General features: G+C 72.6%; 44 protein-coding genes. 25 read left to right on the forward strand and 19 right to left on the reverse strand.

What is annotated here, in order from left to right; genetic code table 11:
* Positions 1-124 precede the first annotated feature (124 nt).
* The gene (locus tag ABT342_RS30700; protein WP_351581108.1) at positions 125-1,201 is read left to right on the forward strand and encodes a phosphotransferase family protein; all 1,077 of its coding nucleotides are present in this window, start codon (positions 125-127) and stop codon (positions 1,199-1,201) included.
* A 10-nt stretch (positions 1,202-1,211) separates the two neighbouring features.
* On the opposite strand, the gene ABT342_RS30705 is transcribed toward ABT342_RS30700, so the two are convergent.
* A complete protein-coding gene (locus tag ABT342_RS30705; protein WP_351581110.1) occupies positions 1,212-1,607 on the reverse strand; it encodes a hypothetical protein in 396 nt (131 codons plus the stop codon).
* A gap of 282 nt (positions 1,608-1,889) precedes the next feature.
* On the opposite strand from ABT342_RS30705, the gene ABT342_RS30710 reads away from it, so the two are divergent.
* From ABT342_RS30710 to fxsA, 4 genes are all read left to right on the forward strand, one after another.
* Positions 1,890-2,330, forward strand: a complete 441-nt coding sequence (locus ABT342_RS30710) for an Lrp/AsnC family transcriptional regulator (RefSeq protein ID WP_351581112.1) — start codon at positions 1,890-1,892, stop codon at positions 2,328-2,330.
* Positions 2,331-2,340: 10 nt separating this feature from the next.
* The gene (locus ABT342_RS30715) at positions 2,341-3,963 is read left to right on the forward strand and encodes an amidohydrolase (protein ID WP_351581114.1); all 1,623 of its coding nucleotides are present in this window, start codon (positions 2,341-2,343) and stop codon (positions 3,961-3,963) included.
* Positions 3,964-4,565: 602 nt separating this feature from the next.
* Positions 4,566-5,333, forward strand: a complete 768-nt coding sequence (locus ABT342_RS30720; RefSeq protein WP_351581116.1) for a polyprenol monophosphomannose synthase — start codon at positions 4,566-4,568, stop codon at positions 5,331-5,333.
* Positions 5,334-5,407: 74 nt separating this feature from the next.
* Complete coding sequence (fxsA, locus tag ABT342_RS30725) at positions 5,408-5,971, forward strand: FxsA family membrane protein (RefSeq protein ID WP_351581118.1); 564 nt, start codon at positions 5,408-5,410, stop codon at positions 5,969-5,971.
* 296 nt (positions 5,972-6,267) lie between these two features.
* Here the strand turns inward: fxsA and ABT342_RS30730 are convergent, their stop codons facing one another.
* From ABT342_RS30730 to yczE, 4 genes are all read right to left on the reverse strand, one after another.
* Positions 6,268-6,642 (reverse strand): RNA polymerase-binding protein RbpA, encoded by a 375-nt coding sequence (locus ABT342_RS30730; RefSeq protein ID WP_114243432.1) that lies wholly within the window; start codon positions 6,640-6,642, stop codon positions 6,268-6,270.
* A 255-nt stretch (positions 6,643-6,897) separates the two neighbouring features.
* Complete coding sequence (locus ABT342_RS30735; RefSeq protein ID WP_351581121.1) at positions 6,898-8,253, reverse strand: MFS transporter; 1,356 nt, start codon at positions 8,251-8,253, stop codon at positions 6,898-6,900.
* Between the two features lie 55 nt (positions 8,254-8,308).
* Entirely contained in the window at positions 8,309-9,082 is a 774-nt protein-coding gene (locus tag ABT342_RS30740) for a glycerophosphodiester phosphodiesterase family protein (protein WP_351581123.1), read from the reverse strand.
* Positions 9,079-9,807, reverse strand: a complete 729-nt coding sequence (yczE, locus tag ABT342_RS30745) for a membrane protein YczE (RefSeq protein ID WP_502965643.1) — start codon at positions 9,805-9,807, stop codon at positions 9,079-9,081. The genes ABT342_RS30740 and yczE overlap by 4 nt, the downstream gene beginning before the upstream one ends.
* Positions 9,808-9,837: 30 nt before the next feature.
* Between yczE and ABT342_RS30750 the strand changes: the two genes are divergently transcribed.
* Positions 9,838-11,337 carry an SCO1417 family PLP biosynthesis transcription factor gene (locus tag ABT342_RS30750; protein ID WP_351581126.1) on the forward strand — a complete coding sequence of 500 codons (1,500 nt, stop codon included), beginning with the start codon at positions 9,838-9,840 and terminating at the stop codon, positions 11,335-11,337.
* A gap of 50 nt (positions 11,338-11,387) precedes the next feature.
* On the opposite strand, the gene ABT342_RS30755 is transcribed toward ABT342_RS30750, so the two are convergent.
* Positions 11,388-13,001 (reverse strand): hypothetical protein, encoded by a 1,614-nt coding sequence (locus ABT342_RS30755; protein ID WP_351581127.1) that lies wholly within the window; start codon positions 12,999-13,001, stop codon positions 11,388-11,390.
* A gap of 45 nt (positions 13,002-13,046) precedes the next feature.
* The gene (locus tag ABT342_RS30760; protein WP_351224353.1) at positions 13,047-13,241 is read right to left on the reverse strand and encodes a hypothetical protein; all 195 of its coding nucleotides are present in this window, start codon (positions 13,239-13,241) and stop codon (positions 13,047-13,049) included.
* 201 nt (positions 13,242-13,442) lie between these two features.
* On the opposite strand from ABT342_RS30760, the gene ABT342_RS30765 reads away from it, so the two are divergent.
* The 6 genes from ABT342_RS30765 to ABT342_RS30790 all read left to right on the forward strand — a co-directional run bounded on the left by ABT342_RS30765 (position 13,443) and on the right by ABT342_RS30790 (position 23,015).
* Positions 13,443-13,862, forward strand: coding sequence for an ankyrin repeat domain-containing protein (locus ABT342_RS30765; RefSeq protein WP_351581129.1), 420 nt, complete (start codon positions 13,443-13,445; stop codon positions 13,860-13,862).
* Positions 13,863-14,081: 219 nt separating this feature from the next.
* Positions 14,082-15,500, forward strand: a complete 1,419-nt coding sequence (locus tag ABT342_RS30770) for a HEAT repeat domain-containing protein (RefSeq protein WP_351581131.1) — start codon at positions 14,082-14,084, stop codon at positions 15,498-15,500.
* 240 nt (positions 15,501-15,740) lie between these two features.
* Positions 15,741-16,868, forward strand: coding sequence for a glycosyltransferase family 4 protein (locus ABT342_RS30775; RefSeq protein ID WP_351581133.1), 1,128 nt, complete (start codon positions 15,741-15,743; stop codon positions 16,866-16,868).
* Positions 16,865-18,091 carry a glycosyltransferase gene (locus ABT342_RS30780; protein ID WP_351581135.1) on the forward strand — a complete coding sequence of 409 codons (1,227 nt, stop codon included), beginning with the start codon at positions 16,865-16,867 and terminating at the stop codon, positions 18,089-18,091. The genes ABT342_RS30775 and ABT342_RS30780 overlap by 4 nt, the downstream gene beginning before the upstream one ends.
* 344 nt (positions 18,092-18,435) lie before the next feature.
* Positions 18,436-19,413, forward strand: a complete 978-nt coding sequence (locus ABT342_RS30785) for an SGNH/GDSL hydrolase family protein (RefSeq protein ID WP_351581187.1) — start codon at positions 18,436-18,438, stop codon at positions 19,411-19,413.
* Positions 19,410-23,015, forward strand: a complete 3,606-nt coding sequence (locus tag ABT342_RS30790; protein WP_351581137.1) for a hydantoinase B/oxoprolinase family protein — start codon at positions 19,410-19,412, stop codon at positions 23,013-23,015. The genes ABT342_RS30785 and ABT342_RS30790 overlap by 4 nt, the downstream gene beginning before the upstream one ends.
* Positions 23,016-23,209: 194 nt before the next feature.
* Here the strand turns inward: ABT342_RS30790 and ABT342_RS30795 are convergent, their stop codons facing one another.
* From ABT342_RS30795 to ABT342_RS30810, 4 genes are read right to left on the reverse strand one after another with little or no spacing between them, the layout of a single operon-like run.
* The gene (locus tag ABT342_RS30795) at positions 23,210-24,100 is read right to left on the reverse strand and encodes a 5-oxoprolinase subunit C family protein (protein WP_351581139.1); all 891 of its coding nucleotides are present in this window, start codon (positions 24,098-24,100) and stop codon (positions 23,210-23,212) included.
* Positions 24,097-24,714: a 5-oxoprolinase subunit PxpB gene (gene pxpB, locus ABT342_RS30800; RefSeq protein ID WP_351581141.1), complete on the reverse strand. Its 618-nt coding sequence runs from the start codon at positions 24,712-24,714 to the stop codon at positions 24,097-24,099. Before pxpB ends, ABT342_RS30795 begins: the two co-directional genes overlap by 4 nt.
* On the reverse strand, positions 24,711-25,475 hold the full coding sequence (locus ABT342_RS30805; protein ID WP_351581143.1) for a LamB/YcsF family protein: 765 nt from the start codon (positions 25,473-25,475) through the stop codon (positions 24,711-24,713). Before ABT342_RS30805 ends, pxpB begins: the two co-directional genes overlap by 4 nt.
* A 14-nt stretch (positions 25,476-25,489) precedes the next feature.
* Positions 25,490-26,770, reverse strand: coding sequence for an MFS transporter (locus tag ABT342_RS30810; RefSeq protein ID WP_351581144.1), 1,281 nt, complete (start codon positions 26,768-26,770; stop codon positions 25,490-25,492).
* 122 nt (positions 26,771-26,892) lie between these two features.
* On the opposite strand from ABT342_RS30810, the gene ABT342_RS30815 reads away from it, so the two are divergent.
* From ABT342_RS30815 to ABT342_RS30835, 5 genes are all read left to right on the forward strand, one after another.
* Positions 26,893-27,633, forward strand: coding sequence for a GntR family transcriptional regulator (locus ABT342_RS30815; protein ID WP_502965642.1), 741 nt, complete (start codon positions 26,893-26,895; stop codon positions 27,631-27,633).
* An 87-nt stretch (positions 27,634-27,720) separates the two neighbouring features.
* A complete protein-coding gene (locus ABT342_RS30820; protein WP_351581148.1) occupies positions 27,721-29,265 on the forward strand; it encodes a hypothetical protein in 1,545 nt (514 codons plus the stop codon).
* Entirely contained in the window at positions 29,262-29,543 is a 282-nt protein-coding gene (locus tag ABT342_RS30825) for a hypothetical protein (protein WP_351581150.1), read from the forward strand. The genes ABT342_RS30820 and ABT342_RS30825 overlap by 4 nt, the downstream gene beginning before the upstream one ends.
* The gene (locus tag ABT342_RS30830) at positions 29,540-30,451 is read left to right on the forward strand and encodes a hypothetical protein (protein WP_351581151.1); all 912 of its coding nucleotides are present in this window, start codon (positions 29,540-29,542) and stop codon (positions 30,449-30,451) included. Before ABT342_RS30825 ends, ABT342_RS30830 begins: the two co-directional genes overlap by 4 nt.
* A 30-nt stretch (positions 30,452-30,481) precedes the next feature.
* The gene (locus tag ABT342_RS30835) at positions 30,482-35,620 is read left to right on the forward strand and encodes a hypothetical protein (protein ID WP_351581153.1); all 5,139 of its coding nucleotides are present in this window, start codon (positions 30,482-30,484) and stop codon (positions 35,618-35,620) included.
* A 75-nt stretch (positions 35,621-35,695) separates the two neighbouring features.
* On the opposite strand, the gene ABT342_RS30840 is transcribed toward ABT342_RS30835, so the two are convergent.
* Positions 35,696-36,118 (reverse strand): hypothetical protein, encoded by a 423-nt coding sequence (locus ABT342_RS30840; RefSeq protein ID WP_351581155.1) that lies wholly within the window; start codon positions 36,116-36,118, stop codon positions 35,696-35,698.
* 572 nt (positions 36,119-36,690) lie between these two features.
* Here ABT342_RS30840 and ABT342_RS30845 point away from each other — a divergent pair.
* The 4 genes from ABT342_RS30845 to ABT342_RS30860 are packed head-to-tail and all read left to right on the forward strand — an operon-like array spanning position 36,691 to position 40,976.
* Entirely contained in the window at positions 36,691-39,522 is a 2,832-nt protein-coding gene (locus ABT342_RS30845; protein ID WP_351581157.1) for a sensor histidine kinase, read from the forward strand.
* Positions 39,519-39,953: a roadblock/LC7 domain-containing protein gene (locus ABT342_RS30850; RefSeq protein ID WP_351581159.1), complete on the forward strand. Its 435-nt coding sequence runs from the start codon at positions 39,519-39,521 to the stop codon at positions 39,951-39,953. The genes ABT342_RS30845 and ABT342_RS30850 overlap by 4 nt, the downstream gene beginning before the upstream one ends.
* 11 nt (positions 39,954-39,964) lie before the next feature.
* On the forward strand, positions 39,965-40,387 hold the full coding sequence (locus ABT342_RS30855; protein ID WP_351581161.1) for a DUF742 domain-containing protein: 423 nt from the start codon (positions 39,965-39,967) through the stop codon (positions 40,385-40,387).
* Positions 40,368-40,976 carry a GTP-binding protein gene (locus tag ABT342_RS30860; RefSeq protein WP_351581163.1) on the forward strand — a complete coding sequence of 203 codons (609 nt, stop codon included), beginning with the start codon at positions 40,368-40,370 and terminating at the stop codon, positions 40,974-40,976. Before ABT342_RS30855 ends, ABT342_RS30860 begins: the two co-directional genes overlap by 20 nt.
* A 65-nt stretch (positions 40,977-41,041) precedes the next feature.
* Here ABT342_RS30860 and glpK read toward each other — a convergent pair whose 3' ends face one another.
* The 4 genes from glpK to ABT342_RS30880 form a co-directional block, all read right to left on the reverse strand.
* Positions 41,042-42,556: a glycerol kinase GlpK gene (gene glpK, locus ABT342_RS30865; protein ID WP_351581165.1), complete on the reverse strand. Its 1,515-nt coding sequence runs from the start codon at positions 42,554-42,556 to the stop codon at positions 41,042-41,044.
* 114 nt (positions 42,557-42,670) lie between these two features.
* The gene (locus ABT342_RS30870; protein WP_351581167.1) at positions 42,671-43,432 is read right to left on the reverse strand and encodes an MIP/aquaporin family protein; all 762 of its coding nucleotides are present in this window, start codon (positions 43,430-43,432) and stop codon (positions 42,671-42,673) included.
* A gap of 309 nt (positions 43,433-43,741) precedes the next feature.
* Positions 43,742-44,932 (reverse strand): lipid-transfer protein, encoded by a 1,191-nt coding sequence (locus ABT342_RS30875; RefSeq protein ID WP_351581169.1) that lies wholly within the window; start codon positions 44,930-44,932, stop codon positions 43,742-43,744.
* Positions 44,929-45,393, reverse strand: coding sequence for a Zn-ribbon domain-containing OB-fold protein (locus ABT342_RS30880; RefSeq protein ID WP_351581171.1), 465 nt, complete (start codon positions 45,391-45,393; stop codon positions 44,929-44,931). Before ABT342_RS30880 ends, ABT342_RS30875 begins: the two co-directional genes overlap by 4 nt.
* A 179-nt stretch (positions 45,394-45,572) precedes the next feature.
* Here ABT342_RS30880 and ABT342_RS30885 point away from each other — a divergent pair, with 179 nt between their 5' ends.
* Positions 45,573-46,376, forward strand: coding sequence for a M15 family metallopeptidase (locus ABT342_RS30885; protein WP_351581173.1), 804 nt, complete (start codon positions 45,573-45,575; stop codon positions 46,374-46,376).
* Between the two features lie 64 nt (positions 46,377-46,440).
* The gene (locus tag ABT342_RS30890; RefSeq protein WP_351581175.1) at positions 46,441-46,953 is read left to right on the forward strand and encodes an NUDIX domain-containing protein; all 513 of its coding nucleotides are present in this window, start codon (positions 46,441-46,443) and stop codon (positions 46,951-46,953) included.
* A 165-nt stretch (positions 46,954-47,118) separates the two neighbouring features.
* Here the strand turns inward: ABT342_RS30890 and ABT342_RS30895 are convergent, their stop codons facing one another.
* Positions 47,119-49,470 (reverse strand): glycoside hydrolase family 31 protein, encoded by a 2,352-nt coding sequence (locus ABT342_RS30895; RefSeq protein ID WP_351581177.1) that lies wholly within the window; start codon positions 49,468-49,470, stop codon positions 47,119-47,121.
* A 240-nt stretch (positions 49,471-49,710) separates the two neighbouring features.
* On the opposite strand from ABT342_RS30895, the gene ABT342_RS30900 reads away from it, so the two are divergent.
* Positions 49,711-51,678: an acetoacetate--CoA ligase gene (locus ABT342_RS30900; protein ID WP_351581179.1), complete on the forward strand. Its 1,968-nt coding sequence runs from the start codon at positions 49,711-49,713 to the stop codon at positions 51,676-51,678.
* A gap of 87 nt (positions 51,679-51,765) precedes the next feature.
* Positions 51,766-52,662, forward strand: coding sequence for a DUF8829 domain-containing protein (locus tag ABT342_RS30905; RefSeq protein WP_351581181.1), 897 nt, complete (start codon positions 51,766-51,768; stop codon positions 52,660-52,662).
* A gap of 54 nt (positions 52,663-52,716) precedes the next feature.
* Here the strand turns inward: ABT342_RS30905 and ptsP are convergent, their stop codons facing one another.
* Together ptsP and ABT342_RS30915 are read right to left on the reverse strand one after the other, a co-directional pair.
* Positions 52,717-54,387: a phosphoenolpyruvate--protein phosphotransferase gene (gene ptsP / locus ABT342_RS30910; RefSeq protein WP_351581183.1), complete on the reverse strand. Its 1,671-nt coding sequence runs from the start codon at positions 54,385-54,387 to the stop codon at positions 52,717-52,719.
* A 77-nt stretch (positions 54,388-54,464) separates the two neighbouring features.
* On the reverse strand, positions 54,465-54,914 hold the full coding sequence (locus tag ABT342_RS30915) for a PTS sugar transporter subunit IIA (protein ID WP_351581185.1): 450 nt from the start codon (positions 54,912-54,914) through the stop codon (positions 54,465-54,467).
* Positions 54,915-55,359: the final 445 nt, after the last annotated feature.

Consider the following 55,359-nt stretch of genomic DNA (forward strand, 5'->3'; position numbering starts at 1 on the left):
GAGGTCGGCGCCCTCACCCGCGCGGAGGCGGTGACCTGGCTGGGCACGGAGGAGGGCGTGGGCCGCCAGCGTCGCGCCCTCGCGGCCCCCCCGCCCCGCCCCCCCGCCCGAAGGAGCCGCCGTCATGGCAACCGCACCCCGCCCCCGCACCACCACCCGCGACCCCGAAGAGCTCGCACAGCGGCTGACCGCCTGGCTCGGCGACCGGCTGCCAGGGGCCAAGGTCGTGGACTTCCGCGTGCCCGAGTCCAACGGCATGTCCAGCGAGACGCTGCTCTTCGACATCGACCACCCCGAACCACCCCTGCGCGCCTGCGCGTTGCGCCTCGCCGCCGACCCCGCCGCGTACACGATCTTCCCCGTCTACGACCTGCGCCGGCAGTACGAGACCATGCGCGATGTCGCCCGCCACACGGACCTGCCCGTGCCGCGTGTGCTGTGGCTGGAGGAGGACCCGGGGCCGCTCGGGGCGCCGTTCTTCGTCATGGAGCGTGTCGACGGCCGCGTACCGCCCGACGTCATGCCCTATACGTACGAGGGGAATTGGCTGCACTCCGCGACCGACGCCGAACGCGCCGCACTCGAAGAGTCGACGGTCTCCCTCATCGCCCGCCTGCACGACCAGTACCCGGTGCCGTCGCCCGACCGGAGCCGCAGCGCCCTGCGCGCACACGTCGAGTCCCAACGCGACTACTACGCCTGGGTCGTGGACGGACTTCCGCGCTCACCGCTCATCGAGCGCGCCTTCGACCACCTGACCGCACACTGGCCCGCCGACGAGGGCCCCGCCGTCCTCAACTGGGGCGACGCCCGCATCGGCAACATCATCTACGACGGCTTCGCGCCCGCCGCCGTACTCGACTGGGAGATGGCGGCGCTCGCCCCGCGTGAGGTCGACCTCGGCTGGACGGTCTATCTGCACCGCTTCTTCCAGGACCTGACCGTCAGCTTCGGGCAGCCCGGCCTGCCGGACTTCCTGCGCCGCGACCGCATCGAGCGGCGCTACGCCGAACTGACCGGCCACACACCGCGCGACATGGAGTTCTACACCCTCTACGCGGCCCTGCGGCACGCCATCGTGATGCTGCGCGTGGCCTACCGCCAGGTGCACTTCAAAGAGGTGGAGGTGCCGGAGAACCCGGACCGGATGATCCTGCACCACGACAGCCTCGCCGCCATGGTGCAGGGGACGTACTGGTAACTGCCGAGGATCAGGCGGCCCGTCGCATCTGGGGCACCTTGATGGGACGCGAGCCCGGACCGCCGACGTGCGAGAAGGGCTGCGTCCGCCAGTCGAGTCCCTGAGGGAGCGTCAACAGCAGTGCGGTGTCCTGCTCCTGGACCTCCAGCGACTCATCGGCGGGACGCGCGTCCGCCGCGGGCCGGCCGGTGCCGGCGCAGACCGACAGCACGAACGGGTTCCACGGCGTCGGGCACAGCGCGTGCTCCGGCAGTTCGTCCTCGTCGGCGAGCAGCGCGATCGGCTGCGCGCAGTCCGGGCAGATCACCCGGTACATCTCGAAGGTGTCGTAGGCGTCGAGCTCGTGCGTCTCGACCAGATCAACAGGCTCCGGTTCAGTACGTCCGGTGCGCTTCACACTCTGCATGGAGATTCTCCCCCTCGGGTGGGGCCGACCAGGCACTTGCGGCCTCGACCACACCAAGCACTTCCCTCCGCGCCCCGCAGGTAACCGTGAGGTCTCGATGGACACGGCCGATGGCCTGTGGCGTTCGTCACATGCCTGACGCAGATGCCCGCCGGGTTTCCGTCGAGTGCCCGCCGGGTGACTGTCGGTTGTCCGCCCGGGTCCCGTCCGATCTCTTTCGGGTGCGCGTCCAGCATGCGGCCGACTGTGCCGCGGACCAGCCGGAGGCATAGGTTGAGCCGCATGGAGGAGCTGGATCGTCAGATCGTCGAGTTGCTCGTCAGTGACGGGCGCATGAGCTACACCGACCTGGGCAAGGCCACGGGCCTGTCCACCTCGGCGGTGCATCAGCGCGTGCGGCGTCTGGAGCAGCGCGGTGTCATCCGCGGGTACGCCGCGGTCGTGGACCCGGAGGAGGTCGGGCTGCCGCTCACGGCGTTCATCTCCGTGAAACCGTTCGACCCCAGCGCGCCCGACGACATCGCCGAACGGCTCGCCGGCGTACCCGAGATCGAGGCCTGTCACAGCGTCGCCGGCGACGAGAACTACATCCTCAAGGTCAGGGTCGCCACCCCGATCCAGCTCGAGGAGCTGCTCGGCCAGATCCGCTCGCTCGCGGGTGTGTCCACCCGTACGACTGTCGTCCTCTCGACCCCGTACGAGGCGCGCCCGCCGCGAATCTAGGCTGTTCTCCATGAGTGAGAGCGCGCCCCAGGCCGAACACCGCACCGTGCTGCTGCGCGGCGGTGACGTACACAGCCCCGCGGACCCCTTCGCGACCGCCATGGTCGTCGAGCGCGGGCACGTCGCCTGGGTGGGCTCGGAGGGGGCGGCCGACGCCTTCGCCTCCGGTGTGGACGAGGTCGTGGATCTGGAAGGCGCCCTCGTCACCCCCGCGTTCGTGGACGCCCACGTGCACACGACGGCGACCGGTCTCGCCCTCACCGGCCTCGACCTGTCCGGCGCCGCGTCACTCGCCGAGGCGGCGCGGCGCATCCGGGCGTACGCGGCGGCCCGGCCCGCCGACCGCATCCTCATCGGGCACGGCTGGGACTCCTCCCGCTGGCCCGAGCAGCGGCCGCCCCGGCGCGACGAGCTGGACGAGCTCACCGGCGGCCGCCCGCTCTACCTCACCCGGATCGACGTCCATTCGGCCGTCGTCACGACCGCCCTGCTCGACCTCGTGCCGGGCGCCCGCGCCATGACCGGCTTCCGCGACGGCGAGCCGCTGACCGGGGACGCCCACCACGCCGTGCGCTCCGCCGCGTACGCCGCCGTGTCGCCCGAGCAGCGGGCCGAGGCCCAGCGCGCCGCCCTCGCGCACGCGGCCTCCCTCGGCATCGGCACCGTCCACGAGTGCGGTGGCCCCGACATCTCCTCCGAGGACGACTTCACCGGCCTCCTCAAGGGCGCCGCCGAAGGGCCCGGCCCGCGCGTCGTCGGCTACTGGGCCGACACGGACGTGGAGCGTGCCCGCGCGCTGGGCGCCGTGGGCGCCGCGGGCGACCTCTTCGCCGACGGCTCGCTCGGCTCCCACACGGCCTGCCTGCACGAGCCGTACGCGGACGCCGCGCACACCGGAGCCGCCCACCTCGACGCGGCCGCCGTCGCCGCCCATGTCACCGCCTGCACCGAGGCCGGGCTCCAGGCCGGTTTTCACGCCATCGGCGACCACGCGATCAGCAATGTCGTCGAAGGCATGAAGGCAGCCGCGGCCGCCCTCGGCCTCGCCCGGGTGCGAGCCGCCCGCCACCGCGTCGAGCACGCCGAGATGCTCACTCCGGAGACCGTCGCCGCCTTCGCCGAGTACGGCCTCACCGCCTCCGTACAGCCCGCCTTCGACGCGGCCTGGGGCGGTGACACGGGCATGTACGCCCAGCGCCTGGGCATCGAGCGGGCCCGCACTCTCAACCCGTACGCCGCACTCCTTCGCGCCGGTGTGCCGCTCGCCTTCGGCTCCGACAGTCCGGTCACCCCGCTCGACCCCTGGGGCACCGTGCGCGCCGCCGCCTTCCATCGCACGCCCGAGCACCGGATCTCGGTGCGGGCCGCCTTCACCGCCCACACCCGCGGCGGCTGGCGGGCGGTCGGCAGGGACGACGCGGGCACGCTGGTGCCCGGCGCTCCCGCGGACTACGCGATCTGGCGCACCGACGAACTCGTGGTCCAGGCCCCCGACGACAGGGTCGCCCGCTGGTCCACCGATCCGCGCTCGGGTACGCCCGGTCTGCCCGATCTCACCCCCGGGCATCCGCTTCCCGTCTGCCTGCGCACGGTGGTCTTCGGACAAACGGTCTACGTAAGGCCGAACGAGTGAGATCGGGATATTTCGCACCGCCGATCGAAGGTGCGGCGGCTCGGTCGCGACCTGCGGATCTTCCTCGCCGCTCGGCCGAATCGGCCAATCGTCGCAGTTCACAGGACTGTTGACAGAATGCGGCCGCTGGCCGGTAGGTTCGGCCGAGTCCACCACGGGACGGACGGCCGGTGAAATGTCCACGCAGTCGTCGAACGCCGCTGGGTCATGGGGTGGTGCGCCGCACCGGCGCACCATCACTGGGAGCCAGGTTCAGCGCCCGCGCCTCGGGGGCGAGGGAAGGTTTCGGCCGGCCGGAAGGTGTGACCCGGGTGGGGCCCGGCGTTCAGTAGACAACGGCACTCGGTCGACCCGCAGCCAGCGGGTGCCGGTCCGGCCCGAAGGACGCCGGGCCCCGACCCGATGCCCCGAACCGATCCGATACCCCGAACCCGATGCGGCGCGCCGGTGTGGTGATCGGCTGCGGCGGTCCGGTTCCGCCCGGTTTCGTCCCCCTCGGTCACCGGTTTCCGGCCTCGATTCCCGCTTCCGTCCGTGCCGTGGCAGCAAGGTCACCGGGGCTCGCTATGGTGGTCCCTGCGAACGGACGTTAAGGGGCAGAAGTGAACGACGGTGGTCAGAGGCGGTACGGCCCGCTCGGCAGAGCCTTGGTGATCATCCCGACCTACAACGAGGCCGAGAACATCGCCTCGATCGTCGGCCGGGTGCGCTCAGCCGTGCCGCAGGCCGACATCCTGGTCGCCGACGACAACAGCCCCGACGGCACCGGCAAGATCGCCGATGAACTCGCCGCCGAGGACGGTCAGGTCCACGTCCTGCACCGCAAGGGCAAGGAAGGCCTGGGCGCCGCCTACCTGGCGGGCTTCCGCTGGGGTATCGAGCAGGGCTACGGCGTCCTCGTCGAAATGGACGCCGACGGCTCCCACCAGCCCGAGGAGCTGCCCCGGCTGCTCACCGCGCTCAAGGGCGCCGATCTCGTCCTCGGCTCCCGCTGGGTGCCCGGCGGGCGCGTGGTCAACTGGCCCAAGCACCGGGAGTTCCTCTCCCGTGGCGGCAGCACGTACTCGCGCCTGCTCCTCGGCGTGCCGATCCGGGACGTCACCGGCGGATTCCGCGCCTTCCGCAAGGAGACCCTCGAAGGCCTCGGCCTCGACGACGTCGCCTCGCAGGGCTACTGCTTCCAGGTGGACCTCGCCCGCCGCGCCGTCGAGGCGGGCTTCCATGTCGTCGAGGTCCCCATCACGTTCGTCGAGCGGGAGCTCGGGGACTCCAAGATGAGCCGCGACATCGTCGTGGAGGCTCTGTGGCGGATCACCGCCTGGGGCGTCGGCGCGCGGGCCGGCCGCATCATCGGCCGCAAGTCCTCCTGATCCGCTGCCCGTCCCCTCCTGCCGCCCATCCCCTCTTTACGCCACTCCGGCGGCCGCCCAGGCACACTGGGGGCATGACGACCGGCGTAACGACTCCGACCGCCCCGAAGCGCTCCCGCGCCCGTACGTTCCTTCCTCTCGGCATCGCCGCCTGGCTGGTGCTGGAGGTCTGGCTGCTGACCGTCGTGGCCCAGGCGGCCGGCGGGCTCACCGTGTTCGCCCTGCTGGTGGGCGGCGGCGTGCTGGGCGTGGTGGTCATCAAGCGGGCCGGGCGGCGTGCCTTCCGCAACCTCACCGAGACCCTCCAGCAGCAGCCGGGCGCCACGCCGGCGCGCTCGAGCGACGGCAACGGCTTCCTCATGCTCGGCGGTCTGCTGCTGATGCTGCCGGGACTGATCTCCGACGCGGCCGGCCTGCTGCTGCTCGTCCCGCCGGTGCGCTCGGCGCTCGGGCGGTTCACGGGGAGGGCGCTGGAGCGGCGCATGGGGAAGACGGATCCCGGTTCCCTCGAAGACGCCCTGCGGCAGGCCCGTATCCACCGGCCGGACGGAAAGATCGTTCAGGGCGAGGTCATCCGCGAGGACGCGCAAGGCCCGCGCGGCCAGGACGTCGGCCCGCGCCCCCCGCTGGTCCCGTAGCGGCTCTCCGACCGCACCGAGCGGCGGGTCCGCCGGCGCGAGTCGGCGCGACAGGCCGTGGGCGTGTCGGCCCGCGACGAGCTGCGGGCCGACACGGCGGGCACAACAAGCCGCAGGCTGACACGGCAGGCCCAGGGCTGACACAACAAGCCGCAGGCTGACACGGCAGGCCCAGGGCTGACACAACAGGCCGCGGGCCGACACAGACCGGGGCTGACAAACAAGCCGCGGGCTGCGGTACACAGTGCGTGTACGGCAGCCCGCGGCTTCTTGTGCTCACTATGTGTGGTGCGTCCTTACGCGGACTTCCGGCTGTCGCGCGGGTGCACCGCGATGTTCATGGCTCCGGAGCGCAGGACCGCCAGCCGCTCGGCCAGCACCTCCTCGAGCTCCTCGCGGGTGCGCCGCTCCATGAGCATGTCCCAGTGCGTACGCGCAGGCTTGCCCTTCTTCTCCTCGGGGCCATCCCCGTCCACCAGAAGCGCCATGGCGCCGCACGCCTTGCACTCCCACTCCGGTGGAATTTCCGCCTCTACCGAGAACGGCATCTCAAAGCGATGTCCGTTCTCGCATGCGTACTCCACCGCCTGGCGCGGGGCCAGATCGATGCCGCGGTCGGTCTCGTAGCTGGTCACCACGAGGCGCGTGCCGCGAAGAGCTCGCTCACTCATGAATCGTGCCTCCCGGGCTTGTCGCCCACAGGACAGGTGTCGCTGTCGTCGTCATCCGGTCAACGTCCGGTCGGCGGTAAAGATTCCCGTTGCGGGTAATGCGTCGCCCGTCGTGCCGCCCCTTGTTGTACCCACCAGTGCCCGGTTTGTCACATCTGGCAGAAAGTGTCACCCAGTGCTTTGATGTCCTCAGCGCGCAGTAACGGTCCGCCTGGCAGGCCAAAGGCGTACACTACCGGCCTTTCACTTCAACGTCTAAATCCGTTCGGGTACGGGGTTCCCCGCGGCCGCCACGGCGCGCCGCACCGGGACCCGCGCGAGCAGTACGAATCCGAGTCCGAAGAAGATCACCAGCGAGATGATCGCATCCCGGTAGCTCCCCGACAGCTGATACGCCAGACCGAACACCAGCGGTCCCAGCCAGCTCAGCCCCCGGTCGGTCATCTCGTACACCGAGAAGTACTCCGCCTCCTTCCCGCGCGGCACCAGATGCGAGAACAGCGACCGCGACAGCGCCTGGCTGCCGCCCAGTACCAGCCCGATCCCGGCGGCGAGCGCGTAGAACCACACCGGCGCCCCGGCCGGAAGGAAGTAACCGGCCGCGAGGATCAGCGTCCACGCCGCGAGCGACCCGAGAATCGTGCGCTTCGCCCCGTACGAGCGCGCGAGCCGCCCCATTCCCAGCGCGCCCGCCACCGCCAGCACCTGCACCAGCAGCACCGCCGTGATCAGCGTCGTCTGATCCAGGCCCAGCTCCTCCGAGCCGTACACCGAAGCCTGCGAAATCACCGTCTGCACCCCGTCGTTGTAGACGAGATACGCCAGCAGGAACGAGAGCGTCAGGGGGTGGCGGCGCATGTCCTTCAGCGTCGCGACCAACTGCTTCCACCCGGGGCCGACCGCGCCCTCCCGTGTCTGCGTCACCCGCCGGTCACGCAGCCTGCGCAGCGGTACGAGCGTGAAGGCGCCCCACCACAGCCCGGCCGAGGCAAGGCTGATCCGCACCGCGTCCGACTCGGACAGACCGAACGAGTCGTGGCCCGTATAGAGGACCAGATCGAGTACGAGGACGAGCGCGCCCGAGGTGTAGCCGAAGGCCCAGCCCCGGGCCGAGACCGCGTCGCGCTCCTCGGGGGCGGAGATCTGCGGCAGATAGGCGTTGTAGACGACCATCGAGACCGCCAGCGACGCGTTCGCGACGATCAGCAGGAACGCGCCCAGCAGATACCGGTCACCGTCGAGGAAGAACATTCCCGCGGTCGCCGTCGCCCCGAGGTACGCCGAGACCGCGAGGAGCGGCTTCTTGCGGCCCGTCCGGTCCGCCGCCGCGCCCGCGAGCGGCATCACCAGAATCGCCAGCACCATCGAGACCGAGACGGCGTACGGGAACACCGAACCGGCCCGGACCGGGATGCCGAGCGGATGGACGAAACCGTCCGCGTCCGCCGCGGCCTTCGCCACCGACGTCAGATACGGGCCGAGGAAGACGGTGAGGACACTCGTCGAATAGACCGAGCACGCGAAGTCGTAGAAATACCAGCCCCGTTGCTCGCGACGCCGCCCGGCGCCGTCGTCCGTGCCGTCGGTCCGGTCGGCGGTCTCAGCGGTCACGCCGCGCCCCCTTGATCGTCCCCGTTGATCGTCCCCGTGAGGAGACGCGCGAGGTTCAGACCCAGACTCCCCGGTCGGTCAGCACCGTACGCAACATCTCCAGATGATCGGTCATGATGCCATCCACCCCGAGATCGAGGAGGGCGGCCATCCGATCCGGGTCGTTCACGGTCCACACGTGCACCTGAAGACCGCGGGCGTGGGCCTCCCGCACGAAGCGCCGGTCCACCACCCTGATCCCGCCCTGCGACTCGGGAACCTGCGCGCACACCGCGCCCGCCCGCACCGCCGCCGGAATCCCGAACGAGCGCAGCCGCAGCCCCACCACCCCGCGCACGCCGTACGACGTCGCCAGCCGGGGACCGGCCAGCCGGTGCGCCCGCGCGACGCGGCTCTCCGAGAACGAACCAACGCACACCCGGTCCCAGGCCGCCGTCCGCCGCACCAGATCCACCAGCGGCTCCAGGGCGCCCTCGGCCTTGATGTCCACGTTCCAGCGGGCCTGCGGGAACTCCTCCAGCAGCTCCTCGAACAGCGGCAGCGGCTCCCTGCCCGCCACCCGGGCGGCGCTCACCTCGCTCCAGGGCAGCTCGGCTATCCGGCCGCGCGCGTCCGTCACCCGGTCCAGCGTCGGGTCGTGGAAGGCGACCAGCCTCCCGTCGGCGGTCGTGTGCACATCCGTCTCGAAGTAGCGGTAGCCGGTCGCCGCCGCGCGCCGGAACGCGGCCGCCGTGTTCTCCAGCCCGTCCGCCGTGCCGCCGCGATGGGCGAACGGTATCGGGAGAGCGTGGTCCAGGTAGGGGTGCCTGGGGTGGGATGCACGAGTCACGAACGCAGTATGGCCTGTTCGGGTGACGACCCGGCGACGACCGTGCTTCGGCCGCCCGCATCCGGGATGGCGAACACGCGCAGGAACAGCTGGGCGAGCGGGCCGATGGCGAGGGCGTACGCGACGGTGCCGACGCCGACCGTGCCGCCGAGCAGGAAGCCGGTGGCCACGACGACGACCTCGATCGCCGTACGGACCAGCCGGATCGAGCGGCCCGTCAGCCGGTGCAGTCCCGTCATCAGCCCGTCGCGCGGGCCAGGCCCGAAGCGGGCGGAGATGTAGAGGCCGGTGGCGGCGCCGTTGAGGACGATCCCGGCGATCATCACCGGGATCTGAGCGGCGAGACCGTGCACGTCGGGCACGACGGCGAGCGCGCCGTCCATCGCGATGCCGATGACGAAGACATTGGAGACCGTGCCGAGTCCCGGCTTCTGCCGCATGGGGATCCAGAGCAGCAGGACGAGGGCGCCGACGATGATCGAGACGACGCCGATGGTCAGTCCGGTGTGCTCGGCGAGGCCCTCGTTCAGCACGTTCCAGGGTTCGAGGCCGAGTCCGCTGCGGATGAGGAGGGCGGAGCTCGCGCCGTACAGCGCGAGCCCGAGGTAGAGGTGCAGGAGCCGGCGGAACAGTGTGGACACGTGGGGCCCCTCGGTGGCGTGAGCGGACTGGTGCGAGTGGACTGACGCATGACACTCTGTGGCTGGGAAACGGAACGCAACCATGGCCAATTCGACAAAGGTGGACTGACTTCCATGGCGCAGTGGACTTCGGCGGTCGGAGCGGCGCAGCTCGCCCGGCAGCTGGGCGGACAGCAGTCCCGGCCCGTCGGCCCCGGCACGCGCAAGCCGCCCGCCTACCGCGCGCTGGCGGACGGTATCCGGCTGCTCGTCCTCGAAGGCCGGGTGCCGGTCGCCGCCCGGCTCCCGGCCGAGCGTGAACTCGCCGTGTCGCTGGCCGTCAGCCGTACGACCGTGGCGGCCGCGTACGAGGCCCTGCGCGCCGAAGGGTTCCTGGAGTCCCGCAGGGGCGCCGGCAGCTGGACCGCCGTCCCGGCGGGCAACCCGCTTCCGGCGCGCGGCCTGGAGCCGCTGCCGCCGGAGTCGCTCGGCTCGATGATCGACCTCGGCTGCGCCGCGCTGCCCGCGCCCGAGCCGTGGCTCACCCGGGCATTCCAGGGTGCCCTGGAGGAGCTGCCTCCGTACGCGCACACCCACGGGGACTATCCGGCGGGCCTGCCGACGCTGCGCCAGATGCTCGCGGACCGGTACACCGAGCGGGGCATCCCGACGATGCCCGAGCAGATCATGGTGACCACGGGCGCGATGGGCGCGATCGACGCGATCTGCCATCTGTTCGCCGGACGCGGTGAACGCATCGCGGTCGAGTCGCCTTCGTACGCCAACATCCTGCAGCTGATGCGGGAGGCCGGGGCGCGGCTCGTGCCCGTGGCCATGGCCGATGAGCTCGAGGGCTGGGACATGCCCCGCTGGCGGCAGGTCCTGCGGGACGCGGCGCCGCGCCTCGCGTACGTCGTCGCCGACTTCCACAACCCGACGGGCGCGCTGGCCGACGAGCACCAGCGGCGGGCGCTCGTGGACGCGGCCCGGTCCGCCGGCACCGTGCTCGTCGTGGACGAGACGATGTCCGAGCTCTGCCTCGACGAGGACGTCGACATGCCGCGCCCCGTGTGCGCCTTCGACCCCGCCGGGTCGACCGTCCTGACGGTCGGGTCCGCCAGCAAGGCCTTCTGGGCGGGCATGCGCATCGGGTGGGTGCGCGCCGCTCCGGACGTCATCCGTTCGCTCGTCGCCGCGCGCGCGTACGCCGACCTGGGCACGCCGGTCCTGGAGCAGCTGGGCGTCAACTGGCTGATGCGGACGGAGGGGTGGGACGCGGCGGTGGCCGTGCGCCGCGCCCAGGCCCGGGAGAACCGCGACGCCCTGGTGGCGGCCGTGCGCCGTGAGCTGCCCGGCTGGGAGTTCACCGTGCCGCACGGCGGCCTGACCCTGTGGGTCCGCGCGGGCGGCCTCTCGGGTTCCCGCCTCGCGGAGGTCGGTGAGCGGGTGGGGGTGCGGGTGCCCTCCGGCCCGCGTTTCGGTGTCGACGGCGCCTTCGAGGGTTACGTCCGCCTCCCCTTCACCGTGGGCGGCCCGGTGGCGGACGAGGCGGCGCTCCGTCTGGCGTCGGCGGCGCGTCTGGTGGAGACGGGCGCGACGACGGGGACGGAGGCGCCGCGCACGTTCGTGGCCTGAGGGGAGTCGTGGCCTGAGGTGCCTTCCGCTCACCGGTCGGCTCTCCGCGGTCAGCTCTCGGCCGGGACCGCGGTCTTGGCCGGGCGCGGGTTCGTGTGCGGGCGCGGGTCGGGGTCGGTGGCCGGAAGGGCCTCGGTGGGTGTGGCGGTGGCGGTGTCGTCGGCGCGGTCAGGGAGGAGGGCCAGGACCGCCTGCCGGTGGGCCTCGGAGGCCACGTCGTCGTACGGGTCCGGCGTCGCCGGCACCTGAAGCCGCAGCACCGCCCCCGTGCCCAGCCGCGCGTATCCCCTGCCCGGCGGGACGTCCGGCCTCGGGGTCGTGTGCGGGGGCGTGCCCAGCACCGACGAGATCCGGTCCGGGGAGGCGGGGCCCAGTACGACGCGTGCGCGGAGGTGGGGACGTACCGTCTCGTTCAGGACGTCCAGACTGTCGAACTGCTCGGTGACGACCACCGTCACCCCCACCGCGCGCCCGTGCCGCAGGGGCACCTGGAGCAGCTGCAGCGGATCGGTCCGCCCGTCGACGGCGGCGAGGTGGCTGAACACGCTGGGCCGGTCGAGCAGGATCCACAGGGGACGCCGGGTGTCCTCGGGGGTGGGATGCCCCGCCTGCCGCGCCCGGTTCGCGGCGGTGAGCCGCCGCTCGGTCTCGTGTGCCGCCCACTCCAGGCTGGCCAGCGCCCCGGAGAGCACACATTCGACGGCCAGTACGCCGCTGCGCTCCGCGAGGCAGGCGAATTCGCCGGTGCCGCTGCCCTCGACGATCAGCACGTCGCCGTGCGGCAGCGCCTGGAGGGCGAGGGAGCGCAGCAGGGTCGTCGTACCGCTGCCGGGCTGGCCGGCGATGAGCAGATGGGGTTCCGTCGAGCGGGGACCGGTGCGCCACACCACCGGCGCCGCGTCCCTGGTCTCGCCGCCGTCGACGACCGGCACCGTGCGCTGCACGGCGTCCGCGTCCGTGAAGCCGAGCACCGTCTCGCCGGGAGCGATCACGAAGCGCTGCGCGGCGATCGTGGTGGGCAGGGCGGGCAGCACGCTCAGGACGAGCTGGTTGCCCTCCTCGTCCCAGTCGAAGAGATATTCGCGGCCCCGGCCCGACTTGGTGTGCAGCAGCTGCTCGACACGGGAGCGCGCGTCGGCCTCCGCGTCGGTGAAGTACGCCGGGTAGCGCACCCGCAGCCGCGTCAGCCGCCCGTCACCGTCGAACTCGGGGTCACTGAACGCCTTCGCCCACTCCCCGCCGTGGGCGTAGAGCGGATCCGGGTCCTCGGGCACGGAGAAGTACGGTACGAGCGCCTCGTACAGCGCGCGCAGCCGCGCCAGCTCCGCTTCGTCGGGCCCGGTCCGCGCGGTCGTGCGTTGCCGTCCCGTCCACGCGGCCAGCCCCATCAACGAGATCAGGGCGAGCAGCGGTCCGTACGGGACGAGGGCGACCACCAGCACGCAGGCCGCGGCCAGGAAGAGACTGGGGCCACGCCGTTCCTTTGGCGTGTCGGCCCACTTGCGCCGCCCGGCCGCGGCCAGCAGCCGCAGTCCGCGGGTGATGGTGATCAGTGGGTGGAGCACGTCGGTGGCGCTGTCGGCGGCCGTCCGCGCGATCTCCCGGCTGCGAGCGATCCGATCGCTGCCGTTGCTCAGAATGCGGGGAAGGGGTCGCCGCGCCACATCGGTCTCCTGGAGTTGTGGAAGGGGTGGGAGCTGGGACGGTCGTCAGAACTTGATCCCGCCCAGGAGGCTGGCGAGGCTCGCGCCTCCTGCCGTGATGCTCGGGGCGATGGCGGTGCCCGCGAGGTAGAAGCCGAAGAGTGCGCTGACGAGCGCGTGCGAGGCCTTGAGTCCGTCCTTCTTGAAGAAGAGGAAGACGATGATGCCGAGCAGCACGACGCCTGACATGGACAGGATCATGAGTCGTTCTCCTGGTTGAGGGGACAGTCACCATGAGTTCTTCCAGGCTCACAGGAAGTATCTATGCGATAAAAGGTGCAAATGGGTGAAAGGACGGCGTTTTCACTTGACTGGCCGATTCCGGCTTGCCGTCTGCGGAGTGAGGCGTTCCGAGTAACCTGTCGCAGCACCAGGTCAACGCAGTGAAAGGCGGTCAGTCCGATGAGTGAAACCCCGGAATCCCCGGAGACCCGGGAAGCCCCGGATCCCGAGGTGATCGAGCTCGCGACCAAGATCTTCGAGCTGGCGCGCCAGGGGGACGCGGAGGCGCTCGCCGCGTACGTGGACGCCGGTGTTCCGGCGAACCTCACCAATGACAAGGGCGACTCGCTGGTGATGCTCGCCGCCTACCACGGCCACGCCGAGGCGGTGGCGGCCCTGCTCGCCCGGGGTGCCGACGCGGACCGGGCCAACGACCGCGGCCAGACCCCGCTCGCGGGTGCCGTCTTCAAGGGCGAGGACGCGGTGATCCGGGTTCTGCTGGGCGGCGGCGCCGATCCGGAGGCGGGAACTCCGTCTGCGGTGGATACCGCGCGGATGTTTGGGAAGACAGACCTCCTGGAGCTGTTCGGCGCCCGGTGAACGGGTGTTGAACGCCAGGTGAGAGCGGCACCGTAAATGTGGTCGCGGTGACGAAATGGCTGGGTCATCATGACGTCGGGCCCGCAAGGGGCCACCGACGAGAGGCAGAGGAAGATGGACTTCATCAGGCGGAAGACGACGGGCAGCCGATCATGTTGCTGCGCGGCCTAGGCGAACACACCCCCGGTTGCGTCGACAGCTTGATGTGAGGCACTTTCCATGTTCGAACCAGTCATAGCGCCGAGCGGCACCCTGCTCGGTCTGCTGCAGAGGGGCCGCGGCGACGGCACGCTGCACGCGCTCGCCGCGCCACGCGCCGACGCCCTCGCGGCCCTCAACCACTGTGTGCTGAGCGACCCCCGCCACGACTGGCAGGTGGAGAACCGCTCCCTCTACTACGCACGCCTCTACCTGGACCTGCACGGCGGGCTCGACGAGATCGAGGCCCACCTCTTCCGGGCCGAGGACGTGTTCGACACGGACGAGTCGAGGACCGGGCTCGCGCTCTCGGTACTCGGCCACCTCGCTTCGTACGGGCGCGACGACGCCCTCCTCCTGCTGCGGCGGTACGCCGCCGAGGGATCCAACTGGGCCTGGGCCCTGGACGAGCTCGCCCTGCGCGACGACGACAGCGGACTGCGCTCGCTGGCGGCGCCCGTGCTGGCCCGCTTCCCGGCCTCCGCCGAGGGTGACGCCGAGCTGGCCGTGGCCGTACGCGACGCCTTCGAGCCAAGGCCGTGGCGGCTCTGGGCCGAGGACCAGCGGGACGCGGTCGGCGCGCGGGTGCGCGCCGCCCAGGAACGCGGCTCCTTCGACCGCTGGCAACGACAGATGCGGCCGAGCGGGCCGCGCCCCGGCTGGAGCGTCCAGGCCGTCTTCGACTGGGCCCAGCAGGGCCTGGAGCGCGGCAGCGTGCTGCACGTGCCGGCCGCCCGCTGCCTCACCGCGGTGGCAGGGCCCGGCGACCTTCCGTTGATCGTCGACACGGCCCGCCGGGGGCCCGACGGCGCGCGCGGCGCCGCCCTGCACTATCTGGCCGAGGCCCAGGACCCCGTCGTGCTGGATCTGATCGAGTCCGCGGCGGCCGACGCGTCCCGCACGGTCTCCGAGGCCGCCGTCGCCGCGTTCGAGCGTATGTGCGGCGAAGCCGCCGTCGACCGGGCGCGCGGCTGGGTCCACCGGCCCGATGCGCTCGGCGCGTCCGCCGCGGGCGTCCTCGCCTGCCGCGGCGGCGCCCAGGACGCCGAACTCGTCCTCGGGGCACTCCGCGAGACCGTCCGCGCGGACGGTCCCGACGCCCCGCTCCTGTGGACCCTCGTCGACGGGGCAGGCCGCCTCGGCATCGCCTGCGCGGCGCCCGTCCTGCGCCACATCTACCGAGAGACCACGTCCTCACAGCTACGCGGCCGCACGGCACGTGCCCTGGCCACGACCGACCCCTCCTTCGCCACCGGCTTCGCCGTCGAGTGCCTGTGGGACTGCGAGGAGACGACGAGGGAGGTCGCCGCGCTCCACGCCGAAACCCGCGACGCGCGCGTCGCCGAACGCCTCCGCCGGCTCGCGGCCGACCCGGCCGAGGAGGCCGAGGTCCAGACGGCGGTCCGCAGCCGCATCGGCCCGGACGCCCAGCCCCGCTGACACGGCACGCACCGCACGGGGGCTTGCCCCGGGCCCGGGGCGGTGCGGGTGGGGAGCAGCATCGATGTGCGGCTCCGCCGCGTGGCCCGCCGCAGGCGCCCCCACCCGCACCGCCCCCGGCCCCGGCGGCCAGCGCCCCGTAGCCGTCGGCCGCGCCGTGAGGCAAACGCTCATGGGACGTTCCCCGGGCGGAAAGATCCACGTTGGCCGCACCACCCCCGGCCCGACGACAACACCCGTATGCGTGTCGTCATCGTCACCGAATCCTTCCCGCCAGACGTCAATGGTGTGGCGCACTGCGCCCTGCAAACCGCCCGGCACCTCGCCGCCCGCGGCCACGACCCCCTCGTCATCGCCCCGGCCACCGCGCCGGTCGCCGGACGGCCCGAGACCGACGCACCCTGCCCCGTGGTGCGCGTGCCGTCACTGCCGTTGCCCGGCTACCCGCAGGTGCGCGTCGCGTTGCCCAGTCGGCGCGTCGCCGCCGCGGTCACCGCGCACCGCGCCGACGTGGTCCATCTGGCCAGCCCGTTCGTGCTGGGAGTGCGGGGCATGGCCGTCGCGGCGCGGCTCGGGCTGCCCGCCGTCGCCGTGTACCAGACCGACCTCGCCGGATACGCCCGTACGTACATGGGCGCGGGCGAGGCCACCGCCTGGCGCCGGATCCGGACCGTGCACAGCGCCGCCGACCGCACCCTCGCGCCGTCCAGCGCCGCCGTGCGGGACCTGGAGGAGCACGGGGTGCCCCGGGTGCGGCTGTGGCCGCGTGGCGTGGACACGGCACGCTTCAGGCCACAGCTGCGCGACGAGGCCCTGCGCCGCGAGCTCGCCCCGAACGGCGAGACGATCGTCGGGTACGTCGGCCGGCTCGCACCCGAGAAGTGCGTCGAGCTGCTCGAAGGCGCCTGCGGGCTGCCGAACGTACGGGTCGTGGTCGTCGGCGACGGGCCGAGCGAGGCGTCCCTGCGCACGGCCCTGCCGGACGCCGTGTTCCTCGGCCGCCGCACCGGGGACGACCTCGCCCGGATCTTCGCCTCGTTCGACGTGTTCGCGCACACCGGACCGTACGAGACGTTCTGCCAGACCGTGCAGGAAGCCATGGCGAGCGGGCTGCCGGTGATCGCGCCGGCCGCCGGCGGACCGCTGGACCTCGTCGACCACGGCCGCACCGGACTGCTCGTTCCGCCGCACGACGCGCGCGAGGTACGGGACGCGGTGGCCGCGCTGGCGGCGGACCCGGCGCGCAGGCAGGCGTACGGGCGGACCGGGCGGGACACGGTCGAGGGCCGGACCTGGGCCGCCGTCGGCGACCAGCTCCTCGACCACTACGCCGAGGTGCTGCGCGAGCGTACGGCGGTGGCGGCATGAGCGGAGCACACACCGGCCCGAGCACCGGCCCGAGCACTGGTCCGAGCACTGGTCCGAGCACCGAGCCCCGCACCGGGCTCCGTATCGTCCGGCTCGCGAACTTCGTGACGCCCGCCTCCGGAGGACTCCGTACGGCTCTGCGGGAGCTGGGCCGCGGCTATCTGGCAGCCGGACACGACCCGGTGCTCGTCATACCCGGCGACACGGAAAGCGACGAGATGACCTCCCAGGGGCGGGTCATCACGCTTCCCGGGCCCGTACTGCCCGGCACCGGCGGCTACCGGGTCCTCGCCCGCCGCACCCGCCTGCGCACGCTGCTGGAGGAGCTCGCCCCCGACCGCCTGGAGGTCTCCGACCGGACGACGCTCAGATGGACCGGCGAGTGGGCGCGGCGCCGCCGGATCCCGTCGGTGATGGTCTCCCACGAGACCGCCGACGGTGTGCTGCGTACCTGGGGGGCGCCCGGCGCGTTCGCCGAGCGCACCGCGGACCGGCTCAACCGGCGCAGCGCCTGGTCGTACTCGAAGATCGTGTGCACGACGGAATGGGCGGAACGCGAGTTCATCCGGATAGGCGCGAGCAACGTGGTCCGCGCGCCGCTCGGTGTCGAACTGGACCGGTGTCGGCCCGGCCGGCGCAGCAATGCGCTGCGCGCCCGCCACACCGAGGGCGCCGAGGTCCTGCTGCTGCTCTGCTCACGGCTGTCCGTGGAGAAGCGTCCGGCCCTGGCGCTCGACGCCCTCGCCACGCTGCGCGAGAACGGCGTACGCGCGGCGCTGGTCGTCGCGGGCGAGGGGCCGCTGCGCAGCGGGCTGACCCGGCGGGCGCAGGACTCCCGGCTGCCGGTCCGTTTCCTCGGGCACGTCGCCGACCGTGAGGCCCTCGCGGATCTGCAGGCGGCCGCGGACATCTGCCTGGCACCGGGACCGGCCGAGACCTTCGGGCTGTCCGCCCTGGAGGCCCTGGCGTGTGGCACCCCCGTCGTGTGCAGTGCCTCCTCGGCGCTGCCCGAGGTCGTCGGCGAAGCGGGCATCGCGGCCGCGGACACCCCCACGGCCTTCGCGGACGCGGTCCGCGACCTCCTCTCCCGCCCCGAACCCGCCCGCCGCGCGGCCGCCCGCGCCCGCGCGGAACTCTTCGGCTGGGACCGCGCGGTCGCCTCTTTCCTCGCCGCCCACGACGCCCCCGCCCGCATACCGGGGCACCCGGAGGCCGTGGCATGACACCGCACCTGAGCCCGCACGACCGCACATCCGGCGTGGCGCCCGACGACGGTCCAGGTGCGCCTGGTGGTCGCGTGACGGTCGCCGCCGTCACCGGCGAAGGGCGGGGCAGCGCTGCCCTGGCGTCCGCCGGCTCCCTCGGGCATGCGAGGGCCGCCGCCGGGCCGGCCACGGCCCCCGCCGCGGCGGGAGCCACGTGCGGCTCCAGCGCCGGAGGCGACCTGCGGGACGGTGCGGCGGCATGCCACCCCGGCGCCCGGTCCGGCGGCGCCGAGCAGGCCCTGGCGCCGCCCGGAGCGCCACAGGACCACGGGCTCTCCGCCGGGCGGGCCCCCGTACGCCCTTTGCGCTTCGCCGCCCTCGGGGACTCCCTCACCGAAGGCGTCGGCGACCGGGTCGACGGGGCCTGGCGCGGGTGGGCCGCGCTCCTCGCGGCGGGGCTCGGGAGCGACGAAAGACCAGCGGAATTCCGGAACTTCGCCGTCAGCGGCGCCCTCACCCGCGACGTCGCCGACCGCCAGACACCCGAGGCCGTCGCGTACGCACCCGACATCGCCTCCGTCGTCGTCGGCGTCAACGACACGCTCCGCTGCACCTTCGACATACGGGACCTCGCCGTACGCCTCGACAGCGTCTGCGCCGCGCTGGCCGCCCACGGCACCCGGCTGCTGACGGCCTGTCTGCCCGAACCGGGAGCGATGCTCGGGCTGCCCCTGCCGCTCGCCCGCCCCCTCGCGCGCAGGCAGCGGGCCGTCAACGCCGTCGTGCACGCGCTCTCCGAGCGTTACGGAGCCGTGCACCTGCACATGGCCGACGCCGCCTGGGTCGCGGACCGTTCCATGTGGAGCGCGGACCGGCTCCACCCCGGTGAGCGCGGTCACCGCATGATCGCCGCCCGTTTCCACGAGCTGCTCACGGCGGAGGGCCTCCGCCTCGGACCGGAGCCCGGAGTCGAACCACGCCAGCCCGCGCCGGGCCGGGTCGCCAAGGCGGTGTGGCTCGCCACGGCCGGCACCGGCTGGGTGGCGCGCCGCTGTACGGACCTGCTGCCCCAGCTGCTGGGGATGGCCGGATCGGAGGTACGGCACTGGGCCCGCGGCACCAGCGCCCGTCTCGACCTCATCGCAGAGAACGCGCTGTCCTCAGCGCTCGCCTCCGTGTCTCCGGCCTCCGTGTCTCCCGGCTCCGTGTCTCCGGCCTCCGTGTCTCCCGGCTCCGTGTCTCCCGCCTCCGCGCTCGCCTCTGTGTCTCTCACCTCTGTGCCTGTCGGCTCCGTGTCTCTCGACCCTCCCCTTCCGCCCCTTGCCAGAATGGGGGAATGAGCGGGCTCTGGGAATTCTGGATCGACCGTGGCGGGACCTTCACCGACGTCGTCGGCAGACGCCCCGACGGGCGTCTCGTCACCCGCAAGCTGCTCTCCCACAACCCGGAGCGCTACCGCGACGCGGCCGTCGCCGGCATCCGGCTGCTCCTCGGACTCGGCCCCGAGGACACCGTGCCGGCGGACCGGATCGCCGTCGTCAAAATGGGCACGACCGTCGCCACCAACGCCCTGCTGGAGCGGCGCGGCGAGCCGACCGCGCTCGTCATCACCGAGGGCTTCCGCGACGCGTTGCGGATCGCGTACCAGAACCGCCCCCGGATCTTCGACCGGCGCATCACCCTCCCCGAGGCCGTGTACGACCGTGTCATCGAGGTCCCCGAGCGCGTGGACGCCCATGGCGAGATCGTCCGCCCGCTCGAAATCGACCGGGTCAGAGACCAGTTGGCGGCCGCGCACCGGGACGGCGTGCGCAGCGCCGCCGTCGTCCTCATGCACGGCTACCGCCGCCCCGACCACGAGACCGCCGTCGCCGAAGCCGCCCGTGACCTGGGTTTCACCCAGGTCAGCTGCTCGCACGAGGTCAGCCCGCTGATCAAACTCGTACCGCGCGGCGACACCACCGTCGTGGACGCGTACCTCTCGCCGATCCTGCGGCGGTACGTGGACGACGTGGCGGAGGAACTCCGCTCCATCCGGCTGATGTTCATGCAGTCCAACGGCGGACTGCGCGAGGCCGCCCACTTCCGCGGCAAGGACGCCGTGCTGTCCGGTCCCGCCGGTGGCGTCGTCGGCATGGCCCGCACCTCGGAGCAGGCCGGTTTCGGCCGGGTCATCGGCTTCGACATGGGCGGCACCTCCACGGACGTGTCGCACTACGCGGGGGAGTTCGAGCGGGAACTCGGCACCCAGGTGGCGGGCGTGCGGATGCGTGCGCCGATGATGAACATCCACACCGTCGCGGCGGGCGGCGGTTCCCTCCTCCACTTCGACGGCCAGCGCTATCGCGTCGGCCCCGACTCGGCCGGCGCCGTACCCGGCCCCGCCTGCTACCGGCGCGGCGGCCCGCTCACCGTCACCGACGCCAATGTGATGCTCGGCCGCATCCAGCCCACGCACTTCCCGGCGGTCTTCGGGCCGGACGGTGACCAGCCGCTGGACGCCGACGTCGTACGGGAGCGGTTCGCGCGGCTCGCCGAGGAGATCGGCGAGGCCACCGGCACCGCACGCAGCCCCGAGGAAGTCGCCGCCGGTTTCCTGGAGATCGCCGTCCTGAACATGGCGAACGCCGTGAAGAAGATCTCCGTGCAGCGCGGCCACGACGTCACCCGCTACGCCCTGACCAGCTTCGGAGGCGCGGGCGGCCAGCACGCCTGCGCGGTCGCCGACGCCCTCGGCATCGACACCGTGCTCGTACCGCCACTCGCCGGGGTGCTCTCCGCCTACGGCATCGGCCTCGCCGACGCGACCGCCATGCGCGAACAGTCGGTGGAGGAGGAGCTGGGCGAGGCGACGCTGGGGCGCGTCGAGGCCCTGTGCGACGAGCTGGCCGCCCGTACCCGCGCGGAACTGCGGGCCGACGCCGTCCCGGACGACGCGATCAGCACGCGCGTGCGGGTGCTGGTCCGGTACGCCGGTACGGACGCCTCGCTTCCGGTATCGCTCGGCCCGCTCGGGGAGATGCGGGAGGCGTTCGAGTCGGCGCACCGGGCGCGGTACGCGTTCACGATGGACAAACCGCTCGTCGTGGAGGCGGTGTCGGTCGAGGCGGTGGGCGCGGCCGGCCCGCACGGGCCGGTCGTCGTCGAGGCGGCCGGCCATGGTGCGGCGACGCGGGCGAGGGCGACCGTGGGCATGTTCGTGGACGGCTCCCGCACGGACACCCCGCTGTACCGGAGGGAGGACCTCCGCCCCGAGGACACGGTCGAGGGGCCCGCCATCATCGCCGAGGCCGACGCGACGACCGTCGTCGACGAGGGCTGGCAGGCGGCCGCGAGCGCCGACGGGCATCTGCTGCTGACGCGCGTACGGCCCCGGCCCGGCCGCAGCGCCGTCGGAACCGATGTCGACCCGGTGCTGCTCGAGGTGTTCAACAACCTCTTCATGGCGATCGCAGAGCAGATGGGCGTACGCCTGGAGAACACCGCCCACTCCGTCAACATCAAGGAGCGGCTCGACTTCTCCTGCGCGCTCTTCGACGCCGAGGGCAACCTGATCGCCAACGCGCCGCACATCCCCGTGCATCTGGGCTCGATGGGCGAGTCCATCAAGGAAGTGCTGCGGCGCAACGACGGTGAGCTGCGCCCCGGTGACGTGTACGCGATCAACGACCCGTATCACGGTGGCACGCATCTGCCGGACGTGACCGTGGTGACTCCCGTGTTCGGGGACGGCGAGCTGCGCTTCCTCGTCGCCTCGCGCGGCCATCACGCCGAGATCGGCGGTATCACGCCCGGCTCCATGCCGGCGTTCAGCCGCACCATCGAGGAGGAAGGCGTCCTCTTCGACAACTGGCTGCTGGTGCGCGACGGCCGACTGCGGGAGGCGGAGACGCGGGAGCTGCTCACCGGAGCCCCCTATCCATCCCGGGATCCCGACACCAACATCGCGGACCTGCGCGCGCAGATCGCCGCCAACGAGAAGGGCATCGCCGAACTCGGCCGTATGGTCGAGGAGTTCGGCCTGGACGTCGTGCAGGCCTATATGGGGCACGTACGGAACAACGCGGAGGAGTCCGTACGCCGTATCGTCGCCGGGCTCAGCGACGGCTCCTGCCGTTACGAGACGGACGGCGGCGCCGTCATCGAGGTCGCTCTGCGGGTGGACCGCGAGGCACGCGGCGCGGTTCTCGACTTCACCGGTACGTCGCCGCAGCAGCCGGGCAACTTCAACGCGCCCAAGTCGGTCGTCATGGCCGCGGTCCTGTACGTCTTCCGGACGCTCGTCGCCGACGACATCCCCTTGAACAGCGGCTGCCTGGAGCCGCTGGAGGTCCGTGTGCCCGACGGCTCGATGCTCGCGCCCGTCTATCCGGCGGCGACGGTCGCGGGCAACGTCGAGACCTCCCAGGCCGTCACCGGAGCCCTGTACGCCGCGCTCGGCGTGCAGGCGGAGGGCTCCGGCACGATGAACAACGTCACCTTCGGCAACGACCGCGTGCAGTACTACGAGACCGTCGCGAGCGGCTCCGGCGCGGGCGACGGCTTCGACGGTTGCGACGCCGTCCAGACCCATATGACCAATTCCCGCCTCACCGACCCCGAGATCCTGGAGTGGCGCTACCCGGTGCGGGTCGACGCGTTCTCGGTGCGCGACGCCAGCGGCGGCGCGGGCCGCTGGCGCGGCGGCCACGGTGTCGTGCGCCGCCTCCGCTTCCTGGAGCCCATGACCGTGGCCCTCCTGACCGGCCACCGCCGCGTCCCCCCGTACGGCCTGGCGGGCGGCGCCCCGGGCGCCCTCGGCGAGAACGCGCTCGAACGCGCCGACGGCACGGTGGAGGAGCTGAAAGGAGTCGACACGGTGGACGTGGCCCCGGACGACGTCCTGGTGGTTCGCACCCCGGGAGGGGGCGGGTACGGGCAACCCGGCCCGGCGGGCGATTGACGCGCGGGGCCCCGAAAACCAGCCCCGTCGGAGCTTGGGCGCGGGGTCCGGGGGCGGAGCACCCACCCTCCAGCCCCGCCTGCGTTTGAGGCGCGGGGTTCGGGGCGGAGCCCCGCAATCGGGGCCTGGGGGCTTGCCCCCAGTTCGGGAAGGGGCGGGGCGGGGAGAAAGGCCCGCCGCAGGCGCCCCCCCGCTCACCGCCCCCGCGACAACCCCCCACCCCCCACGGGAACGAACCGCACCCGCGTCCCCGGCACCGCCTGCGCCGCCCCCGCCAGGTCCGCCTCCCGGACGACCCCCACCACCGGGTACCCACCCGTCGTCGGGTGGTCGGCGAGGAACACGACGGGCCGCCCGTCCGGCGGGACCTGGACCGCGCCCAGGACCATCCCCTCGCTGGGGAGTTCGGCGCGGACGGCACGCTCCAGAGGCGGACCATCCGTACGCAGGCCGATGCGGTTGCTCGCCGCCGCCACCCGGTACACACCGGACACCAGGGTCCGCAGCGCCGCCCCTGTGAACCAGTCGTCGCGCGGCCCGAGCCGCACCCGAAGCACCAGCTCGGACGCCGGCGCGGACCAGGGCGGCGAGCCGTCGAGCCGCCCGGCGGGCCCGGCTGGCAGGCCCAGCGGCAGCACCGCACCGTCGCCCAGGGGCGCGGGTCCGAGGCCCGAGAGCAGGTCGGTCGACCGGCTGCCCAGCACCGGCTCGGCCGCGACACCCCCGGCGAACGCCACATAGCTGCGTACGCCCTGCACCGCCGCGCCCACCTCCAGCACCGCACCCGCCGCGATCCGTACGGGCGCGCCCCACGCCACCGCCCTGCCGCCGACGCGCACCGGACAGGGCGCCCCGCCGACTGCCACGGTCACCGCGCAGCGCGGCCGTATCGCGCATCCGGTCAGGGTGGTCTCCAGGACGGCAGCCCCCTCCGGATTGCCGACGATCCGGTTGACCAGGCGCAGGGCGGACGGATCGAGCGCGCCCGAGCGGGGTACGCCGAGGTGCGCGTGCCCGGGGCGGCCCAGATCCTGCACGGTGGTCAGGGCCCCGGCCCGGACGACCGCGAAGGCCCGATCGGTCACCGTCCCTCCCGTACGAAGCGCACGCCGGTGCCCGGAGCGAGCAGCGCGGCGGGCTCCCGCGCCGGGTCCCACAGGGGCACGTCGGTCGTCCCGATCAGCTGCCAGCCGCCGGGGGAGGAGCGGGGATACACCCCCGTGTACGGTCCGGCCAGCGCCACCGACCCGGCCGGGACGGACGTCCGCGGCGTCGCCCTGCGCGGCACCGCGAACCGCTCGTCCAGCCCGGTCAGATAGCCGAACCCGGGCGCGAACCCGCAGAAGGCGACATGGAATCCGGCCGCCGAGTGGATCTCGGCGACCTCGCCCTCCGCGACGCCCCACAGCGCCGCGACGTCCGCCAGGTCGGGCCCGTCGTAGCGCACGGGTATCTCGATCACCTTCCGCGCGCCGGCCGCGCGCGGCGGGATGCGCCACCCGGGCAGCTCGGCGGCGAGCCTGCCCGGTTCGTCGATGCCGTCGAGCAGCACCGTCCGTGCCGCCGGCACGATCTCCCGCACCGGCGGCAGCGTGCCGGCGGCGCGGCGGCGCAACAGTTCGGCGTGGAGCGACGCGGCCTCCTCCCCGCTGTCCAGCTCCACCAGCAGCGCCCGGTCACCGACGGGCAGCAGCCTCATACGAAGGCCTCCACACGAACCCCCGACGCCTCCAGCCGCGACCGCACCCGGCGGGCCAGGCCGACCGCCCCCGGGGTGTCGCCGTGCAGACACAGCGAACGCCCGCGCACGCCCACCGAACGGCCGCACAGCGAGGTGACGACCCCGAAGCGGGCCATGGACACCGACCGCTCCACCACCGCCCCCGCGTCGGTGACGACAGCGCCCTCCTGCCCCCGTGGCACGAGGGTGCCGTCCGCCGTGTACGCCCGGTCCGCGAACGCCTCGGTGACGACGGGGAGTCCGGCCTTCTCCGCGACGGTGTGCAGCCTGGAGCCGGGCAGCCCCAGCAGCGGCAGTCGCTCGCCGGTGAGCAGGACACCCTCGACGACGGCCTCGGCCTGCTGCTCGTCGTGGACGACGCGGTTGTAGAGCGCACCGTGCGGTTTGACGTACGAGACGCGCGTACCGGCGGCGCGGGCGAAGACCTCCAGCGCGCCGATCTGGTACGCGATCTCGGCCGCGAGCTCGTCGGGAGGGACGTCCATCGAGCGGCGGCCGAAGCCGGCCAGGTCGCGGTACGAGACCTGGGCGCCGATCCGCACCTTGCGCTCGGCCGCCAGGGCGCAGACCCGCCGCATGGTGGCCGCGTCCCCGGCGTGAAAGCCACAGGCCACGTTGGCGCTGGTGACGACGGAGAGCAGTTGCTCGTCGTCGGTCAGCCGCCAGCGGCCGAAGCCCTCTCCGAGGTCGGCGTTGAGATCGATCGATGCCCAGGTCATGGTGGGGCGTCCTTTCACGCGAGCTCGCGGCCGCGGGTCTCGGGCAGCCCGAGGAGCGCGACGACGGCGAGGCCGTAACCGATTGCACCGAAGACGAGGGCGCCGCCGACGCCCCAGCTTCCGGCGAGGAACCCGACCAGGGTGGGGAAGAACGCCCCCACCGCCCGGCCGGTGTTGTAGGTGAAGCCCTGTCCGGTGCCGCGCACCGCCGTCGGATACAGCTCGGCGAGGAACGAGCCGAATCCGCTGAAGATGGCGGACATGCAGAACCCGAGCGGGAAGCCGAGCACCAGCAGCAGCCCGTCCGCTCCCGCCGGAATGTTCGTGTACGCCAGGATGCAGAGCGCGGACAGTACCGCGAACAGGGCGATGTTCTTCTTCCGGCCGAGCACGTCCGTGAGGTAGCCACCCGTGAGGTAGCCGATGAAGGCGCCGGAGATGAGGAACGTCAGATAGCCCCCCGTGCCCACGACCGTGAGCCCCCGCTCCGACTTGAGGTACGTCGGCACCCAGGTGGCCAGGGTGTAGTAGCCGCCCTGGACGCCGGTGGAGAGCAGCACCGCGAAGAGCGTGGTGCGCCCCAGGTCCCTCCGGAAAATCGCGGTGAACGAGCCGCGGTCGCCGCTCGCGCGGCGCCGCTCCGAGGCTTCGGGGGCGTCGGTGACATTGCGCCGGACGTAGACGACGAGCAGCGCGGGCAGGGCGCCCGTCCAGAACATGACCCGCCACGCTACGTCCGCGTCCAGGAACTGGAAGACCAGGGTGTAGACGATGACGGCGAGGGCCCAGCCGGCCGCCCAGGCGCTCTGGATCGCGCCGAGCGTGCGGCCGCGGTGCTTGGCGGTGGCGTACTCGGCGACGAGGATCGCGCCGACCGCCCACTCGCCGCCGAAGCCGAGGCCCTGGAGGGCGCGGAAGACGAGCAGCGTCTCGTAGTTGGGGGCGAAGCCGCACAGGACGGTGAACAGCGCGTACGTGATCACCGTGATCATGAGGGCCCGGACCCGGCCGATGCGGTCGGCGAGGATCCCGGCGAGCGCGCCGCCGATGGCCGAGACGACCAGCGTGACCGTGGTGAGCAGCCCGGTCTGGCCGCTGTCGAGGCTGAAGTACGCCGCGATGGCGACCATGCTCAGCGGCAGCGTGAAGAAGTCGTAGGAGTCGAGGGCGTAGCCGCCGAACGCGCCGCCGAAGGCCCGGCGGCCGCGTGGGCCGAGCGCCCGGAGAAAAGCGAACGCACCGGTGTCCTCCGGTCGTTCGCCCTGTTTCGTCTGGGTGGTCCGGGTCGTGCTCATCTGCACCTCGCAGAGGGGGAGGGGGTGCTGCTGAGTGACGCTCACCACACCGTAGAGGATTGTTGAACGATCCGACAAGGGGAATGTTGTCTTGTTCCTGTTTCTACGATTGAATCCGGACGATGCAGGCAGGGAGAGAGGGCGCTGTGGGAGCGACGGAGTCCGAGCACGGCCAACTGGCGGACGACCGCCTGCTGCTGAGTCGCACGAGCACGGCGGAACGGGTCGCGGACATCCTGCGCACCCGGATCGCGGAGGGCTTCTTCCCGCCGGGGGCACGGCTCTCCGAGGACGCCATCGGCAAAGCGCTGGGAGTCTCGCGCAACACGCTTCGCGAGGCGTTCCGGCTGCTGACCCATGAGCGGCTGCTGGTCCATCAGCTCAACCGCGGCGTGTTCGTGCGCGTCCTCGCGGTCGAGGACGTCGAGGACATCTACCGCACCCGCCGGCTGGTCGAATGCGCGGTCGTGCGCGGGCTCGGCAAGCCGCCGTTCGCGCTGGACGACCTGATCGACGCGGTGAAGGACGGTGAGCGGTACGCCCGCGAAGGCGACTGGAAAGGCGTCTCCACCGCCAATATCCACTTCCACCGGGAGCTCGTCGCGCTCGCGCACAGCGTGCGGACGGACGAGCTGATGCGGGGCGTCCTCGCCGAACTCCGCCTCGCCTTTCACGTGGTGGGCGACCCGCGCGCGCTCCACGAGCCCTATCTCGTACGAAACCGGGAGATTCTGGAGGTACTGCGGGCGGGGGAGCGGGACCGTGCGGAGCGGCTCCTCGCCGACTATCTGGACGACTCGCGGGCCCGGCTCGTGCAGGTGTACGCGGAGCTGGTCGCGGACGGAGACACCACGGAGCGCTGAGGCCCGCCCGCGCTCCGCGCGCCGTGGCATGGCGGGGGGTCTGCGCCGTTTCGACCGTTGTCAGTGCGAGGACCTAGTCTGTGCACCGTGACTTCGCCTGCCTCGACGGAATTCGTTCCGCCCCAGCTCAGCGCGGGGCCGCGGCCCGCGCAGGGCCCGGCCGCCGACGAAGGGCTCGCGCGGCGGCTCCGCGCGCTCGCGTGCACCGCCCCGCTGCACGATCTGGACACCCGCAAGGCGAATCTGGCCGGTGAGTACTCGATCTACGCGATGGCGGAAGTCGCCCTCGCGGCCATCGATCTCGTCACACTCAACATGGACTTCGACACCGGCGCCGACCATGAGCAGATAGTGGCCAGGCTGCTCCCTCGCATCGCGGCGCAGGCGCCCCAGCGGCCCGTCGCGGAGCACGAGCGTGTCGCCCGCTGGGTCCTGGAGAACCTGATCAACGTCGGCAGTGTGGACCGCGGCTTCCGTGCCGTCTACGGCACTTTCGGAGCAGATGGGGTCTATGTCCGGCGGGACTACGACTTCAAGCTCATCGAAGAAGTCCCCGGCTATGGCGGCAGTGTCTATCTCCGTACGACGGACGAAGCGGTCAACGTCCTCGTCGGCGCCCTCGACACGGACGTCACCAGCGCCCAGATCGCCGCCGAGGTGAAGCTGGAGGTGCTCATCAGCCGGGGCAGGCTCGCCGACGCGCAGCTCGCGGCGGAGCAGGCCCGCTACCGGACAGTGCAGTACGCGGAGACCCTCCGCAAGACGCTGGAGGCGACCCGCCGCAACGTGCGCGCGGTCGACTGGCTCAACGCCGTGCCCGACATGATCGCCGAAGCGCTCGACCACGTCGCCGACCGCTACCGCCACGAGAACGCGATCCTGACGAACATCCGCAAGGCGCGCGACGAGGCCGAGACCGGTTCTGATCCGAAGACGGGCGAGCACAAGCGCCGCGCCGCCGAGCTCGTCGACATCGTCAAGGACTGCATCCGCCGCCACACCCAGCTCCAGTCCCGGCTCCTGGAAGCGGGCCCCCTCTTCCGCGCCGAGCAGGACCGCCAGGCCTTCGCCGCGCCCGCCGCCCGCTCCGGGACGGACCTGTACGGGCAGATCGTGGCCCCCCTGCTGCCGCTCCCCGTCGAGCAGGCCATCCGCGTCACCGACGCCTTCTTCGCCCGTGGCACCGGGCTGCGCACCCCGGCCGCCGTCCGCGTCGGGGACCTCGTCGACATGCTGCTCACCCCGCCCGTCGAGCGGGAGCACCTGGGCGCGGAGATGCCCGAGCCGGACCTGATCGCGACCCCGGACGACAGCCGCTTCAGCGAGGAACAGCTCGCGCACGCCAAGGAACTGCTCGACCTGGAGCACGACGCCCCGCGCCGCCTCTCCGGCCTGCTCGCCGAAGCGCGCCGCCGCGACCCGGACCTCCCCTACCTCGTCGCCCTCCTCGCCATCCACGCGGCCAGCCCCCCGGTCGGCACCGCCTACCGCCAGGGCGAACAGCGCCTGCTCTTCGCCGTCGACGACGGCACCCCGCTCGACGACCCCGAATTCGGCGGCGCCGACCTGATCGTGGGCACGGCCCTGCTGGACGCGGCCGGCATGGCCGCGGACCGCACGGAGGCGGCATGACCACGCACACCGCCGCCATCCGGCCGTGGGGCGTACGCGGGTGCCCGAGCGCGGCTGTCCGGCCGGGCCGCGGGGCACCGCATGCCGGCCGTCCGGCCCGCTCGCTGCCCGCGCACGGGTGTCCGCGCGTCACGGCTCGCCCCTGCGGCGGCGCCGGGGGCCGCCGCGCCCACCTGTCCGCGGCCGTGGGCGGACGGCCGGGCGGCGCCGACACCGGAGTGGGCGACATGCCCGTATTCGTACCGAAAGAGAACCACCGCGAGGAGCACCAGCCGTGAGCGACCACGACGCAGAGCACGCCGGGGCGTGGAGCGAGCCGGGTGCGCCGCAAGGGCCGCCGTCCGGGCCGATGGCCGGTGCCGGGGGAGTCACGCCCGCGGACGCGGCCGACGCGGCGCGGCTCGTCTCGTTCGGGCTGCAGCCCAAGCTGCTGCCCGCACGTGACGTCGAGTACGCCGACCTCCTGCGGCGCTACCGTGAGGACCCCGCCTTCGCGCGGCTCGCCGACGCGGTCGCCACCGGCCTCGGACTCGTCGTCCTCGAAGTGTCCCCCCGCGCCGGTATGGCCGTGACCGCCGGCGAGGACTCCGTCTTCGCCGTACGCATGGGCGACTACGCCCGCCGCGCCTCCACCGACTCCGCCGACCGCTTCCTGCACGGGCTCGCCCATCTCGCCGTCGCCGCCATGGCGTTCCCGCGCCCGGAGGACCTCGCCGACGACGGCTACATCGGCCGGATCACCGTCAACGGAGTCGACGCGTTCGTCCGGCAGGCCTGCCGCCGCCTCGAGGAGCGCGCCGAGGACCACGGGGAGAACACCGACCCGGCCTCCGACGCCCCCGGTCTGGAAGCGGCCTGGCGGATCTACGCCAGACGCAGCGCGACCGGCGCGACCAAGGACGCGCGGCGTCTGGCCGGTTCCACCACCGGCATCATCGGCAAGGCCGTCGCGTTCCTCACCGACTCCGGCTTCCTGCAGCGCACGGGCGACGACGCGGGCGGCGCGTACCGCACGACCGCCCGCTACCAGCTCCAGGTCCGCGACATGGCGGGCAGCGCCGCCATGGCCGAACTGCTGGAGCTCGGGATCGTCCCGGTCACCGACGGCACCGCGACCCTCGTGCCGCCACCCGACGCCGACGACCTGGAGCTCGCCGCCGACGCCGGCCTCCCCTTCCACGCCTGATCCTGCCGAGAACGACGAGAGTCCCCCGCCATGTACGAGCTGTCCCGGGTCCGCCTCTACTCCATCGGGCCTGCCGGTGCGCGCTATGCCGACACCGTGCTGGACCTGCGCGGAGTCGGCGCACCCGTGCCCAACCCGGCCCCCATGCAGGCCGAGTTCTTCGAGGAGGAGCCGGTCGGTCCGCCGCGTCGGCCCGCTCCCGCGGGCGTGCTCTTCCTGGAGAACGGCGGCGGCAAGTCCGTCCTGCTCAAACTGATCTTCTCGGTGATGCTGCCCGGTCACCGCAACACGCTGGGCGGCGCCAGCTCCGGCGTGCTGCGCAAGTTCCTGCTCGCCGACGACTGCGGACACGTCGCGCTGGAGTGGCAGCACACCCTCACCGGAGAGCTCGTCGTCGTCGGCAAGGTCAGCGAGTGGCGCGGGCGGCAGGTCTCCAACGACCCGAGGAAGTTCGCCGAGGCCTGGTACAGCTTCCGGCCGGGTCCCGGACTGAGCCTCGACTCGCTGCCGGTCGCCGAGTCCACCGCCGTCCGCCCGCCCGTCGAAGGCGCGTCCGGCGCGCAGGGTCGCCGCCGCACGATGAAGGGCTTCCGGGACGCGATCACCGACGCGGGCAAGGCGTACCCGCATCTCGACGTGTACTGGGAGGAGATCCACGACCGCTGGAACGAGCACCTCGGGGATCTCGGCCTCGACCCGGAACTGTTCCGCTACCAGCGGGAGATGAACGCCGACGAGGGCGAGGCCGCCGGCCTCTTCGCGGTCAAGAAGGACTCCGACTTCACCGACCTGCTGCTGCGGGCCGTGACCGACACCCGCGACACGGACGGCCTCGCCGACCTCGTCAGCGGCTTCGGCAACAAGCTGGGCCGCCGCGCCGAGCTCACCGCCGAGCGCGACTTCACGGCGGGCTCAGTCGATCTGCTCGGGCGGATCGTGGACGCGGCCGAGACGCGTGCGCGCGCCCGCGACATCCACGCGGGCGCCGAACGCCGCACGCGTACGCTCGCCCGCAGGCTCTCCGCCCGCGCCGGGGAGGAACGTGGCCGCTCCGCCGAGCTCGCACAGCTGGTCACCGCCGCCGCCCACACCGTGACCGAGGCCGAACGGTCCCGCGGCCGCGGCTCGCTCATCGCCGCCGAACTGGCCTACCGGCACGCGTCGCTCGCGCTCACCGTCGCCGAGAAGGGCGCCGCCGCGCAGCGTCGCGAGCTCACCGACGCCCGCACGCTGCACGCCGCCTGGCAGGCGGCCGAGGCGGTGCTGCGGCACCGTGCCGCGGCCGACCGGTCCGCCCGTGTCGCCGCCGCGATCCGCGAGGCCGAACGGGACGCCGCGCCCGCCCTGGCCGCCCGCGCCACGGCCGCCGCCGACCTGGTGCGCGCCCTGCACGCCGCCGCGGACGACGGCGAGCGCGTCGCGAACGAGGAGGAAGAGCGCTCCACCGCCCTCCAGGAGGCCGGAGAGACCGCCCATCGCGACGCCACCGCAGCCGCGACCGAGGCCCAGCGCGCCCGCAGCGAGTCCGGACACCTGCGCCAGCGCCTCGCCGAGGTCGAACTGGAGACCGCGGAAGCGGTACGGGCCGGCTGGCTCGACGACACCGCGCCCGACGCCGACCCCGCACGGGCGGCGCTCGCCGCGAGCGACGCCGAGAAGACCGCGGTCGCCGCCTGGGACGCCGCCCGCGACGCCGCCCGTACGGCCGCCGACCACGCCCGCGCGGCCGCCGCCGACGAAACCCGGGCCGAACTGACCGCGGCCCGCGCCGCGGACGCCGCGCAGTCCGCCGCGCACGCCTACGAGGCCGAGCGCCTCGCCGCGGCCTCCATCGCGGAGTCCGACCGCCTCGCCGAGCTGCTGAGCCTTCCCCCCGCGGGTGCGGAGGCCACGGGAGCGGCATCCCCCGCCGCGTCCGCCCGGCGCTCGTCCGTGCACGTATCGCTGCCCGGCGCCCGTACCGCGCCCGAGGCCATCGGGGCCACCCCGGGCGGAGCCCCCGGCCCGCTGCCCGCGGGTTCCGCCGGGCAGGGTGCGGCGGGTGCTGCCGGAAGGCCCGGCCCGGCGCCTGCGGGTGATGCGCCGACGGCTGCCGGTCCCACCCCGGGTGGGGCCACTGCCGGTGACGGCCCGGCGGCTGCCGCCGCCGGTACGACCGCGCAGTCGGAGGGCACCGCCGAGGCCGCGTCGGCCGAAGCGGGCCGAAGCGCCGAACCCGGCGTCGGCCCCGGCCACCCCGTCGCAGGCGCCACCGCTCCCGGCGCAGGTCCCGGCGCCGCCGCGACCGGCCCCGGCACGCCCCCGTCCGCCTCCTCGGGCCACCCCGACCCCGCCGCCGCAGGCGCCACCGCTCCCGGCGTCGAGTCCGACGCGACGCGGCCCGCCCCGGCGCTGTACGGGCAGGGTACGGAAGGCCCCCTCACCGCCGAGGAGTTCGACCGGTACGCCGATGACCTGCGCGAGCTGCTCGACCAGGGAGTCGCCGCCGCCGAGCGGCAGTTGTTCGATCTACGGACCGCCGCAGCCGACGACGCCCGCATCCTCGGAGCTCTCGGCGACGGCGGACTGCTGCCGCCCGGCCCCGACGTGCTGGCCACCGTGGAGTTCCTCGGAGAGCACGGCATCCCCGCGCTGCCCGGCTGGCGCTACCTCGCCCAGGCCGTCGACCCGGCCGACCACGCCGCCGTGCTGGCCGCGCGGCCGGAGCTGGTCGACGGCGTCGTGATCACAGACCCGGTGTCGTACGCCAGGGCCCGCGAGGCGCTCGCCGGTGCCGCGCTGCTGCCGCGTTCCACCGTCGCCGTCGGCACCGCCGCCGCCCTGCTCGCTCCCGTACCGGGGGACGGCGGCGGCGACGGTGACGTCTTCCTCGTACCGCCGAACCCGGCCATGCACGACGAGCACGCCGCCGACGAGGAGCGGCAGGCGCTGCGCGCCAGGGCGGCCGCGCGGGACGAGGAGATCCGGCAGCTGGCGGCCCGCCTCGCGGGCGACCGGGCGCTCGCGTCCCGGATCGGGGCGTGGCGCGCGGACTGCCCGCCCGGCATGCTCGCCGAGCTCGCCGAGGCGGCCCGTACCGCCGAGGAAGCGGCCGAGGCCGCCGAAGCGGCGCTCGCCGAGGCCCGGACCGTACGCACCGAGGCGGACGAGGCCGCCGCCGACACCGCCCGTGTCCGCGACGAGCGCCAGGACGCCGCCCAGCGCGCCCGCCGCGCCGCCGACGCGCTCGCCGGGCTGGCGTTCCGGCTGCGCGAGCGGGCCGGCTGGCAGACGAAGCTCCGCGAACTCGCGGACGACGCGGCCGAGTCCGAGGCCCGGGCGGCCACCTGCCTGGAGCGGGCACGCGCCGCGGACGAGGACCGCCGCGCCGCCCAGCGTGCCGCCGACGACGCCCGCCGCACGGCCCGTGCGCTGCGCGCCGAGCGCGCCGAGATCGCGGGCGCCCCGGAGCAGCTCCCCGAGGCGGACCCCGACGCGCCCCGCGTTCCGCTGCCCGCCCTGCGCGAGGCGTACCGGGCCGCTTCCCAGCTGTACGAGAAGGTCGGCGTCGGCGCCGACCTGCGCGCCGAACAGGCCCGCGCCGAGAGCGACGAGAGCGCGGCCCTCGCCGAGCTCGACCGGCTCACCAACAAGGTCCGCACCCGCGCCGCCCAGCTCCTGGAAGGCACGGACGGTGCCGACGGCCCCTCCCGCCAGGCCGCCGCGGCCCGCGCCGAGGCACTGGTGCAGATGCTGGAGACCCGTGCCTCCGAGGCCAGCGAGAAGCTCGGCCGACTGCGCGGCGACGCCGAACGCCTCGCCCCGGTGGACGGAGAAGCGCACACCGAGCTGCCCGACGAGCTCGTCCCCGCCGACGTCGAGCAGGCCCAGACCCTGCTGCGTACCGCCACGACCGAACTCGCGGCCCGCACCGAGGCGCTGGAGACCGCCCGCGCCACCCACGCCGAACTGCTCACCGCCCACCGCGGTGCCGAGGACGCCGCGAGCGGCTTCGACGAGACCGCGGCGCTGCTGCGCGACCTGCTCAGGGACCACGCGGAGGAGGAGCAGGAGACCCCCGAGCCGTACCCGGGCAGTCTGGAGGAGGCCCGGCAGTCCGCGGCCGAGGCCCGTCGCTCGCTGCGCGGCTGCGCGTCCGACCTGTCCACCGCCGAGGCCGCCGTACGCGAGGCGAGCGACGTCCTCGTACGCCACGCCAACTCCACGCGCTACGAGGCGGTCCGCACCCCGGCCCGCCAGCAGATCCGCGAACTGCCCGCGGCCGCCCTGCCCGAGCACGCCGCCAAGTGGGCCGAGGCGTTCGCGCCCAGGCTGCGTGTCCTCACCGACGAGCTCGCCCAGTTGGAGCGCAACCGCGACTCCATCGTCGACCGGCTCCGGGGTCTCGTGGAGTCCGCGCTCACCACGCTCCGCTCGGCACAGCGGCTCTCCCGGTTGCCCGAGGGCCTCGGTGAGTGGTCCGGCCAGGAATTCCTCCGCATCCGCTTCGAGGAACCCGACCAGGCCACCCTCACCGAACGGCTCGGCGAGGTCGTCGACGAGGCCACCCGCGCCGCCCTGAAGAAGAACTCCGACCTGCGCCGGGACGGCATGTCCCTGCTGCTGCGCGGCGTCCAGGCCGCGCTGCAGCCGAAGGGCGTCGCCGTCGAGATCCTCAAGCCCGACGCCGTCCTGCGCGCCGAGCGTGTCCCGGTCGGACAGATGGGAGACGTCTTCTCCGGTGGCCAGCTGCTCACCGCCGCCATCGCCCTCTACTGCACGATGGCGGCCCTGCGCAGCAACGACCGCGGCCGTGACAAGCACCGGCACGCGGGCACCCTGTTCCTGGACAACCCGATCGGCCGTGCCAACGCCACGTATCTGCTGGAGCTGCAGCGGGCCGTCTCGGACGCGCTCGGCGTCCAGCTGCTCTACACCACAGGGCTGTTCGACACGACCGCGCTCGCCGAATTCCCGCTGGTCATCCGGCTGCGCAACGACGCCGATCTGCGCGCGGGGCTCAAGTACATCAGTGTCGAGGAGCATCTGCGCCCCGGTCTGCCGCAGCAGAGCACCGAGGGCGAGACCGTGCACGGTGAGATCACCGCGACCCGGATGTTCAAACGCGGGGCGGCCGATGACGCACCCGCACCGGAACAGCACCCCGCCCCGTCGACCACTCTCCAGTAGAGCGGGTCAACGACTCCCGAGGACAGCCCCGTCCACCACCGCCCGGTGGACAGTCCCCGGGGCACGGGCCGTCCGTCAGGCCTCGGACAGCCTGCCGCCCGTGCCCCGCCTCCGTATCCGCGAGGCCTCCCGAGCCGTCGCCCTGGCCGTACGCCGGGCGCGGCGCCGCTCACGCCGCAGCTGCCGCGCCGTGCTGCTCGGCACCGAGACCACACCATTGCGCTGATTCCACACCTGGCGGGTCACCCAGATGTCCAGCACCGCCCACGTCGCCAGGACCGTGCTGCCCACACTGCTGAGGACCATGGGGAACGCCAGCCACGAGCCGGTGAGACTGAAGAAGAAGGCCATCACCGCCTGAACCAGCGTCACCGCCGTCACGATGACGGCCCGCACGGCCGCCGTACGCACCGGATCGGGCATCCGGCGCCGCGCCGCCGGCTCCTCGACCCAGAGCCTCCGGCCGCCCGGCACACCCGTCTTGTCCGCCGCTCCCATGGTCCGCGTTCACTCCCCACCGGTGTCCGACTGCAGGGTGGCTGCCCGGCCCGGGCCCGATTACGCCGCTGGGCCCGCAACTCCTGCTCCCCGTACTGAGTCCCCGTACAGGAAGACGAACGGGCCGCGGCGAAAATTCCCCCGGAACGAAGAATTCCAGCCATACGTCCAGGAATCGAAAGCGGGGTCCTGCCAGGTGTCCTCGGCCACAGTGCCGAGTTCCAACTCCCCGAATACCAGGACAACTCATGATCAACGCAACCGGCCGCGGCTGAAAATCGTCCGGACGTGCCTTCGAGTTGTCGGCGCGTCAGTAGTAGGCTCACGCCGTTTGTTGACGCAGGGAGCAAGAACGCGTCACATGCAAGACCCGACACACGCAACACAGATCACACGCACAACAGACCACACGCACAACAGACCACACGCACAACAGACCACACGCACAACAGACCACACGTAACACGTACGGCAGATCGCGCACGACCGATCACGCACGACCGATCACGTACGACAGATCACGTACCGGGAATCACCACCCGCAACGGCGGGAGGTCGAGCTGGGGGAGGCCATGCGCTTTCGCGGGAAGTCCATCCGCCGGAAGATCGTGGCGTTGCTGCTGGTGCCACTCGTGTCCCTCACCGCGCTGTGGGGCTTCGCGACCGCGCTCACCGGCCGGGAGGCCAAACAACTCCTGGACGTCAGTTATGTCGTCGAGAGGGTCGGCTACCCCCTCGATCACGCGGCCCGTGTCATCCAGAAGGAACGCCGCCAGACTTTGGTCTATCTCGCGGATCCGCGCGCGTCCGACGCGCCCGCCACCCTGCGCCGCCATCGCGCGGAGACGGACAAGGCCCTGGCCGAAATCCGCGTGGCCGCCCAGGACTCCGACCTTCGCGACGCCATCCCGGCGGACTCGGCACAGCGTCTCAACGCGATCGTCGAAGCCCTCGACGGGCTCGAATCGCTGCGCCTCAGCGTCGATCAGCGCGACATCACCCGCGCCCAGGCACTCGACTTCTACAGCGGGCTCGTCGACCCCTGCTACGGCTTCCTGTCCTCGCTCCACACCCTGGAGGGCGTCGACAACCAGGGCCGGGCCCTGATCGGTACCATCCGCGCCCGCGAAATGCTCTCCCGCGAGGACGCCCTGGTGACCTCCGCGCTGATCACACGCAAGATCACCGCCGAGGAGATCCGCGCCGTCTCCGATCTCGCGGCCAGCCGCAAACTGATGTACGAGATCAACCTCGAAGTCCTGCCCGCCGAGGAGCGGCGGATCCTTGAGCGGTACTGGGGCAGCCCTGACACCGCGCCCCTGCGCGAGGCCGAGGAAGACCTGATCGCCGACGGTGCCGGGAAGAACCCGCGGGCCGTCGACGCCGAGCGCTGGCAGGAACTCGCCACGCCCGTCCTGGACGACCTCGGCCGCATGGCCAGCGACGCGGGCAACCGCTACACGGCCCGCGTCGAGCCGGCCGCGTACAGCGTCCTCATCAGGGCCGGAGTCGCCGGTGTGCTCGGCTTCCTGGCGCTCCTGGTCTCCGTCGTCGTGTCGGTACGCATCGGCCGCGACCTGGTCCGCTCGCTGTCCCGGCTGCGCAAGGAGGCCCACGAGGTCTCCGGTGTCCGCCTGCCCAGCGTGATGCGCAGGCTCGCCGCGGGTGAGCAGGTCGACGTCGAGACCGAGGCGCCGCACCTCGACTACGAGAAGGACGAGGTCGGCCAGGTCGGCCAGGCCCTCAACACCCTCCAGCGGGCCGCCGTCGAGGCCGCCGTCAAGCAGGCCGACATGCGCCGCGGCGTCTCCGAGGTCTTCGTCAACCTCGCCCGCCGCAACCAGGTCCTGCTCCACCGTCAGCTCACCCTCCTCGACACGATGGAGCGGCGCACGGAGGACACCGAGGAGCTCGCGGACCTCTTCCGCCTCGACCACCTCACGACCCGTATGCGCCGCCACGCCGAGGGCCTCGTGATCCTCTCCGGCGCCGCTCCCTCCCGGCAGTGGCGCAAGCCGGTCCAGCTGATGGACGTCGTACGGGCAGCCGTCGCCGAGGTCGAGGACTACGAGCGGATCGAGGTGCGGCGACTGCCGCGGATCGGCGTGGGCGGCCCGGCCGTCGCTGACCTCACCCACCTCATCGCCGAACTGCTGGAGAACGCCACGGTGTACTCGCCGCCGCACACCGGTGTCCAGGTGCACGGCGAGCGGGTCGCCAACGGCTTCACCCTGGAGATCCACGACCGCGGCCTCGGCATGCCGGCCGAGGCGCTGCTCGACGCCAACCTCCGGCTCGCCGAGACCCCCGAGTTCGAGCTCTCCGACACCGACCGGCTCGGCCTGTTCGTCGTCAGCCGGCTCGCCCAGCGGCAGAACGTGCGGGTCTCGCTGCAGCAGTCGCCGTACGGAGGGACCACCGCGGTCGTCTTCATCCCGGCCACGCTCCTCACCGACGCCCCCGAGACCGAGGGCACCGGCTTCCGGCTCGACCGCAAGAACGGCACGCCGGACAGGGACCGGGAGGGCGGTCGGCGCCGCACCGACAGCGGCACGCTCGCGGCGCTCTCCCAGGTGCCCACCGGGCTGACCGGTCCCTCGGTGCTCGACGGCCCCATCGAACTGGAGGCCCCCGTCGGCGCCCTGGGCTTCGAGGACCGGCCGGCGCTCGGCTCCCTCGACACCCTCGACCCCATCGCCGACATCGAGGACACGGAGAGCGAGCGGGGCGGGCTGTTCCGGGCCCGGGACTTCATGCGCCCGTCCGCCGACGAGCAGCACCAGCAGGCCACGGACCAGACGCCCGACCAGCCGCGCGGCGGACCCCGCCCGACCGGCCCCATCCCGCTGCCCCGCCGCAAGCCGCCGACACTGGTCACCGACCACGGCCGTCGCGTGGACGAGCCCGGCCGATCCCATCCCGCCCCCGTCCAGGGCGCGGATGCGACGACCGAGCGTACGGGTCCGAGGCCCGTCGGCCGGGGGCCGCTGCCCGCCACGACCACCGGCCCGCCGCCCTTCAGCGGTGCACGGTCCGCCGTGCCGTCCCGGCTCGGCCCCGTCCCGGACGGGCCACAGGCCGCCCGGCCCGCAGCAACCCCGGAGCAGGCACTGGACAACGCCACCGCCCAGGCTCCGCCCGCGCGGACGATCGGGGGCCTGCCCCGGCGCGTGCGCCAGGCGAGCCTCGTGCCGCAGCTGCGCGACCAGTCCGGCGGCGGGTCCGCCGGAGCGCACGGCGCACCGGCCGGCGAGCCGGACACCGGACGGGACGCGGACGAAGTACGCGACCGCATGGCCTCGCTGCAACGCGGCTGGCAGCGCGGACGTCGGCACAACGCCGAGGACGAGACTGGCCTTGGCGAAGCAGCACAGGGAACGACATCGGAGGGGGACGGTCGATGACCGCACCGAACGCCGCAGTAACCGACACCACCAGAAGCGGCGAGCTCAACTGGCTCCTCGACGAACTGGTCGACCGGGTCGGCTCGATCCGCAAGGCACTCGTGCTGTCCGGCGACGGCCTCGCGACGGGAGCGTCCAGGGACCTCACCCGTGAGGACAGCGAGCACCTCGCCGCCGTCGCCTCCGGGTTCCACAGCCTCGCCAAGGGCGTGGGCCGCCACTTCGACGCGGGCCGGGTCCGGCAGACCGTCGTGGAGCTCGACGACGCCTTCCTCTTCGTCACCGCGGCGGGCGACGGCAGCTGCCTCGCCGTGCTGTCCGACGCCGACTCCGACGTCGGCCAGGTCGCCTACGAGATGACCCTGATGGTCAAGCGGGTGGGGGCCCACCTCGCCACCGCACCCCGGGCCGGCCTGACCGCCGGAGGGTGAGTGGGGATGGCATGAGTGACCCCGGACAGCAGGCTCAACAGATCCAGGAAGCCCGGCAGGCGCACCACTGGTTCGACGACGACGCCGGGCCGGTGGTCCGTCCGTACGCGATGACCCGCGGTCGTACGAGCACCGCGACCCGGCACCGGCTCGACCTGATCGCTCTGGTCGTCCCGGAACCGGCCGCCGACGACCCCGGCCGGGACCAGCTGCTCGCACCCGAGCACGTCGAGATCGTTGAACGCTGTAGCACCATTCCCCAGTCGATCGCCGAGCTCGCCGCCGGACTGGACCTGCCCGTAGGGGTGGTCCGGGTCCTCGTGGGCGACCTCGTCGAGGACGAACTGGTCCACGTAACCCGTCCCGTTCCGCCGGCCGAGCTGCCGGACGTGAGCATTCTCCGCGAGGTGATCAATGGTCTTCGGGCGCTCTAGCCGCGCCGCGCGGCGGCCGGTCGAGCCGGTGACACTGAAGATCCTGGTGGCGGGCGGCTTCGGGGTCGGCAAGACGACCCTCGTAGGCGCCGTCAGCGAGATCAAACCCCTGCGCACGGAGGAGACCCTCAGCGAGGCCGGCCGCCCCGTCGACAACATCGAAGGGGTCGAGTCCAAGAGCACCACCACCGTCGCCATGGACTTCGGCCGGATCACCCTGCGCGAGGACCTGGTGCTCTATCTCTTCGGTACCCCCGGCCAGGACCGGTTCTGGTTCCTCTGGGACGAGCTGGCCCAGGGGGCTCTCGGCGCGGTGGTCCTCGCCGACACCCGCCGCCTGGAGGACTCGTTCGCGGCCATCGACTACTTCGAACGCCGCGGGATTCCCTTCACCATCGGCGTCAACTGCTTCGAGGGCGCCGACCGCTTCCCGGCCGACACGGTGCGCGCCGCGCTCGACGTGGACCCCGAGGTGCCGGTGATGATGTGCGACGCGCGCGACCGCGAGTCGGTCAAGGCGGTGCTGGTGGCGGTCGTCGAGCACGCCCTGGTCCGCTCCACCCGGGAGCGCGAGCCCATCTCGACCTGAGACCGGGACACGGCCCGTACCCCCACCGACAGGGGTACGGGCCGCGGCCGGTGAGACCGCACGTCCTACGCCCGGTCCTCCCAGTCGAAGCTGCGCTCCACCGCCTTGCGCCAGTTGTCGTACTCGCGCTCACGGTCCTCGGCGGCCATCCGCGGCGACCACTCCGCGTCGCGCTGCCAGTGCGCCTTCAGCTCGTCCAGGCCGCCCCAGACACCGGTGGCCAGACCCGCGGCGTACGCCGCGCCCAGGCAGGTCGTCTCGGCGACCTTCGGACGGATCACCGGCACCCCCAGTACGTCCGCCTGATGCTGCATCAGCAGCTGGTTCGCGGTCATCCCGCCGTCGACCTTGAGCGTGGTGATCGGCACGCCCGAGTCCTGGTACATCGCGTCGACGACCTCGCGCGTCTGCCAGCTCGTCGCCTCCAGCACGGCGCGCGCCAGATGCGCCTTGGTGACGTACCTGGTCAGTCCGGTGATGACCCCGCGGGCGTCGGCGCGCCAGTACGGTGCGTACAGACCGGAGAAGGCGGGCACGATGTACGCGCCGCCGTTGTCGTCGACGCTCGCCGCCAGGGTCTCGATCTCACCCGCGCTGCGGATGATCCCGAGCTGGTCGCGGAACCACTGCACCAGGGCTCCGGTGATCGCGATCGACCCCTCCAGGCAGTAGACGGGAGCGGCGTCTCCGATCTTGTAGCCGACGGTGGTGATCAGCCCGCTCTTCGACGGCACGGGCCTGCTCCCCGTATTGAGCAGCAGGAAACTGCCCGTCCCGTACGTGTTCTTCGCCGTGCCGGTGTCGTAACAGGCCTGGCCGAACACCGCCGCCTGCTGGTCGCCGAGCGCGGAGGCGACCGGCACCCCGCCGAGCTGGCCTGCGGCCGTCCCGTACACCTCGGCCGACGACCTGATCTCAGGGAGCACCGCCTCGGGAATGTTCATCGCCGAGAGGATCGAGGAGTCCCACCGCAGGGTCTCCAGATTCATCAGCATGGTGCGCGAGGCGTTGGTGACGTCGGTGACGTGGACACCGCCGTCCGTGCCGCCCGTGAGGTTCCAGACCAGCCAGGAGTCGATCGTGCCGAACGCGATCTCGCCGCGCTCGGCCCGGGCACGCAGCCCGGGTACGTTCTCCAGCAGCCAGGCCGCCTTGGGACCGGAGAAGTAGCTGGCGAGCGGCAGTCCGGTCGCCTCGCGGAACCGGTCCTGTCCGTCGGCGCCGCCGAGTTCGGCGCACAGCGCCGCCGTACGGGTGTCCTGCCAGACGATCGCGTTGTGCACGGGCTTCCCGGTCGCCCGGTCCCACATCACCGTCGTCTCACGCTGGTTGGTGATGCCGAGCGCGCTGAGCTGGTCGGCGCGCAGCCCGGCGCCCGCGAGCGCGCCCGCCACCACGGCCTGGACCTTGGACCAGATCTCGGTGGCGTCGTGCTCCACCCAGCCTGGCCTGGGGAAGATCTGACGGTGTTCGCGCTGGTCGACGGCGACGATCGCACCGTCCTGGTCGAAGATGATGCAGCGGCTCGACGTGGTGCCCTGGTCGATCGCGGCGACGTACTTCTGGGAGGTGTCCGTCATGACGTCCCCTTGTCGGAAGCTGAGTGGGAGCTGCGTGGGAGCTGTGTGGAGGGAGCGTGGGGGCGTCAGCGCCCACGTGCACCCTCTCGGGTCCGGGGGGCAGCCCCGGTTCGGTCAGAACACGGCGTTGAAGATCAGCCCCGAGAGCAGACCGCCCACCAGCGGCCCCACCACCGGAATCCAGGCGTATCCCCAGTCCGACGTGCCCTTGTTGGGGATGGGCAGAACGGCGTGGGTGAGCCGGGGCCCTAGGTCCCGCGCGGGGTTGATGGCGTAACCGGTCGGTCCGCCGAGCGACAGACCGATGCCGACGACCAGCAGCGACACCAGCAGGATCGAGATCCCGGAGCCGTAGATCCCGGCCTGCTCACCCGGGACGGGGCCGACGCCGATCCCCGCGTTCCGTCCGAAGGCCAGGATGGGCAGGACGAGACCCGTCGTCGCGATGATCTCCGTGACGAGGTTGGCGACCGGACTGCGGATCTCCGGGGCGGTGGCGAAGACCCCGAGCGTGGGCTGGGCGTTCTTCCCGTCGGCGTTCGCCCGGAACTGCGCGTAGTAGACCAGCCAGGCCAGTACGGCTCCGAGGACCGCGCCGGCCATCTGCGCGAGCACGTACAGCGGGACCTTGTCCCATTGGCCGGTGTCGACGGCGACGCCCACGGTCACGGCCGGATTGAGATGGCCACCGGACAGCGGCGCCGCGGTGTACGCCCCTGCCAGCACTCCGAAGCCCCACCCGAAGGCGATGACGACCCAGCCGGAGGCTCTTGCCTTCGAGTGGTGGAGCGTGACGGCGGCGCAGACGCCCGCGCCGAAGAGGATCAGTATCGCCGTGCCGATGAACTCACCGAGGAAGATGTCTGCGTTGCTCATGGCGGCTCCTGGGCTGGGTGTGGTTCCCATGACGAGCGTGGTGAGCGTGCGCGCCGGAGGAGGGCCTGTCCTGCGGATCAGGCCCCAACGGCGTTCGTCGGCACTCGCGAGGCCGACGAAGAGGCAGTTTTCCCCGCTGCTACCGGGGCGTCAAGGACACTGACAGCACCCGCAGTTCACCGTGGCCGAACAGCGCCTCGGCGGACCGCGACCACTACTGGCCCAGCGCCTCGGCGCGGCCCGCGACCATCGCCGGGCTCAGTGCCTCGGCGGACCGCTGCATCCGCCGGGCCGTGACCGAGCAGCGCCTCAGCGGACCGCGACCACCGCCGAGCCATGACCGAACAGCCCTTGGTTCGCGGTGATCCCGGCCCGCGCTCCGGCCACCTGCCGCGCGCCCGCCGTGCCCCGCAACTGCCACGTCAGCTCGCACACCTGGGCGATCGCCTGCGCCGGAACCGCCTCCCCGAACGACGCGAGCCCGCCACTCACGTTGACCGGCACCCGCCCGCCGAGCGCCGTCACACCCTCCCGCACCAGCTTGGCGCCCTCACCCGCCGCGCACAGTCCGATGTCCTCGTACCACTCCAGCTCCAGCGCAGTGGAAAGGTCGTACACCTCGGCGAGCGACAGATCCTCCGGCCCGATGCCCGCTTCCTCGTACGCCGCGCGCGCGATCGAAGCCCTGAAGCCCAGCGGGGACGGTTCCACCGTGGCCGCCGAGTCGGTGGCGATGTCCGGCAGGTCCAGGACGGCCTTGGGGTAGGTGGGGGTGACCGTCGACACCGCGCGCACACGCACCGGATCGGCGGCGCCGTGCCGTCGCGCGAACTCCATGCTGGACAGGACCAGCGCGGCGGCGCCGTCCGAGGTGGCGCAGATGTCGAGCAGCCGCAGCGGATCGGCGACCACGGCGGAGGCGGCGACCTGCTCGGCGGTCACGGCCTTGCGGTAGCGGGCGTACGGGTTCAGCGCCCCGGCCGCCGCGTTCTTCACCTTGACCAGCGCGAAGTCCTCGGGCGTATCCCCGTGCAGGGCCATGCGACGGCGGGCGTACAGCGCGAAGTACGCCGGGTTCGTGGCGCCCAGCACCCGGAAGCGCAGCCAGTCCGGGTCGTCCGGCCGCTCACCGCCCGCGGGAGCGAAGAAGCCCTTGGGCGCGGAGTCGGCGCCGACCACCAGCACCACATCCGCCATGCCCGCCAGAATCTGCGCCCTGGCGGTGTTGACGGCCTGCGCCCCGGAGGCGCACGCGGCGTAGACGCTCGTGACGCGCGCGCCCTGCCAGCCCAGCGCCTGGGCGAACGTCGCACCAGCCACGTACCCCGGATAGCCGCAGCGGACCGTGTCCGCGCCGACCACCGACTGCACGTCCTGCCAGCCGATCCCCGCGTCGGCGAGTGCGGCCCGGGCCGCGACGGTCCCGTACTCGATGAAACTCCTGCCCCACTTGCCCCAGGGGTGCATCCCAGCACCGAGGACCGCGATGTCGCCGGTCATTCGGCACCCCCCACACCGTCGACCGGCCGCCAGTGCCAGGTCGCCCAGACGGTCTCCGCGTCCTCGTTGAGGATCCCCGGCACCACTTCCACCTCCATGCCGACCGAGAGATCCGCGACCCCCACCCCCGGCGCCGCCTGCCCGAGGACCACCATCCGCTCGGCGGCCAGCTCGACGGCGACGAGGGTGTACGGCTCCCACGGCGCGTCCGGGTCGGAGACGTACGGCACGGGCGGCCGGTAGCGCCCGTCCGTGTAGGACCAGACGCGGCCGCGCTTCGACAGCGGCACCTGCGCGAGCTCGCCTCCGCCCGCGCAGCCGGGGTTGCGGCAGAACGTGTCCTCGCGCGGGAAGAAGACCGCGGCGCAGGCCGAGCAGCGGCTGCCCAGCAGCCGGAACTCCCGCTCGTCCGTGCCCTCCGTGAACCATCCGGCCACCACGGGTGTCCGCGTACGAGCCATGACCAGCCCCTCCATGGAAGATCTGACGGAACGTCAGAAGTGTGGCACGGGTGAAGTCCGGCGACCAGATTCCGGCGGTGCGAGAACCGGACACGGACCGGCTGCGTCCGGTACGAATGAGCGGGTGGCCGGAACCCACGGGGGTGGTCCCGGCCACCCGTTGCTGATAGACGGTGCGCATGAGAGGACTCACTTCCGCACTCCGCGCGCTGACCCTCACCGCCGCCGCGCTCCTCACCGTCACCGCCACGTCCCCTGCTCCCGCAGGGGCCACACCGCAGCCGAAGGCCCCGGACGAGTTCGTCGCGCTGCGCGGCGTGGACCCGACGATCATTCAGGAGATGCGCTACACCACGCCGCACAACTTCATCGGCGAACCGATCGACGGCTACCGTCAACCGGTCTGCATCCTGACCAGGCCGGCCGCCCAGGCCCTCCACCGGGCCCAGCGGAAGCTGCTGCGCCAGGGCTACTCGCTGAAGGTCTACGACTGCTACCGGCCACAGCGCGCCGTCGATCACTTCGTGCGCTGGGCGAAAGACCTCGACGACGAGCGCATGAAGGGGGAGTTCTATCCCCACGTCGACAAATCGAGACTGTTCGAGGACGGCTACATCGCCGAGAAGTCCGGCCACAGCCGCGGCAGCACCGTCGACCTCACCCTCGTCAAGCTCCCCGCCAAGAAGACCCGCCCCTACGTCCCCGGCGAGCAGCTCGTCCCCTGCTACGCCCCGCAGAACGAACGCTTCCCCGACAACTCCGTCGACATGGGCACGGGATTCGACTGCTTCGACACCCTGTCGCACACCGACGACCCGCGCATACAGGGCACTCAGCGTGCGAACCGCCTCCTGCTCAAGAACACCCTCGCCGACGTCGGCTTCGTCAATCTCCCCGAGGAGTGGTGGCACTTCACCCACAAGCCGGAGCTCTTCCCCGACACCTACTTCGACTTCCCGGTCTCCCGGAGATCGCTGACCTGACCTGACGTGACCCGACCCGACCGACCGGCGGGCGGCGGGGGCGGCGGTCGCGTACAGTCCGCGTGTGACAGCCCCCGTGAAGGACTCCCACTGCTCCAGCTGCGGGGCCCGCTACCCCAGCGCCACCGGCTGGCCCCGCACCTGCACCACCTGCGGCGACACGGCGTACCGCAACCCCCTTCCCGTCGCGGTCGCCCTCCTCCCCGCGCACACCGCGCTCGGCACCGGTCTCGTCGTCATCACCCGCACCATCGAGCCGCAGCGCGGCGGCATCGCCCTGCCCGGCGGGTTCATCGACCAGTCCGAGGACTGGCGGCACGCGGTCGTACGCGAACTCAAGGAGGAGACCGGCATCGACGCCGCGCACGACGAGGTGCGGCTCGCCGACGCGCTCAGCTCACCCGGCGGCCACCTGCTCCTCTTCGGACTGCTCCCGCAGCGCCCGGCGGCCGGCCTCCCGCCCCCCGCGCCCACCGACGAGACCGAGGGCTGGCATCTCCTCCACGAGCCGGCCGAGCTGGCGTTCCCGCTGCACACGGAGGCCGTACGGCGATGGTTCGCGGGCGACTACGCGTGAACGGGCAGACGGGCACCTACGCGTGAACGGGCAGGCGGGCACCTACGGGTGACCCGGCAACAGGCCGAGGACGCCTGCACCGGAAGGCGGGCACCTACGGGTGACCCGCCAACCGTCCGGGGACGCCTGAACGGGCGGACGGGCGCTCACGCACGCCCCGGCAGCTCAGACCAGCCCCCGGACCCGCACCGGACGCGCCGCCTTCATCACCCCGTCCGGAGTCACCCGCTCCACCACCACCCGGTCACCCGCCGCCCGGGACGTGTACCGCTCCACCTCCGGCTGCTCCGACGCGCTGTCGGAGTCCTCGATCACCAGCCCGCTGCCGGTACGCCCGCGCGCGGGCGCCCACACCTCCAGCTCGATCCCGCCGTCCACGTCGCGCACCGGGATCACCGCACCGGCCCGCGCCAGCACCGGGATCCGACACAGAGGCGCGTCCAGCAGCACCTGCCCAGGCCCCTCGTACGCCTCCCCGGACATGGTGTCGTACCACCGCCCGCGCGGCAGCCGCACCGCCCGCCGGTCCGCACCCCGCTCCATCACCGGCGCCACCAGCAGCGCGTCTCCCAGCAGGAACGCGTCCTCGCAGTCCCGCAGCGCCCGGTCACCCGGCGCGCCCCACCACAGCGGCCGCACGTACGGGGCCCCGGTCAGCCGGGCCAGCTGTGCGAGCGTCACGAAGTACGGGCGCAGCCGCTCCCGTTCGAGCATCGCCGCCTTCGCGTGGCCCAGGACCTGCGGGCCGAACTCCCACGGCTCCCTGCGCCCCGCGTCGATCGCCGCATGGGTACGGAACAGCGGCAGATACGCCCCCAGCTGGAACCAGCGCAGAAACAGCTCCGGCGACGGACTGCCGTCGAACCCGCCCACATCCGGGCCCGAGTACGGCACCCCGCACAGACCGAGCCCCAGCACCAGCGACAGCGAGGCACGCAGCCCGGGCCAGCCCGTCGACACATCGCCGGACCACGTCCCTCCGTACCGCTGCATCCCCGCCCACCCGGAGCGCGAGAACAGGAACGGCCGCTCGTCCGGCCGCAGCCGGCGCAGCCCCTCGTACCCGGCGCGGGCCATCGCCAGCGCGTACACGTTGTGGGCCTCGCGGTGGTCGCCGCCACGCCCCTCCAGCGAGTGCCGGGCCGAGCGGGGAAGCGTCATGTCGCCGAACGGGGCGAACGACACCGGCTCGTTCATGTCGTGCCACACCCCCGAGAAACCCTGCGCGAGCCGCTCCTCGTACAGACCGCCCCACCACTCCCGCACCCGCGGATCGGTGAAGTCCGGATACACGCACTCACCCGGCCACACCTCACCACGCACATCCCGTCCGCGCGCGTCCCGTACGAACATCCCGGCCGGCGCCCCGCTGTCGTACACGGCGTTCCCCGGCGCGGCCTTCACCGCCGGGTCGACGATCGACACCAGCCGCACCCCGTCCGCGCGCAGCTCCTTCGCCAGCCCCGGCAGATCGGGGAAGCGCTCGCGGTCGACGGTGAACACCTGATGCGCGTCGTAGTGGTCGATGTCGAGATGGAGCGCCGACAGCGGCAGCCCCCGCTCCCGATAGCCCGCCACCACCCGCCGTACCTCCCGCTCGCTGCCGAAACCCCAGCGCGCGTGCTGCGGGCCCAGCGCCCACGACGGCGGGAGCGCGGGCGCACCCGTGAGCGCCGTCCAGCCGCGCAGGACGCGTGCCGGAGGGCCGACGACGACCCAGCATCGCAGCGGACCGCCACCGATACGGACCTCGCTGGTGCCCGGCCGGTCATGACCGGACCCCGCGCCCTCCTCGCCCTCGCGCAGGGTGACCCGGCCGTCCCAGGAGTTGTCGTGGAACGCCAGATGCGTACCGGCGTCGGCCACCACCAGCTGCACCGGCATCGTGATGTACAGAGGATCGTCGCCGGGACCGAACGAGCCCCGTGGATCGGTGTTCCACAGCCGGTACGTGCCATCCCGCAGGCGCGCCCCCGACGACCGCCCGCCGAGTCCGAAGAACCGGGCGTCGGCCGCGACTTCGCTGCGCTGCAGCCAGCGCGCGGGACCGCCCGCGACGGGCTCCCACCAGCGCGGCGGCAGATCCCGGCGCAGGACGACCCCGCCAGGTGTCCGGATCTCGACGGCGCCGTGCCGCGACACCGTCACCGTCACCCGCTTCGACACCACGCGCCAGCCGCCGTCCTTGTCCGGCTCCAGCACGGCGCGCGGGTCGGGCTCCGGCAGGTCGCCGGCCAGCGCGTACGAGGGCTCGGGCGCCGCACCGTCCCACCCCCAGAAGACGGTGCCCCCCGCCGCGACCCGCACCAGCAGCTCAGAACGGGCGAAGCGGACAGTTCCGCCGCCCGGCAGCGGCTCGGCGCTCACGACCGGGCCCGGCACCCGGGCCCGCTCCGCACCCCTTGGCGGCAGCCCCCATGAGTCCGTACGCCGCCGGCGCCACGCGGAGCGTGCCGAGCGCAGCCCCCGCACCGTGCCGAATGTCTTCACCGAGCGCAGCAGCTCACGACCGTTCATGCTGCTCACCCTGCCATCCGGCAGGGGCCTGGCGGGATCCGTTCAACTCACGTTCACCTGTGGTGGCAGCACACATTCAGCCATCCCGCCATGGGTGGGCAACCCTGGTGCCAGAGACGATCACGTGGCATCGTCCTGTCAGCGTCCACCGCGTCACGCGCACACCCCTGCCCGTGCGCGGGACCCACGCACACCATGCGTAGAGCCGCACCGTGCCACACAGCGCCAGGGAGCCACCCCATGACCGCAGCAGCGAACCCCGCCCCCCTCTGGCAGCCGGACGCCGAGCGCGTCGCCGCCGCCCGGATCACCCGGTTCCAGGCCTGGGCGGCCGACCGCTACGGAGCCCCCGCCCAAGGGGGCTACCCCGCGCTGCACCGCTGGTCCGTCGACGAGCTGGAGACCTTCTGGCGGGCGGTCGCCGACTGGTTCGACGTACGGTTCTCCACCCCGTACGAGCGCGTCCTGGGCGAGCGCACCATGCCCGGCGCCCAATGGTTCCCCGGAGCCACCCTCAACTACGCCGAACACGCCCTGCGCGCGGCCGACGACCGCCCCCACGACCCGGCGCTCCTTCATGTGGACGAGACACATGAGCCGACCCCCATCAGCTGGTCGGAGCTCCGCCGCCAGGTCGGCGCGCTCGCCGCTGAACTGCGCGCACTCGGCGTCCGCCCCGGCGACCGCGTCAGCGGCTACCTGCCCAACATCCCGCAGGCCGTCGCCGCCCTCCTCGCCACCGCCGCCGTGGGCGCCGTCTGGACCTCCTGCGCCCCCGACTTCGGCGCCCGCAGCGTCCTCGACCGCTTCCAGCAGGTCGAACCCGTCGTCCTGTTCACCGTCGACGGCTACCGCTACGGAGGCAAGGAACACGACCGCCGCGACGTCGTCGCCGAACTCCGCCGCGAACTGCCCACCCTGCGTGCCGTCGTCCACATCCCGCTGCTCGGCACACCGGCCCCCGAAGGCACCCTGGACTGGTCCGATCTCACCGCCGCGGACGTCCGGCCCGTCTTCGAGCAGGTCCCGTTCGACCACCCCCTGTGGGTCCTCTACTCCTCCGGGACCACCGGCCTCCCCAAGGCCATCGTCCAGTCCCAGGGCGGCATCCTCCTCGAACACCTCAAACAGCTCGGCCTGCACTGCGACCTCGGCCCCGAGGACCGCTTCTTCTGGTACACCTCCACCGGCTGGATGATGTGGAACTTCCTCGTCTCCGGCCTGCTCACGGGCACCACCGTCATCCTGTACGACGGCAGCCCCGGCTACCCCGCGACGGGCGCCCAGTGGGCCATCGCCGAACGCACCGGAGCCACCCTCTTCGGCACCTCCGCCGCGTACGTCATGGCCTGCCGCAAGGCCGATGTGCACCCCGCACGCGACCACGACCTCTCACGCGTGCAGTGCGTCGCCACCACCGGCTCGCCGCTCCCGCCCGACGGCTTCCGCTGGCTCCACGACGAGGTCCGCGAGGACCTGTGGATCGCCTCCGTCAGCGGCGGCACCGACGTGTGCTCCTGCTTCGCGGGAGCGGTCCCCACCCTCCCCGTCCACATCGGCGAGCTTCAGGCCCCCTGCCTCGGCACCGACCTCCAGGCCTGGGACCCGCACGGCAAGCCGCTCATCGGCGAGGTCGGCGAACTCGTCGTCACCAACCCCATGCCCTCCATGCCGATCCACTTCTGGAACGACCCCGACGGCAGCCGCTACCGCGACAGCTACTTCGAGATGTTCCCCGGCGTCTGGCGACACGGCGACTGGATCACGATCACCGACCACGGCTCGGTCGTCATCCACGGCCGCTCCGACTCCACCCTGAACCGCCAGGGCGTACGCATGGGCTCCGCCGACATCTACGAAGCCGTCGAACGGCTCCCCGAAATCCGCGAGTCCCTCGTCATCGGCCTCGAAGAACCGGACGGCGGCTACTGGATGCCGCTCTTCGTCCACCTCGCCCCCGGCGCCACCCTCGACGACGCCCTGCGCGCCCGCATCACCCGCACCATCCGCGAGGAACTCTCCCCGCGCCATGTACCCGACGACATCATCGAGGTCCCGGGCATCCCCCACACCCTCACCGGCAAGCGCATCGAGGTCCCCGTCAAACGACTCCTGCAGGGCACGCCGCTCGCCAAGGCCGTGAACCCGGGCTCGGTCGACAACCTCGACCTGCTCCACTTCTACGAGGAGCTCGCCCGTACACGGTGAAACCGGCGCGAATCCCCCTGTTGTCAGTGCCCTCGGTTACGGTGAGTGAGCATTGATTCACGCGGCCACGGGGACCCAGGGGGATTCATGGCGCACACCAGGAACAAGCGGCTGACGATGCGGCGAGCACTGCGCCGCGACGTCCCGGCCACCGTCGGCCTGCTGGTCGACGAGCAGGACTTCGCGGCCATGCGCCGCTACCGCACCTTCACCTTCCACGACCATCCCGACTACCTCCACCACGTCGAAGGCCTGCTCAGAACGCTCTCGGCACAGGGCGGCCACACCACCGTCGCCCTCTTCGACCCGGAGGACTTCGCCCGCTTCTGCACCGAGACCGGACTCGACCCCGACACCTCCACCAGCCGCAGCCGCTACACCGCGGAAGTCGCGGCCGCCGGCGCCACCGTGGCCTACACGGGCCAGCCCATCGACCACCTGGTGCCGCTGCTCATCAACCGGTCCGTCCGCCAGGCCACATGGGAGTACGCGACCTCGCTCCTCAGCGACCTCGGCCAGTGCGCCGACTGCGGCGAGGACGTCGGCCGCTCCGCCTTCCACCGAGCCTCCCAGCTGCTGCTGAGTCTCCTCGAAGCCGCCGGCCCCGGCACACACCATCTCGTCTGCAGCATCCCCGCCGCCGACGAACAGCTCCTCGCCGTGCTGCATGTGACGTGCGGAGGCGATGCGGCGCCCGCCGCGCTCGACTCCTCCGAGGGCGCGGAGTTCGCGACGGTCCTCGCCGTCGGCATCGCCCTCGAAAGCGCCGGGGGAGTGGTGCTCCGCAGCAGCGCTCCCGGCACCCCGGACCGGCTGCACGGCTGGCGGCTGCACCAGGGCCGCCTCATGCCCCTCACCGAAGCGGAGGTCTTCAGCGCGTACTGCACGGACGCGGACACCGGAGAGCCGCTCTCCCCGGAGCCGCACGTCGAATACCGCGCGGGCTTCGAACTGAACGACCCGGGCCCCGCCCCGCACCACTGACAGAAGGGGCTCTCCGCCACCTCGGCGGAAAGCCCCTTCGCAGAACTCCGGAGATCATTCCCCGGACAGCACCGCCTGCGCGGCCACCCGTGCCTCTTCGGCGGTGTCCGCGGCACGCGCCGCCGAGGCCGCCCGCTCGCACTGGGCGAGCGTGTACTTCGCCAGCGTCGCCCGTACGTACGGAATCGACGCCGCACCCATGGACAAGGAGGTCACTCCGAGGCCCGTCAGCACACAAGCGAGGAGCGGATCGGACGCCGCCTCACCGCACACCCCGCAACTCTTGCCCTCGGCCTTGGCCGCCTCCGCCGACATCGCGACCAGGTCGAGCAGCGCCGGTTGCCACGGGTCCTGCAGCCGCGACACCGCACCCACCTGCCGGTCGGCCGCGAACGTGTACTGCGCCAGGTCGTTCGTGCCGAGCGACAGGAACTCCACCTCCTGCAGCACCGAGCGCGCCCGCAGAGCCGCGGAAGGAATCTCCACCATCGCGCCGAACTTCGCGTTCAGCCCCGCCTCACGGCATGCGTCCGCGAACGCCTTGGCGTCGGTACGGTCCGCCACCATCGGAGCCATGACCTCGAGGTACACCGGCAGCCCCTCCGCTGCCTTTGCCAGCGCGGTCAGCTGCGTCCGCAGCACCTCCGGGTGATCCAGAAGCGTGCGCAGCCCGCGCACTCCCAGTGCCGGGTTCGGCTCGTCGGCCGGCGTAAGGAAGTCCAGCGGCTTGTCCGCGCCCGCGTCCAGTACCCGCACGACCACCCGACCCTCGGGGAACGCCTCCAGCACCTTGCGGTAAGCCTCGACCTGTACGTCCTTGGACGGCGCCCGCGTGCTGTCGTCCAGGAAGAGGAACTCGGTACGGAACAGCCCGACACCCTCGGCGCCGGCCTCCACCGCGGCCGCCACATCCGCAGGACCGCCGATATTCGCGAGCAGCGGCACCTTGTGCCCGTCCGACGTCGCACCCGGCCCGCTCGCGGAGGCAAGGGCGGCCTTGCGCTCGGCGGCGGCCTTCGCCATCTGGGAGCGCTTCTCCGCGCTCGGCTCGACGAAGATCTCACCCGTGCTGCCGTCGACAGCGATGACCGTGCCCTCGGCCAGCTCGCAGGCGCCCGGCAGCGCCACGACGGCCGGCACGCCCAGCGCGCGCGCCAGAATCGCGCTGTGGCTGGTCGGCCCGCCCTCCTCGGTGACGAACCCGAGCACTAGGGTCGGGTCCAGCAGCGCCGTGTCCGCCGGAGCGAGATCCCGCGCGATCAGCACATACGGCTCATCACTGTCCGGCACCCCCGGCATCGGAACCCCGAGCAGCCGCGCCACGATCCGGTTCCGTACGTCGTCGAGGTCCGCGACGCGCCCGGCCAGATACTCACCGGCCCCCGCCAGCAGCGCCCGATACGCGGCGAACGCGTCGTACACGGCGCGCTCCGCCGTACTCCCCACAGCGATCCGGCGCTCGACGTCGGCCATGAGCTCCGGATCCTGCGCCATCATGGCCTGCGCCTCGAGCACGTGCTGTGCCTCGCCACCCGCCAGATTGCCGCGCGCGATGAGGTCGGCCGCCACAGCCTCGACAGCCTGGCGAGCGCGCCCCTGCTCGCGCTCGGCCTCCTCCACCGGGATCTGCTTGGCCGGCGGTTCCAGAACCGCCGTCCCCATGTGCCGCACCTCGCCGATCGCCACACCGTGGCTCACGCCGACGCCTCGCAGCGTTGTCTCCATTTCACCCGTCTCCGATTGTGCGGCGGTCCCAACCACCGCGATGGATGTGCGATTGGCCCGTCCTGCCGACGGAGATGTCACCGCCAGCTGAAGAGAGAGTCGCCGGCCTTCACGTCGCCGTCCTCGACGAGGTCACCGAGCGAGTCGGCAGTGGCCTCGAGCGCCACGACGGGGCAGATCGGGGACTTCCCCTGTGCCTCGACGGCAGCCGGGTCCCACCGCACGATCGCCTGGCCGCGCGAGACGGTGTCCCCCTTGTTGATGAGCAGCTCGAAGCCCTCACCATTGAGCTGCACCGTGTCGATCCCGAGATGCGTCAGCACCCCGTGCCCTTCGGAGTCGACGACGACGAAGGCGTGCGGATGCAGAGAGACAACGATGCCATCAACAGGGGAGACGGCCTCGGAGGCCACACGCTCGGGGTCGATGGCGGTGCCCGGACCGACCATCGCTCCGGAGAACACGGGATCCGGCACATCGGCGAGAGCGATGGCACGGCCGGCCAGCGGCGACGTCACGGATGTCATGGGGGCCTCCCAGGGGTGGAGAGAGTGAGATGACGCCGTCACTGCCTGTCCCGGACGGCGTGCTGGTGTGAAGGGTAAGTCATATGAAGTCCCGGTTCCGCCCGAAACCTGCCAGTTGGCAGGCCTGGGACACACCGGAAACGATTTGCCTCACCTGCGGGCGACATGTAATGTCGTACCCCTGCCTGACGCCACGACGCGACTCTGAGTCGTAGCTCGGCAGCACCTATCAAGCCGAGATCCTAACTGGTCTACACCTCTGCGTGCCGCAGGGTGGGTGGTCAGGAAGCGGGAAAAAGCCTGATACGGTTTGAACCGCTGGAAAGAGAAAGCGCGAAAGCGAATAACTTCCCGGCAGCCCGCTCCAGCGGGTGGCAGAAACGGAAAACGGATCTGCTAAGCTGGAAACACGAAAAACCGAAGGGAAGCGCCCGGAGGAAAGCCC

Source organism: Streptomyces sp. NPDC000410 (genome assembly GCF_040300305.1).
GTDB lineage: Bacteria > Actinomycetota > Actinomycetes > Streptomycetales > Streptomycetaceae > Streptomyces.

Excerpts from the sequence above, each read along its gene's own strand:
- ABT342_RS30850 (WP_351581159.1), top strand. The coding sequence starts at position 39,519 with ATGACCGCACCGAACGCCGCAGTAACCGACACCACCAGAAGCGGCGAG.
- ABT342_RS30840 (WP_351581155.1), bottom strand. The coding sequence starts at position 36,118 with ATGGGAGCGGCGGACAAGACGGGTGTGCCGGGCGGCCGGAGGCTCTGG.
- pxpB (WP_351581141.1), bottom strand. The coding sequence starts at position 24,714 with ATGAGGCTGCTGCCCGTCGGTGACCGGGCGCTGCTGGTGGAGCTGGAC.
- ABT342_RS30895 (WP_351581177.1), bottom strand. The coding sequence starts at position 49,470 with ATGAACGGTCGTGAGCTGCTGCGCTCGGTGAAGACATTCGGCACGGTG.
- ABT342_RS30760 (WP_351224353.1), bottom strand. The coding sequence starts at position 13,241 with ATGATCCTGTCCATGTCAGGCGTCGTGCTGCTCGGCATCATCGTCTTC.
- yczE (WP_502965643.1), bottom strand. The coding sequence starts at position 9,807 with ATGGTTGCGTTCCGTTTCCCAGCCACAGAGTGTCATGCGTCAGTCCAC.
- ABT342_RS30700 (WP_351581108.1), top strand. The coding sequence starts at position 125 with ATGGCAACCGCACCCCGCCCCCGCACCACCACCCGCGACCCCGAAGAG.
- fxsA (WP_351581118.1), top strand. The coding sequence starts at position 5,408 with ATGACGACCGGCGTAACGACTCCGACCGCCCCGAAGCGCTCCCGCGCC.
- ABT342_RS30810 (WP_351581144.1), bottom strand. The coding sequence starts at position 26,770 with ATGAGCACGACCCGGACCACCCAGACGAAACAGGGCGAACGACCGGAG.
- ABT342_RS30905 (WP_351581181.1), top strand. The coding sequence starts at position 51,766 with ATGGCGCACACCAGGAACAAGCGGCTGACGATGCGGCGAGCACTGCGC.
- ABT342_RS30715 (WP_351581114.1), top strand. The coding sequence starts at position 2,341 with ATGAGTGAGAGCGCGCCCCAGGCCGAACACCGCACCGTGCTGCTGCGC.
- ABT342_RS30875 (WP_351581169.1), bottom strand. The coding sequence starts at position 44,932 with ATGACCGGCGACATCGCGGTCCTCGGTGCTGGGATGCACCCCTGGGGC.
- ABT342_RS30815 (WP_502965642.1), top strand. The coding sequence starts at position 26,893 with ATGCAGGCAGGGAGAGAGGGCGCTGTGGGAGCGACGGAGTCCGAGCAC.
- ABT342_RS30835 (WP_351581153.1), top strand. The coding sequence starts at position 30,482 with ATGTACGAGCTGTCCCGGGTCCGCCTCTACTCCATCGGGCCTGCCGGT.
- ABT342_RS30855 (WP_351581161.1), top strand. The coding sequence starts at position 39,965 with ATGAGTGACCCCGGACAGCAGGCTCAACAGATCCAGGAAGCCCGGCAG.
- ABT342_RS30860 (WP_351581163.1), top strand. The coding sequence starts at position 40,368 with ATGGTCTTCGGGCGCTCTAGCCGCGCCGCGCGGCGGCCGGTCGAGCCG.
- ABT342_RS30750 (WP_351581126.1), top strand. The coding sequence starts at position 9,838 with ATGGCGCAGTGGACTTCGGCGGTCGGAGCGGCGCAGCTCGCCCGGCAG.
- ptsP (WP_351581183.1), bottom strand. The coding sequence starts at position 54,387 with ATGGAGACAACGCTGCGAGGCGTCGGCGTGAGCCACGGTGTGGCGATC.
- ABT342_RS30805 (WP_351581143.1), bottom strand. The coding sequence starts at position 25,475 with ATGACCTGGGCATCGATCGATCTCAACGCCGACCTCGGAGAGGGCTTC.
- ABT342_RS30775 (WP_351581133.1), top strand. The coding sequence starts at position 15,741 with ATGCGTGTCGTCATCGTCACCGAATCCTTCCCGCCAGACGTCAATGGT.
- ABT342_RS30870 (WP_351581167.1), bottom strand. The coding sequence starts at position 43,432 with ATGAGCAACGCAGACATCTTCCTCGGTGAGTTCATCGGCACGGCGATA.
- glpK (WP_351581165.1), bottom strand. The coding sequence starts at position 42,556 with ATGACGGACACCTCCCAGAAGTACGTCGCCGCGATCGACCAGGGCACC.
- ABT342_RS30915 (WP_351581185.1), bottom strand. The coding sequence starts at position 54,914 with ATGACATCCGTGACGTCGCCGCTGGCCGGCCGTGCCATCGCTCTCGCC.
- ABT342_RS30770 (WP_351581131.1), top strand. The coding sequence starts at position 14,082 with ATGTTCGAACCAGTCATAGCGCCGAGCGGCACCCTGCTCGGTCTGCTG.
- ABT342_RS30900 (WP_351581179.1), top strand. The coding sequence starts at position 49,711 with ATGACCGCAGCAGCGAACCCCGCCCCCCTCTGGCAGCCGGACGCCGAG.
- ABT342_RS30705 (WP_351581110.1), bottom strand. The coding sequence starts at position 1,607 with ATGCAGAGTGTGAAGCGCACCGGACGTACTGAACCGGAGCCTGTTGAT.
- ABT342_RS30845 (WP_351581157.1), top strand. The coding sequence starts at position 36,691 with ATGCGCTTTCGCGGGAAGTCCATCCGCCGGAAGATCGTGGCGTTGCTG.
- ABT342_RS30730 (WP_114243432.1), bottom strand. The coding sequence starts at position 6,642 with ATGAGTGAGCGAGCTCTTCGCGGCACGCGCCTCGTGGTGACCAGCTAC.
- ABT342_RS30765 (WP_351581129.1), top strand. The coding sequence starts at position 13,443 with ATGAGTGAAACCCCGGAATCCCCGGAGACCCGGGAAGCCCCGGATCCC.
- ABT342_RS30885 (WP_351581173.1), top strand. The coding sequence starts at position 45,573 with ATGAGAGGACTCACTTCCGCACTCCGCGCGCTGACCCTCACCGCCGCC.
- ABT342_RS30780 (WP_351581135.1), top strand. The coding sequence starts at position 16,865 with ATGAGCGGAGCACACACCGGCCCGAGCACCGGCCCGAGCACTGGTCCG.
- ABT342_RS30710 (WP_351581112.1), top strand. The coding sequence starts at position 1,890 with ATGGAGGAGCTGGATCGTCAGATCGTCGAGTTGCTCGTCAGTGACGGG.
- ABT342_RS30825 (WP_351581150.1), top strand. The coding sequence starts at position 29,262 with ATGACCACGCACACCGCCGCCATCCGGCCGTGGGGCGTACGCGGGTGC.
- ABT342_RS30880 (WP_351581171.1), bottom strand. The coding sequence starts at position 45,393 with ATGGCTCGTACGCGGACACCCGTGGTGGCCGGATGGTTCACGGAGGGC.
- ABT342_RS30790 (WP_351581137.1), top strand. The coding sequence starts at position 19,410 with ATGAGCGGGCTCTGGGAATTCTGGATCGACCGTGGCGGGACCTTCACC.